The 57,671-nt window shown below is 46.5% G+C and carries 57 protein-coding genes and 1 tRNA gene (1 of these 58 running past the window's edge); 22 read left to right on the top strand and 36 right to left on the bottom strand.

Annotated elements, in window-relative coordinates; translation table 11 throughout:
- From NWE92_06740 to NWE92_06755, 4 genes are all read left to right on the top strand, one after another.
- Positions 1–1,969 (top strand): PQQ-binding-like beta-propeller repeat protein (locus NWE92_06740; protein MCW4029327.1); only part of this gene is annotated, 1,969 nt, incomplete at its 5' end.
- Between the two features lie 285 nt (positions 1,970–2,254).
- The gene (locus NWE92_06745; protein ID MCW4029328.1) at positions 2,255–2,773 is read left to right on the top strand and encodes a hypothetical protein; all 519 of its coding nucleotides are present in this window, start codon (positions 2,255–2,257) and stop codon (positions 2,771–2,773) included.
- Between the two features lie 60 nt (positions 2,774–2,833).
- The gene (locus NWE92_06750) at positions 2,834–3,175 is read left to right on the top strand and encodes a hypothetical protein (GenBank protein ID MCW4029329.1); all 342 of its coding nucleotides are present in this window, start codon (positions 2,834–2,836) and stop codon (positions 3,173–3,175) included.
- An 85-nt stretch (positions 3,176–3,260) separates the two neighbouring features.
- Positions 3,261–5,318 (top strand): hypothetical protein, encoded by a 2,058-nt coding sequence (locus NWE92_06755; protein MCW4029330.1) that lies wholly within the window; start codon positions 3,261–3,263, stop codon positions 5,316–5,318.
- Between the two features lie 28 nt (positions 5,319–5,346).
- On the opposite strand, the gene NWE92_06760 is transcribed toward NWE92_06755, so the two are convergent.
- From NWE92_06760 to NWE92_06770, 3 genes are all read right to left on the bottom strand, one after another.
- Positions 5,347–5,940 (bottom strand): hypothetical protein, encoded by a 594-nt coding sequence (locus NWE92_06760; GenBank protein ID MCW4029331.1) that lies wholly within the window; start codon positions 5,938–5,940, stop codon positions 5,347–5,349.
- A 155-nt stretch (positions 5,941–6,095) separates the two neighbouring features.
- Positions 6,096–6,174: transfer RNA gene (locus NWE92_06765), tRNA-Pro, on the bottom strand.
- Positions 6,175–6,333: 159 nt separating this feature from the next.
- A complete protein-coding gene (locus NWE92_06770) occupies positions 6,334–7,860 on the bottom strand; it encodes a hypothetical protein (protein ID MCW4029332.1) in 1,527 nt (508 codons plus the stop codon).
- Between the two features lie 313 nt (positions 7,861–8,173).
- On the opposite strand from NWE92_06770, the gene NWE92_06775 reads away from it, so the two are divergent.
- Complete coding sequence (locus tag NWE92_06775; protein MCW4029333.1) at positions 8,174–8,446, top strand: hypothetical protein; 273 nt, start codon at positions 8,174–8,176, stop codon at positions 8,444–8,446.
- 23 nt (positions 8,447–8,469) lie between these two features.
- Positions 8,470–8,634, top strand: coding sequence for a hypothetical protein (locus NWE92_06780; protein MCW4029334.1), 165 nt, complete (start codon positions 8,470–8,472; stop codon positions 8,632–8,634).
- Positions 8,635–8,642: 8 nt separating this feature from the next.
- Here NWE92_06780 and NWE92_06785 read toward each other — a convergent pair whose 3' ends face one another.
- From NWE92_06785 to NWE92_06800, 4 genes are all read right to left on the bottom strand, one after another.
- The gene (locus tag NWE92_06785) at positions 8,643–9,773 is read right to left on the bottom strand and encodes a TIGR04084 family radical SAM/SPASM domain-containing protein (GenBank protein ID MCW4029335.1); all 1,131 of its coding nucleotides are present in this window, start codon (positions 9,771–9,773) and stop codon (positions 8,643–8,645) included.
- 25 nt (positions 9,774–9,798) lie between these two features.
- Positions 9,799–11,148: a hypothetical protein gene (locus NWE92_06790; protein MCW4029336.1), complete on the bottom strand. Its 1,350-nt coding sequence runs from the start codon at positions 11,146–11,148 to the stop codon at positions 9,799–9,801.
- Between the two features lie 203 nt (positions 11,149–11,351).
- Positions 11,352–12,332: a polyprenyl synthetase family protein gene (locus NWE92_06795; GenBank protein ID MCW4029337.1), complete on the bottom strand. Its 981-nt coding sequence runs from the start codon at positions 12,330–12,332 to the stop codon at positions 11,352–11,354.
- Positions 12,333–12,566: 234 nt separating this feature from the next.
- Positions 12,567–13,370 carry a S1 family peptidase gene (locus tag NWE92_06800; protein ID MCW4029338.1) on the bottom strand — a complete coding sequence of 268 codons (804 nt, stop codon included), beginning with the start codon at positions 13,368–13,370 and terminating at the stop codon, positions 12,567–12,569.
- Between the two features lie 194 nt (positions 13,371–13,564).
- Here NWE92_06800 and leuS point away from each other — a divergent pair, with 194 nt between their 5' ends.
- On the top strand, positions 13,565–16,447 hold the full coding sequence (gene leuS, locus NWE92_06805; protein ID MCW4029339.1) for a leucine--tRNA ligase: 2,883 nt from the start codon (positions 13,565–13,567) through the stop codon (positions 16,445–16,447).
- A gap of 171 nt (positions 16,448–16,618) precedes the next feature.
- On the opposite strand, the gene NWE92_06810 is transcribed toward leuS, so the two are convergent.
- From NWE92_06810 to NWE92_06820, 3 genes are all read right to left on the bottom strand, one after another.
- Complete coding sequence (locus NWE92_06810; protein MCW4029340.1) at positions 16,619–17,515, bottom strand: UbiA family prenyltransferase; 897 nt, start codon at positions 17,513–17,515, stop codon at positions 16,619–16,621.
- Between the two features lie 120 nt (positions 17,516–17,635).
- Positions 17,636–18,031, bottom strand: a complete 396-nt coding sequence (locus NWE92_06815; protein ID MCW4029341.1) for a response regulator — start codon at positions 18,029–18,031, stop codon at positions 17,636–17,638.
- The gene (locus tag NWE92_06820) at positions 18,018–18,158 is read right to left on the bottom strand and encodes a hypothetical protein (protein MCW4029342.1); all 141 of its coding nucleotides are present in this window, start codon (positions 18,156–18,158) and stop codon (positions 18,018–18,020) included. Before NWE92_06820 ends, NWE92_06815 begins: the two co-directional genes overlap by 14 nt.
- Positions 18,159–18,325: 167 nt before the next feature.
- On the opposite strand from NWE92_06820, the gene NWE92_06825 reads away from it, so the two are divergent.
- The 3 genes from NWE92_06825 to NWE92_06835 all read left to right on the top strand — a co-directional run bounded on the left by NWE92_06825 (position 18,326) and on the right by NWE92_06835 (position 22,126).
- A complete protein-coding gene (locus NWE92_06825; GenBank protein MCW4029343.1) occupies positions 18,326–19,780 on the top strand; it encodes a M56 family metallopeptidase in 1,455 nt (484 codons plus the stop codon).
- Between the two features lie 71 nt (positions 19,781–19,851).
- Positions 19,852–20,796 carry a hypothetical protein gene (locus NWE92_06830; GenBank protein MCW4029344.1) on the top strand — a complete coding sequence of 315 codons (945 nt, stop codon included), beginning with the start codon at positions 19,852–19,854 and terminating at the stop codon, positions 20,794–20,796.
- Between the two features lie 58 nt (positions 20,797–20,854).
- The gene (locus NWE92_06835; GenBank protein MCW4029345.1) at positions 20,855–22,126 is read left to right on the top strand and encodes an alkaline phosphatase family protein; all 1,272 of its coding nucleotides are present in this window, start codon (positions 20,855–20,857) and stop codon (positions 22,124–22,126) included.
- 177 nt (positions 22,127–22,303) lie between these two features.
- Here the strand turns inward: NWE92_06835 and NWE92_06840 are convergent, their stop codons facing one another.
- The 4 genes from NWE92_06840 to NWE92_06855 form a co-directional block, all read right to left on the bottom strand.
- Complete coding sequence (locus tag NWE92_06840; GenBank protein ID MCW4029346.1) at positions 22,304–22,927, bottom strand: hypothetical protein; 624 nt, start codon at positions 22,925–22,927, stop codon at positions 22,304–22,306.
- Position 22,928: 1 nt separating this feature from the next.
- Entirely contained in the window at positions 22,929–23,495 is a 567-nt protein-coding gene (locus tag NWE92_06845; GenBank protein MCW4029347.1) for a hypothetical protein, read from the bottom strand.
- 36 nt (positions 23,496–23,531) lie between these two features.
- Entirely contained in the window at positions 23,532–24,269 is a 738-nt protein-coding gene (locus NWE92_06850; GenBank protein MCW4029348.1) for a hypothetical protein, read from the bottom strand.
- A 110-nt stretch (positions 24,270–24,379) separates the two neighbouring features.
- Complete coding sequence (locus tag NWE92_06855) at positions 24,380–26,953, bottom strand: hypothetical protein (protein MCW4029349.1); 2,574 nt, start codon at positions 26,951–26,953, stop codon at positions 24,380–24,382.
- A gap of 212 nt (positions 26,954–27,165) precedes the next feature.
- Between NWE92_06855 and NWE92_06860 the strand changes: the two genes are divergently transcribed.
- Positions 27,166–28,521, top strand: coding sequence for a hypothetical protein (locus tag NWE92_06860; protein MCW4029350.1), 1,356 nt, complete (start codon positions 27,166–27,168; stop codon positions 28,519–28,521).
- 29 nt (positions 28,522–28,550) lie between these two features.
- Here the strand turns inward: NWE92_06860 and NWE92_06865 are convergent, their stop codons facing one another.
- From NWE92_06865 to tuf, 3 genes are all read right to left on the bottom strand, one after another.
- Positions 28,551–29,513: a hypothetical protein gene (locus tag NWE92_06865; GenBank protein ID MCW4029351.1), complete on the bottom strand. Its 963-nt coding sequence runs from the start codon at positions 29,511–29,513 to the stop codon at positions 28,551–28,553.
- A gap of 155 nt (positions 29,514–29,668) precedes the next feature.
- Positions 29,669–29,818: a hypothetical protein gene (locus NWE92_06870; protein MCW4029352.1), complete on the bottom strand. Its 150-nt coding sequence runs from the start codon at positions 29,816–29,818 to the stop codon at positions 29,669–29,671.
- Between the two features lie 158 nt (positions 29,819–29,976).
- Entirely contained in the window at positions 29,977–31,275 is a 1,299-nt protein-coding gene (gene tuf, locus NWE92_06875; GenBank protein ID MCW4029353.1) for a translation elongation factor EF-1 subunit alpha, read from the bottom strand.
- Between the two features lie 205 nt (positions 31,276–31,480).
- Here tuf and NWE92_06880 point away from each other — a divergent pair, with 205 nt between their 5' ends.
- Both NWE92_06880 and NWE92_06885 read left to right on the top strand, forming a co-directional pair.
- On the top strand, positions 31,481–32,152 hold the full coding sequence (locus tag NWE92_06880) for a glycosyltransferase (protein ID MCW4029354.1): 672 nt from the start codon (positions 31,481–31,483) through the stop codon (positions 32,150–32,152).
- 139 nt (positions 32,153–32,291) lie between these two features.
- Positions 32,292–34,814, top strand: coding sequence for a hypothetical protein (locus NWE92_06885; protein ID MCW4029355.1), 2,523 nt, complete (start codon positions 32,292–32,294; stop codon positions 34,812–34,814).
- On the opposite strand, the gene NWE92_06890 is transcribed toward NWE92_06885, so the two are convergent.
- Together NWE92_06890 and NWE92_06895 are read right to left on the bottom strand one after the other, a co-directional pair.
- Entirely contained in the window at positions 34,741–35,826 is a 1,086-nt protein-coding gene (locus NWE92_06890; GenBank protein ID MCW4029356.1) for a flippase-like domain-containing protein, read from the bottom strand. The two genes, NWE92_06885 and NWE92_06890, sit on opposite strands and share 74 nt — an antisense overlap.
- Before the next feature lie 360 nt (positions 35,827–36,186).
- The gene (locus NWE92_06895; protein ID MCW4029357.1) at positions 36,187–36,603 is read right to left on the bottom strand and encodes a winged helix-turn-helix domain-containing protein; all 417 of its coding nucleotides are present in this window, start codon (positions 36,601–36,603) and stop codon (positions 36,187–36,189) included.
- A 71-nt stretch (positions 36,604–36,674) separates the two neighbouring features.
- On the opposite strand from NWE92_06895, the gene NWE92_06900 reads away from it, so the two are divergent.
- Positions 36,675–37,103, top strand: a complete 429-nt coding sequence (locus NWE92_06900) for a ribonuclease HI family protein (protein MCW4029358.1) — start codon at positions 36,675–36,677, stop codon at positions 37,101–37,103.
- Between the two features lie 18 nt (positions 37,104–37,121).
- On the opposite strand, the gene NWE92_06905 is transcribed toward NWE92_06900, so the two are convergent.
- The gene (locus NWE92_06905; protein ID MCW4029359.1) at positions 37,122–37,499 is read right to left on the bottom strand and encodes a hypothetical protein; all 378 of its coding nucleotides are present in this window, start codon (positions 37,497–37,499) and stop codon (positions 37,122–37,124) included.
- 465 nt (positions 37,500–37,964) lie between these two features.
- The gene (locus NWE92_06910) at positions 37,965–38,432 is read right to left on the bottom strand and encodes an emp24/gp25L/p24 family protein (protein MCW4029360.1); all 468 of its coding nucleotides are present in this window, start codon (positions 38,430–38,432) and stop codon (positions 37,965–37,967) included.
- Between the two features lie 238 nt (positions 38,433–38,670).
- Here NWE92_06910 and NWE92_06915 point away from each other — a divergent pair, with 238 nt between their 5' ends.
- A complete protein-coding gene (locus NWE92_06915) occupies positions 38,671–39,366 on the top strand; it encodes a hypothetical protein (protein ID MCW4029361.1) in 696 nt (231 codons plus the stop codon).
- A gap of 62 nt (positions 39,367–39,428) precedes the next feature.
- Here the strand turns inward: NWE92_06915 and NWE92_06920 are convergent, their stop codons facing one another.
- The 5 genes from NWE92_06920 to NWE92_06940 form a co-directional block, all read right to left on the bottom strand.
- A complete protein-coding gene (locus NWE92_06920; GenBank protein MCW4029362.1) occupies positions 39,429–40,139 on the bottom strand; it encodes a hypothetical protein in 711 nt (236 codons plus the stop codon).
- 2 nt (positions 40,140–40,141) lie between these two features.
- On the bottom strand, positions 40,142–40,990 hold the full coding sequence (locus tag NWE92_06925; GenBank protein MCW4029363.1) for an ABC transporter ATP-binding protein: 849 nt from the start codon (positions 40,988–40,990) through the stop codon (positions 40,142–40,144).
- Between the two features lie 201 nt (positions 40,991–41,191).
- The gene (locus NWE92_06930; GenBank protein ID MCW4029364.1) at positions 41,192–41,731 is read right to left on the bottom strand and encodes an Hsp20/alpha crystallin family protein; all 540 of its coding nucleotides are present in this window, start codon (positions 41,729–41,731) and stop codon (positions 41,192–41,194) included.
- Positions 41,732–41,811: 80 nt separating this feature from the next.
- On the bottom strand, positions 41,812–42,558 hold the full coding sequence (locus NWE92_06935; GenBank protein ID MCW4029365.1) for a 3-oxoacyl-ACP reductase FabG: 747 nt from the start codon (positions 42,556–42,558) through the stop codon (positions 41,812–41,814).
- A 55-nt stretch (positions 42,559–42,613) separates the two neighbouring features.
- Complete coding sequence (locus NWE92_06940; GenBank protein ID MCW4029366.1) at positions 42,614–42,850, bottom strand: cytochrome B5; 237 nt, start codon at positions 42,848–42,850, stop codon at positions 42,614–42,616.
- A 54-nt stretch (positions 42,851–42,904) separates the two neighbouring features.
- Here NWE92_06940 and NWE92_06945 point away from each other — a divergent pair, with 54 nt between their 5' ends.
- Positions 42,905–43,720 carry a CDGSH iron-sulfur domain-containing protein gene (locus NWE92_06945; GenBank protein ID MCW4029367.1) on the top strand — a complete coding sequence of 272 codons (816 nt, stop codon included), beginning with the start codon at positions 42,905–42,907 and terminating at the stop codon, positions 43,718–43,720.
- Entirely contained in the window at positions 43,717–44,028 is a 312-nt protein-coding gene (locus NWE92_06950) for a protein disulfide isomerase family protein (GenBank protein ID MCW4029368.1), read from the top strand. The genes NWE92_06945 and NWE92_06950 overlap by 4 nt, the downstream gene beginning before the upstream one ends.
- Here NWE92_06950 and NWE92_06955 read toward each other — a convergent pair.
- From NWE92_06955 to NWE92_06980, 6 genes are all read right to left on the bottom strand, one after another.
- Positions 44,025–44,393, bottom strand: coding sequence for a hypothetical protein (locus NWE92_06955; GenBank protein MCW4029369.1), 369 nt, complete (start codon positions 44,391–44,393; stop codon positions 44,025–44,027). The two genes, NWE92_06950 and NWE92_06955, sit on opposite strands and share 4 nt — an antisense overlap.
- Before the next feature lie 160 nt (positions 44,394–44,553).
- Positions 44,554–47,586: a magnesium-translocating P-type ATPase gene (mgtA, locus tag NWE92_06960; protein MCW4029370.1), complete on the bottom strand. Its 3,033-nt coding sequence runs from the start codon at positions 47,584–47,586 to the stop codon at positions 44,554–44,556.
- A gap of 108 nt (positions 47,587–47,694) precedes the next feature.
- Positions 47,695–47,844 (bottom strand): hypothetical protein, encoded by a 150-nt coding sequence (locus tag NWE92_06965; GenBank protein ID MCW4029371.1) that lies wholly within the window; start codon positions 47,842–47,844, stop codon positions 47,695–47,697.
- Positions 47,845–47,918: 74 nt separating this feature from the next.
- Positions 47,919–48,422: a hypothetical protein gene (locus NWE92_06970; protein MCW4029372.1), complete on the bottom strand. Its 504-nt coding sequence runs from the start codon at positions 48,420–48,422 to the stop codon at positions 47,919–47,921.
- Positions 48,423–48,594: 172 nt separating this feature from the next.
- Positions 48,595–49,344, bottom strand: a complete 750-nt coding sequence (locus NWE92_06975) for an ABC transporter permease (protein ID MCW4029373.1) — start codon at positions 49,342–49,344, stop codon at positions 48,595–48,597.
- Entirely contained in the window at positions 49,341–50,267 is a 927-nt protein-coding gene (locus tag NWE92_06980) for an ABC transporter ATP-binding protein (protein ID MCW4029374.1), read from the bottom strand. Before NWE92_06980 ends, NWE92_06975 begins: the two co-directional genes overlap by 4 nt.
- 78 nt (positions 50,268–50,345) lie before the next feature.
- Between NWE92_06980 and NWE92_06985 the strand changes: the two genes are divergently transcribed.
- Positions 50,346–50,870, top strand: a complete 525-nt coding sequence (locus NWE92_06985; protein ID MCW4029375.1) for a winged helix-turn-helix domain-containing protein — start codon at positions 50,346–50,348, stop codon at positions 50,868–50,870.
- Here the strand turns inward: NWE92_06985 and NWE92_06990 are convergent.
- Positions 50,867–51,226, bottom strand: a complete 360-nt coding sequence (locus NWE92_06990; GenBank protein MCW4029376.1) for a hypothetical protein — start codon at positions 51,224–51,226, stop codon at positions 50,867–50,869. The genes NWE92_06985 and NWE92_06990 overlap by 4 nt on opposite strands.
- 71 nt (positions 51,227–51,297) lie before the next feature.
- The gene (locus NWE92_06995; GenBank protein MCW4029377.1) at positions 51,298–51,573 is read right to left on the bottom strand and encodes a hypothetical protein; all 276 of its coding nucleotides are present in this window, start codon (positions 51,571–51,573) and stop codon (positions 51,298–51,300) included.
- 112 nt (positions 51,574–51,685) lie between these two features.
- Here NWE92_06995 and NWE92_07000 point away from each other — a divergent pair, with 112 nt between their 5' ends.
- Positions 51,686–52,927 (top strand): insulinase family protein, encoded by a 1,242-nt coding sequence (locus NWE92_07000; protein MCW4029378.1) that lies wholly within the window; start codon positions 51,686–51,688, stop codon positions 52,925–52,927.
- Between the two features lie 57 nt (positions 52,928–52,984).
- Here NWE92_07000 and NWE92_07005 read toward each other — a convergent pair whose 3' ends face one another.
- On the bottom strand, positions 52,985–53,761 hold the full coding sequence (locus NWE92_07005) for a collagen-like protein (GenBank protein ID MCW4029379.1): 777 nt from the start codon (positions 53,759–53,761) through the stop codon (positions 52,985–52,987).
- A gap of 386 nt (positions 53,762–54,147) precedes the next feature.
- The gene (locus NWE92_07010; protein MCW4029380.1) at positions 54,148–54,444 is read right to left on the bottom strand and encodes a PRC-barrel domain-containing protein; all 297 of its coding nucleotides are present in this window, start codon (positions 54,442–54,444) and stop codon (positions 54,148–54,150) included.
- A 237-nt stretch (positions 54,445–54,681) separates the two neighbouring features.
- Between NWE92_07010 and NWE92_07015 the strand changes: the two genes are divergently transcribed.
- The 3 genes from NWE92_07015 to NWE92_07025 form a co-directional block, all read left to right on the top strand.
- Positions 54,682–55,038, top strand: coding sequence for a hypothetical protein (locus NWE92_07015; GenBank protein MCW4029381.1), 357 nt, complete (start codon positions 54,682–54,684; stop codon positions 55,036–55,038).
- 67 nt (positions 55,039–55,105) lie between these two features.
- Positions 55,106–56,140: a hypothetical protein gene (locus tag NWE92_07020; protein MCW4029382.1), complete on the top strand. Its 1,035-nt coding sequence runs from the start codon at positions 55,106–55,108 to the stop codon at positions 56,138–56,140.
- A gap of 112 nt (positions 56,141–56,252) precedes the next feature.
- Positions 56,253–57,671, top strand: partial view of an arylsulfatase gene (locus tag NWE92_07025; GenBank protein MCW4029383.1) — the 5' portion only. The gene runs 933 nt beyond the window's last position; the window shows 1,419 of its 2,352 coding nt (coding positions 1–1,419); its start codon is at positions 56,253–56,255; the stop codon falls past the right edge of the window.

Raw genomic sequence — 57,671 nt, forward strand, 5'->3', positions numbered from 1 at the left:
CTGGGAAATCGTTGACCTCTACACAGGAGACGAAATATCCAGAAACTACACCGAAACCAGACCATCATTTGGCCAAGTCTACAACTACGAATCACCCAACCAACACGGCGCATTCAGCTACCTTTGGCGAACATCTGGCGTTGTCTTACCTGAAATTGTACAGATACCTAGCGCAACACAATTCGTAAACGGCTCAGTAGTTGCACTCGGAGCAGCCTATGGTGTAAACACAACTAGTGGAACCTTCACAAGAAATTCAACTGCGGTTTCAACAAGCTTTGGAACAGTTTGGGAAATGCTTGACGGCTACACAGAACAAACAGTCTGCTACATCGCCAACGTAACCCAAACCGAAAAACGAACAGGCGCCCCATCCGCAGGTGTAACAACAGGCGCTACTGGAACTGCAGTTTATGGCCAAGACGGAAGCATCCTAAGATACAACGTCGTAAACCTCGGCAGCACCGCAAGCCCACAATACTTCCTACAAGTCTGGAACACCTCAGCAGGAACCATGCCCTCTAGCCAACTTGGAACAGGCTTGTGGCAATGGAGACCAGCAGGCGGAACCTTCGGCGGTTCACCAGCATACTTAGGCACTCTTGCATACAACTACGTACATAACGGAGCTAACTTCTTCTCACTAAACGCATCAATCCCAAGCATCACAGGTACAGCTAACAACATCGCTAACCAAACAGCCAGCATACAAGTAGTCAAAGAAGGCGAATACGTCGTCCTCGTTGCCCAAGGATTCAACAACGGTACAAGCACAGTCCCTGGTTTCATCCTTACACTCAGCCTTAAACCAGGAGAAGAAGGTCGACAGATTTCACGCGTCGAATTCACACCCCCATCAACTGAAGGAGGCACCGAAGCAGCAACTCGCACCGGCGTCTACCCAGAAGAAGGCATAATAATCTTCCATAAAACCAAGACCCTGTCACGATACGGCTACAGCATGGACACAGGAAAATTAGTTTGGACAAGTGACCCTGAAGTACAATTCTCATACTACGGCATGTACTCAAACTACTACAACGGCACACTCCTAAGCTACGGCTACGGCGGAGTCATCACATGCTACGACATAAAAACAGGCAATGTTAACTGGATCTACTCAGCTGACAGCATCGGCACAGAATCCGCATACGGCGGAACCTACCCAATCGGCGTCGTCGTAATCGGAGACGGAAAACTATACACAGTCACAGGCGAACACTCACCCACACAACCCCTAATGCGAGGACCTAACCTACGCTGCCTTGATGCAGCTACAGGTGAAGAAGTCTGGAAGATCCTAGGATTCTTCGGCGGCATGTCCCCTACATCGTCCAACATAATCATGGCAGACGGCATCCTAGTCGGACTCAACTACTTCGACATGCAACTCTACGCATTCGGCAGAGGCCCAAGCGCAGTCACCGTCGACACACCAACCGTATCAACCCTAGGACACAAAGTCATGGTTACAGGCACAGTCACCGACCAATCCCCCGCAGGCGAACGCGACACCAACGACGTCATGGACACCCCACTCAAAGGCACACCAGCCATCTCAGACGCAGACATGCAAGCATGGATGGAATACCTATTCATGGAACAAGTCAAACCCGCAGACGCACAAGGCGTAACCGTAACCCTAAACGCAATCGACCCCAACGGCAACTACGTATCCATCGGCGAAACCACAAGCGACATAAACGGCAACTGGGGATGCTCATTCCAACCAGAAGTCCCAGGCGACTACCAAATCATCGCAAACTTCGCAGGCTCCAAAGCATACGGACCATCCCAATCAACAACATACCTAACCGTAGAAGACGCACCAACCGCAACATCAGCACCAACAAGCCCACCAGAATCAGTCGCAGACATGTACTTTGTCCCAGCAATCGCCATCCTAGCCATCCTAATCGTAGTAGTCGGCGGAGTCTTAGGATTCCTCCTCCTCAGAAAACGCCCATAAAAAGGGCCTTTTCCTTTTTCTTTTTTTATTTAGGCGTTAAATCAGTTCTCTAAGACGAAGAATACAAGAAGCTTCACAAAAGCATAATTCCCTAATTAATTCTGATTTCAGTATGGGGGATAGTACGGAACCCTCATACCAGTGGTAATATCACCCGCGCACATCCCCTTTTTGTTGGTAATATTTACTATTGCTCGATTACGTAGGTAGTCCGTTTTAGACTGACTAGTTGTTAAAAGACCATCCGAACTAAAGGGAAGTTACGGAAAGGCTGGAGGTGAATGTATGAAAAAAGTGGCAATAACTCTGGCATTAACTTTGGCTTTGCTTGCGGGGCTCTTCGTTACATTACCAGTTATGGCTGATCCGACAAATGGTCAAAAGGTTCCAGTTAGAATCACATGGTCAGAGGTTGGAAGAGCAGTTTTTGGCGATATCTTATACTCTGATGGACTATCTCATAGACCCATAACAAGAGAGTGGACCGTTGCCATTTACATCGATGGTGCTACGACACCTAGCATTACAGGAACCGCACACTCCGAGGGGTTAGTTCTTTGGGCTTATTCCAAGTTGGAAATGGCGAATTACAATGATTATTTTGAGCTATCATTCCCCGATGGTGGATTTGAAGGCAATGCACACTTTTTGCTCACTAACTATGATGCAACCACTAGAACGTATGATATCCGCATAAATGCGCTGTTCCAAGGTACCGGTATTTATGATGGACAAACGTTGAACGTAGGGAGAGACAAGGGCCCCGGTAGCTATGATTGGTTCGGCTATCTATTGAAACCGTAAACAACTCGCTTCAAATTATCTCCTTTTTTTGAGAAATAAAATACATCGGAGCAAAATAACTTGAGTCTCAATAGAATAACAATATTGCTTAACGCTTTGGGGTTTTCTATTATTGAGGCTAAAGTCTATATCTATGTAGCTAAGCTTGGCCCTTTGTCGAATGAAGAGCTAGCAAGTCAACTTGACGTTAAACCAATGGACCTTTGCCAAATTCTTGAAGAGCTCGTAAAAAGGGGGGTAATAACTCCTACTATTAAGAATGAACTTAGGTACACCGCCTTGCCCTTTGAAGAACTTATTGATAACATAATAAAAACAGAAATCAATCAAACTGAGGAAGTTAAAAAAAACCATCAAGAACTAATTTTGACCTGGAAAAAATTAACGCGGATTAACGAGTAGTAGCCTCAAGTGTGTTCCTCGAAAATGTTATCTATAAATTATGTCATAATTGATTTCTGTCAAAGGCACTAAACGTGGAAATTGTTTGAGCCAACAAAAAATCCTCAATACACTTCAAAATCTTGGTCTGTCGTCTCTTGACGCTGAGGTGTATTTGTTTTTGGGCAAGAAAGGACCCAAGAAGGCAAGCGAAATCGTCCAATCCCTCAATATTCCCAAACAGCAACTTTACACTATTTTAAAGGGTTTGCAAAGTAAAGGAATCGTTAACGCTACCCTTGAGCATCCAGCAAGGTTCTCCGCAGAACCCTTTGAGAAAGTACTAGACTTATTTGTAAAAGCAAGAATGGAAGAAGCACAACAATTACAGGGTAGCAAAAACCAGATACTAACAGATTGGCAATCAATTAAATTAGACGAAGATAAAGACAAACCATCAACGTTTAAAGTGCTTGAAGGCAACAACTACATTTACCCTAAACTTAAACAGATGACTGAAGAGGCACAAACTCAGCTTTCAATTGTATTCACTATTCCAGAACTGATAAGAATTTATCAAAGTGAAGCGCTCGATGAGTTGTTCACCAAAATATCTACATCATCAGTTAGCCTAAGAATTCTCACAGACATCTCATCTGAAAACTGTAAAATTGTCCACAAATTTTTTCATCAAAGACATAAAAATCTGGAAATAAGAGCACCTGACCTTGGATTAAAGCTTCCAAACTCTATGATTATTCGTGACGAAGCTGAGGTTGCTTTTATAATTGATTCAAACGAAAACCACCAGGACAAACAACATAATACTTGTCTTTGGACCAACTGTAAAACTCTTGTTCATTCATTTAATTCAGTTTTCGATAATTCATGGCATAATGCAGTCGAAATACAAAAAAAGTTAATGGAAATCAAGACAGGGAAACCGACAGCAAAGACCTGCGTTATTGCTGAAACGAAAATAGCCAAGGACCAATATGATCACGCTATGCGCAATGCTAAAAGAAAAATCATGATTATGACCTCCGCCAATGGGCTTATCGCCCTCAAAGAAAGTTTGCCAACCCTGAATGCATTAGTCTCCAAGGGAGTGTTGGTCAATGTTATGGCTCCTATTGTTAATGAAAATCTCGATGCTGCCCAACAATTGATGAAATATTGGGAGGTTAGGCATATACCAGAAGCATATTGTGGAGCAACAAGTATTGATGGGCAGTACTTCTTCCAATTCAAAAAGCCTGCTTCAACTTTGGGTGACACTAATCCGTTAGAATCCTTCAAAAACACCTTCTACACTGACGATGCTGAATATGCTGGAAAAATGGAGCAGATGCTTAGTAACATCTGGAATAGCGCCCAGCGCCCCTCGCTCATAGCGCTAAAATCATTAATTCACCCAATCCTTCCATTAAATCCCGTTGAGGATTACGTATTCACTCAACATCAAAATGAATTAAAAAAAATCGCAGGGTTCAATTATGTAGTTGAACCACAAAAGGGTGCAATAACTGAAAAAGAGATACAGGACCAAATCGCAACAGCCCATAGAACCCCTGCTAAGGACCCTAAAAAAGACATTGTCCGCTTATACGGTACGCAAGCTAATGCTGTTATTTATCCGCCAAAAAAACTCAATTTGCCGAACTTTATAATTTTCGTCTCACAAAATAACGGAAAATCATCATTTGGAATTGAGAACTCAATGCACATTTTTACGCAAGTAAAGATTGCCGAGGAGGAATCTTATTTTTCGGCAGTCTTTGTCACTGACAGCGCTCGAGGCTATAGATACCGAAAAGCTATGCAAAAAATCCGCGACCTAAATGAGGTAGCGCTTCTTTTAAAAAAGGATGAGTTAAACATCCAAATTCATGACAAAAAACTCGTTGCGGGTTGGAGTGTACCCATACCCTTGCTTGCACCAAAATATATTCTTCCACCTGCCTGTATAATCTTCGAAGGATACGGCGAAACAAAAACGTATTCGAGCAAAATGATTGGACCGGTTAATCCAATATTGACAAACGAGTTTAACATGACAGATGCGTTCGTTACTTTTATTCATCCGTCTTCCCACTATCATGGACCTGGCTCTGACGGAATCTTGCTTAAAGAAAGAATTATGACTGGATATCCGTCTGATTAAACAGGTGCATAAAATAATAGCTCACCAACTATAGCAGGCGACTTCCCTCTAATGCCAGAATCCTGATTGCCCGTTTTGCTATAAAATATGCAATCGGAACGGCATATAATGCGCTTGTTATATTGTAGATAATAAATGCAGGGACTAATCCCATAACATACGTAACTGGAATAACTCTGCCAAGAACAACCGGTAACAGAATTTGATAGAGGACAAAAAAATCGACGACAGGCATGATTGAGCCTCTAAATGCCACGGCGAATCCCGTCGAATAAATCGTTGCCTTTTTTTCACTTGCTGGGCGCGCCACAGCGGATTTGCGGGCCAGACACTTTTTTGCTGAATAAATACCAAAGACCATAAGAGGCACGACCAAAAGACCCATTGGATATACTACTATGCCGCCTGGTCCTACGGGGAAAAATATCACTTGACCTATGATTTGTATTGCTTCAACTAAGATGCCAATCTTAAAGCCGTAGAGGAGAAAGGCTATGATTACGGGTATATCAGATAAGGTATAGAACCATCCGGGCCAATAAAATGTCGGTATCCTGATGGCGTTTAACACTATAGCTAACGCAGCAAAGGTTGCTATTAATGCAATTGATTTTGCATTCATCTAAATTCTGGCTTTATATTTAATTAAACTTTATTTAAAATTATGCGAGATTTAAATTATGTTCCAAAAGCGTCAGTAAGTTGTTTTAAAAGGCTCGGCTAGCGCGCCACAAATCATTAAAAATTTGAGTTAATTTTCAAAATCATGGGTAGAGGTGGTGAGGCCGCTGGGATTTGAACCCAGGATCGCATGCGCCCCAGGCATGTATCCTAATCCATGCTAGACGACGGCCCCACGGTCATGGTTTCTGGGGGATTACGAACCACTGGAACGACTTATCAATATTTAAGTTTTCTGAAAAGACTAAGCCGTCTTTATCAGCCATCACAAGTCAAAACCTTACTCAACGGCATCCTCCTTAAGGGAGGCGGGGCTTTTTGAGGGAAAGAAAAATCAGCTTTTACGGAGCCGCATAACCATAATTGCTACTACAACAACTACAATTACAACTACTATAGCGGCTATAATGATAAGTAAATTGTTGTCAGCGTTTGCAGGCGTGTTTTGAGTTGGCTGAGTTGCTGTTGGGTTAGTTGACGGCGCAACAGTTGGTGTAGATGTTGAAGCTGTGGGTGTCGGGTTGTCGGTTTGTGGCTGGTAGGTTCCCAGTATTGTGCCGCCGGTGGTCACTGTGAAGTCAGCGTTTTTCTGGTTAAGAATCCCCGTGGTTGAAGCCCAAACAATTATGTTGTCAGCTGTCAAGTTTAACGGGGACATAAAGTTGTAACTGTGCATGGTACCTTCGTCCCAAATAAAAGAGACAGGTAACGCCCCCGCAGTGTAGTTGACTTGGTCAACTGTGAGCACTGTTCCATTGTATGAGTCAGCGCCTACCTGTGCGAAAGTAATAGTATATGAAGAGGTGAGGCGGGCGCAGAGGAGATTACCTGCGTCAATGTAAGTTATGATTGGGTTGCCTGTTGGGCTTAAAGCTAAGGATACTTGTCCGCTTTCATAGGGTGACTGAGCGGAGGCGACTGTTTGGGTTTCCCAACTCGAACCTGACCACTTGGCGTACTTCAATTCTGCGCTGCTAGCTCCAAGATAAGCTATACAGGGGTTGCCTTGGGAGTCCAGCACTAAATCAGCGTAAGAGTAGGCATTGGTGTCGACAACTTGAATGTTCCACTCAGTGCCAGTCCAAGTTGCGTATTTTAGGTCATTTTGGGTTGTGTCGCAGTAGGCGATGCAGGGGTTACCATTGTTGGTTAAAGCAAGGGAAACAAATCTGCCGACTTCACCCGTTGAATCCACTGTTTCAGTAGCCCAGGATGAACCGGTAAATTTTGCATATTTTAGATCTTTGTTAGTAAAATCCATGTAAGCGATATGTGGTTTGTCTGAATTGTCAAAAGCTAAAGAAGCAAATATACCTGTTGAACCCGCTGAATCAACGATTTTTGTAGTCCAGACGGGGTTAGCTTGCTTGGCGTATTTTAGGTCTGTAGCGCCACCGCAGTAAGCTATGCAGGGGTTGCCAGTGCTGTTTAGTGCAATAGAGGTAGTTTCAGCAAGAGCGTCAGCATCAACTATTTCACTACTCCAAGCTGCTCCGTCGAAGTTAACGTATACTAAATCGGTGTTAGTTTTGTCAAAGCAACTTATGTGAGGTAAATTATTGCTATCCAATGCTAGCGAAGTAAATCTGCCGATGTCACCTGAGGATAAAACTGTTTGTGTCTCCCAATCTGCACCGTTAAAGCTGGCGTACTTTAAGGCTGTATTAGCACTATCAAAATAGCTGACATGGGGGTAACCTTGACTGTCCAAAGCCAAAGAAGAATAGCCGCCTTCAGCGCCAACGGCATCTACAGTTTGAATCTTCCAAGCAACCGTCTCAGCCCCGCTCTGATCCACGACACTAAAAAAGGTAAATAATAACAAAACTAAAGCCAAACTTGCAAGAGCTTGCTTCTTCACAAGGACACCGCTGTATTGTTAAATCGTGGAGTTAAAAGACTTTTGCAGACCTTACGGGTGAATTAACCCCATAATCAAATGAATCGGCGATAAAACAGCCTATTTGGCTGCTAATATTCAAGCTATGCTGAAAACGATAGAGGGGGAGGGGCTGGGCGGGCATATTTGGATCCTATTAGAGGTTCTATGCAGAAACCTAAGGGGGGTAGTCACTATTGACGTAAAAACAACCCATTAAAATGTTGAAAATCAGCAGATATTCCCGCTAAAAATATGGTCTGACGGCAAGTCTGTTGCCAATGTGTTGTTGCTGATGTACAGTCACGCACACATTATACCCTCAATGTCCACCTCAAAGGATGGAGTGAACCGTTTTATGCAAGCTGCAAGTTTTACCGATAGGCAAGGCATGGAAATCTGCGAGAACGTCGGGCGCCTGCTCGTGGATGAACTTGACAAGCCAGAAATCTGGAGTCGCGTCGAAGCATTGGTAAAAAACTACCTTAAGAACAACCGTATAGACGAAGATGCAGCTGAATTGACCGAAAAGCTCGAGTGGTCGGTAAAGGTTAGGCTAAAAAGATAGATGCCAACTGTGGGGTGCTGGTTTTGGTTGATGAGAAAGACAAAGGACAATTTGTGATTGAAGAGAAAAAGAAGAAACGCGAAATAATCGAGGAAGCAAACCACAAAGTGGAGTTGCCCCCAGATGTGGGGGACCAAGAGAAGGAGGCGCTGCAGGAAACTGGGGAAGACGCCACCGAAGGCTGGTGACAACACGTTTAGGGTATGATTTCGGCTCCGTTGTACTTTAGGTAATCAAAATCCGCCAACGAAAGCTTACCTGACGCGATTAGCCGCCGTATTCGAGGCAACTCCGCCTCCACCGAAGCAACAAGTTCTCGAACAGTATGGCAAACCTTATCATACTCTTCATCGGGCCATCGTTTAACGATGTTAGTGTAGAGACAGCGTCCACCGCAAATCCCAAGCGTGGGGCACTCACAACAGGGTTTTTGATCCACAAACAGCTTCCTCAAACGCATCGGGTCAGCGTCTTTTATGTGACCAAGGTAATATTTTTTCATACCCCACATGGTTGGGCAAGGCAAGATGAACCCGTCAGTTTGAATAGAATAATTAATCCAGCCACTACCGCACCGCATCAAAGTGTTCTTTTCGTTATGTAGCAGGGATTCGGCGATGCCTAAGATGGGGTAGAGCTTTAGTACTTTGCCTTGTTGCTCCATTTGGTCCACCCAAAACCGCGTTAAGGCTTTTACGCCGGGGATGTAGCTGGTTTTTGTCCATTCCTCAAAGTTGCGGCGTTGATAATCGTTGCCCCAGAAACCCGCGTTAAGCTGCCAATGGATTGAGGTAAAGGGGAATTCGTTGTTTGAGAGGAGCCATTTGACCTGTTTTTCGATGTCTGTTTGCTCCATAATCGTCATGCGCGCGATTAATTCGCCGCGATAGCCGTTTTGTTTTATGAGCTTGAGGTTGTCGATGACTTTGCGAAAGATTCCTTTGCCGCGATAGTAATCGGTTAGGGCTTCTTCGCCGTCAATTGAGACCAAAAGCGTGTGGAAACGGTTAACGTATTTGGGTTCGAGTTTGTCAAGGAGCATCCCGTTGGTCTGCATCATGTAATGTTTGGGCGAGACTTTGTCCATGATTTGACGCAGCTTTTCAATCTGCATAAGGGGTTCGCCGCCATAGAAGGTTAAAACGCAATCAGGATCGCGGCGGCAAAAATTGTCCAGCAAACCTATGTCATAGTTGAGTTTGCGGGGGAGTTCATAGTCGATTTCTATGTCGTCTCCGAATTCTTCGTCGAAGTCATCGAGGCTTTCTCCGAAGCAGTATTTGCATTGAAGGTTGCAGTCGCTGGTGAGGATCACATGGAAGAACATGAACTCATATCAGGGGCGGTCTGGCTTAATAGTATTTTTCCGCGAGTTTTCGAGCTTCCTCGAATTCTTTGCTGTTTTCGGTTTTTGAAGGCTCCTCTTCAGGAGAGGCTTCTGTGTCGTCTTGAGGCTTCTGTTTAATTTTTTGGCTTTCTTTTTGCACCTTCTTTTGGGCATTTTCTATGTAGTTTTTGAGGTCTCGGTCCTTCATTGTTTTCTCAGACAAAGTTTCAGGTGCATAAATCAAGGGTAAAATGGCGATGAATAGGAAGACGCTTGCGAAAGAGAAGATTGTTCCTAAAGATATGCCCGATAATAGGGGTGTAAAGAATAGTTGGATAACGTATGATGATAGGAAGGGTAAGGCGCCTAAAAAGTAGAATTTGTCACTGTAATTGCCTTGAGCTAGGTCGCCCCAGAGGGTAAATAAGAAGAGTACGTTGAAAATTCCCCAAGTTATCCCATCGGTTATGGTGTATATTATGGTTCCGATGAAGGGGTACACGTCGCTGGTAAGCCCTACAACAGCGTAACCGATACCCAACATGACAAAGCCAATTATGGTTAAGCGTTTGCGCCCCCATCGGTCTGCGATGAATCCGCTGATAACAGCTGTTATTGCGACAATTACATATTCCCATGAAGAGAAAAAGTTGTAATTGCTTTCGGGGTTGCTAATTAGAATTGGGAGGGTCATGTAATTAATTAGAGTAATCATTAGCCAGGGGAAGAAATATAGCAGGAATGATTTGTTGCCGACAACGGTTTTGAAATGCACAGTCTTTTTTCCCGTGTAGGGTTGTTCTTGTCGGCGCATAAACAAGAAAATTATCAGGCCTATCACTTTTACAAGAGCTAAAGCTAAACAAGTTAAGATGAAATTGTCAAAAATTAGTAATGAGACAAGTGCAGAACTGACTCCGATTATTAGGAAGGTTAAGCCGCCGACTTTTGCGCGGTCTTCAGTTTCCACTAAACTCGAGTGGAATCCCATTGTCGCGGGCATGCCTATGCCGAAGTATAAACCGAAAATTAGGGAAACAAGGACTAATGAGTTTAAATCTAGTGCAGTAAAGGCTATTGGCGCAAGGGACAGAACTATACCCAAGCTTAGCCAAACGAAGAGGAAGCGTTGGCGACCCTTTAATTTGTCAACTATGAATGAACCGAGTAAGCTGGAAAGGATGATTGCGCTTAAGTTGACTCCGAAAACCAAAATTGTGTTGTTGGTTGCTAGGCTTAGGTTGGTAGCGTCTATTCCTTCAAGCCAACCTTTCAGGGCGTTAAATGCTATCAGGTACCAAATAAAGGCGCTAGCTAGTAGGATTACGTTACCTGCAGATAGCTTGAAGCTTTCTTTGGTTTTTCCGAACGGCATGTGGAACATCAGCTACAAGCATACTATTGGTTGAAGTCTTCAAATTAAGGGTTGAGAATTTAGAAACAATATTTTTGATATACAGAAAATCGCGTATGAATCATACCGAAAAATTTTAAAGCATACTAGTAGAACAATAATACAAGTTGGAGGAGAGTTAGAATGAAGGCAAACAACAAAGTAATCCGCACAGGCGGATGGTATTAAACCGTAAAATAGAGAAGAGGAGCTAAGAGCAAGTCTTCAAGTTCTTCTCTCATCTTTCCCTTTATTTTGACCAAGCTTTCTACACCCACCTTTGAGTTTGAGACCAAAAAATGATGCAGAGCATCCGCTTCGGGCGAATCAAGAACAGCATCAACAAATTTTTCATGCAACTCAGCAGTTAATGCGCCCTCTTTGAGCATAGGAAGCAGAATTGACCTTTTTTCGGGGTTTTGCAAGACATAGATCACGGGTAAAGGAAGACACTCGTTTTTTATTCGATGAGTAAATTCTTCAAAATCAAACAGGTCCAAGAATTCTTCAATTATAATGGAATTAACTCCGTAAATCCTGCCAAAGTTTCCCAAGTCATCAATAACCTCGGAATCGCCGTTGCCTAAGAGGGCACCGATTCTAAAAGCAAGTTCCGGCACCACCGCTTTTAACTTAATCACATCATGCACATCATTAGGCGTTAAATCTAAACGCCCCCGAAGACGAGTCTCTAAGGCTTCTGCGTTAGAAATCTCAAAAATTGCACCATTGGTTAACTCCAAGATTTTAGCGGATGAGTGCGGATTAATTGACCGCGAGGCTTCAATTAATTGCTTAACACCTTCCACTAACAAAATGTCTCCCGCCAATATCGTGGTGCCTACTCCGAATTTACCTAGAACAGTCTGCTTTGAACCCTTACTGAGCGATTGGTCAATCACGTCATCATGCAAATCAGCAGCTGCACTTATCAAAACGATAGCTTCCCCAAAGGGAGTCACTTTTGCCCCGTCGCCCCCAACAGCCTCACAAGACATAGAAATCAAAGCCGGAAAAACAGGCAATGCACCTTGAAGAGTTACTTCAGCGAAGTATCGTAGAGCTTGAGAAATGGCATAGTCGTCTCTAAATTGGGAGAGTATTTTTTTCTGGGTGTTTGCTAAGGCTTCATCGCCTCTTTGGTGGAAGCCTTTTTTGATTTCCATTAATTTGGAGTCGTCTGAAGACATCGGCTAAGCCCTCGTTAGCTTCAATAGATGTCGAGTTTGTATAAGTGCTTTTAGAAAACAAAATAATAAACAAAAAGTGTTAGTTGGTTGATAGATTACCGGTTAAGTGGAGCAGTACTTTTTTAGTACCAGCCGCCGGTTGCGGGTTTTGCTTGGACGATTCTTTTTGCATTCATGTTTTTCACCTCTTCTTGCAAGCTTACCTTAAATTTAAGATAGGTAATTGTTGAGCCAACCCAATATCGTGGCCACGTCAAGTCTTGTGTGGTAGGTAACTCCGTTGCAGTTGACGTTGCTAACAAAAGCGTTTACCGCAACTACAATTTCTTCTCCAGAGCTGTCGGTGTAGATTACTGGTCCGCCTGAGTCGCCAAAGGATATTCCGCCTTTATCTTGAGCCGAGTTAGCGGTTAATTTGAGATATAGATCGCTGCCTTGAAAGTTAGATGCAATTAATTGTGCCTGAGCACTGTTGCAGGAGAGACTTCCTATCCATGAGTCCATGACGCCGTTGTTTTTCGGGGTAACTTGGGTTTGGAATCCATAGCCGATTACGGTTAGGGCGGTTTTTTGAGGTAGCGTTTCTGTGAAACCAGCCGTGGGTAAGGTTGGAAATTCGGTTACGCCACTGACGGGTGTGTCCAGCAGAATTAAGCCTATGTCGCTGGTTGCGAATTCTTGGTTGCCGGATAAGGTTGGGAAGTAGCCTGGATAAGCCACGGGGGTGCCATCGTATATTGGCTCGTCTCCGTTGTAGCTAAGTGTGCCGTCGGGATTTAAGGCGAAGTTAATGGGTCCTTTGTCGAAGCAGACGCTAACAGCTGCTGCGCCAAGTAAACTGTGGCCTGCTGTAACCATTACGTTGTGAGAAATCAAAAAGCCAGTTGAGTAACTGATGGGTTGCGTTTTTGCGGCGTCGCTGAAGGCAACAACGATGCCGACGTAGGGTGTGGAGTCGGGGTTGTAGTTGCCAGTTATTGCGGTGGCTACGCCTGTGAATAAACCTATAATCATGGCGAGTGAAATAAGGAGCACAGTTGCTACTACATGGTTTTTTGGTATTCGGTATCCCCTCTACTAGAATATGATGTCGTGTATCTTCATATATAAACATGTTTAGTTTGCAACCAACCAACCCGACTGTTTAACAAAACTACATACACAGACAAGCAAAAGTCTTAATAGCACAGGCTCGACTCAGAAGGCTTATGAGCCAAACCAAGCAACTCGAGCAAAAATGGCAGCAACGATGGGAAAACGCCCATCTCTTCGAAGCCGACCCCGACCTCAACCGCGAAAAAAAGATGGTTACCTTCCCTTTTCCCTACATGAACGGCCCCCTTCATGTCGGACACACCTTCACCGCGTCACGTGTGGATGCGTATGCACGGTTTAAGCGAATGCAGGGCTACAATGTGCTGTGGCCTTGGGCGTGGCATTGGACCGGTCAGCCGCTGCTTGGAGCTTCCCAAAGAGTCGCAAGGGGCGATGCGGCGTTCATTAAAGTGCTCCGAGAAGTCGACGGCGTCCCCGAAGCGGCGCTGGAGAGGTTTGTTGATCCTCATTTTATGGCTCAATATTACACTGACGAAGGCCGCAAAGCCGCCAAAAGCATAGGTTTTAGTGTTGATTGGCGTCGCGAATTCACTACAATAACGCCCACTTTTGAAAAGTTTATCGAGTGGCAATACAAGAACCTCAAAGAAAAAGGCTACGTCACCCGCGGCACCCACCCAGTGGTTTGGTGCCCCAAAGACCAATCCCCCACCGGCGACCATGACCGCCAAGTCGGCGAAGGCGTCACACCCGAAGAATACACCCTTATCAAATACCGCTTACCAGACGGCACCGTCTTGCCCGCGGCAACTTTTCGTCCTGAAACAATTTATGGCATCACTAACATGTGGCTAAACCCCGACGCCACCTATGTTGAAGCAGACGTAAACGGGGAAACATGGATTATTAGCCAAGAAGCCGCAGAGAAACTCAAGGAACAAGAACGCAAGGTCACGGTGAAACGCAGCTTCCAAGGAAGGGAACTTATCGGCAAAACGTTTGAGAATCCTGTAACGGGGCTAAAGTTTCCGATTTTGCCCGGTTGGTTTGTGGATTCTAAAACAGCTACAGGCGTAGTTTACAGTGTCCCCGCTCATGCGCCCTTTGACTGGCTGGCGCTAAGAGATTTACAGCAAAAACCCGAAGTGCTCACCCAATTCGGCATCGACCCCGCCATGGTACAGGCAATCAAACCCATATCTATCATCAAAATGGAGGGCTTTGGCGAATTCCCCGCGGTGGAGATTGCTGACCAGATGGGCTTGAAAGACCAAAACGACCCCAAAGCCGACGAAGCCACCAAAGAACTCTACAAAAAAGAGTTCCACGGCGGCATCCTCAAACCTAACTGCGGCCCATACGCTGGCAAATCAATTCGGGAAGCCAAAGACATACTCATAGCCGACTTCAAAAAGCAAGGCGCCGCCGACTCCATGTATGACCTCTCAGAGCAAGTAGTATGCCGCTGCATGACGCCCTGCCTTGTCAAGATTCTCTCAGACCAGTGGTTCCTCGATTACTCTGAACCAAAATGGAAAGAACTAGCACACCAACTCATTGAACAACTCACCATCTACCCCGACTCCGCTAAGCCATGGTTTAACACGGTTATTGATTGGCTACGAGAGTGGGCTTGCGCACGCACGACTGGCTTTGGCACCCCGCTACCGTGGGGGAAAGGCTGGATAATCGAGACGCTAAGCGACTCTACAGTCTACATGGCATTCTACACCGTAAACAAACACATCAAACAAAACAACATCCCACCCGAAGCCTTAACGCCTGAGGTGTTTGATTTTCTCTTTTACGGCAAAGGCACCGCGGCAGAACTCGAGAAAGCCGTCGGCATCAAAACGGACCTGCTAAACGTGATGCGTAGCGAGTTCCTCTACTGGTATCCATTAGACTTCCGCAACAGCGCCAAAGAACTCGTCCCCAACCACCTCAGCTTCTGCATCTTCCACCACGCCGCGCTTTTCCCACCTGAACATTGGCCCAAAGCCATCGGCGTCAACGGCATGCTCATGGTTGAAGGACAAGGGATGCATAAAAGCAAAGGCAACTTCATCACCATGAAAGGCGCCGTCGAAAAATACGGAGCCGACGCCACCCGATGCGGCTTGCTCTTGGGCGCAGAGGGCATGGATGACCCTGACTGGCGAGCCGAAAACATCAACGACCTCAAAACCAAATTTGAAGCTGTAATGGGTTTCGCAGGCGGCATCATTGCTTCCGCTAAAAAGGATGAAGATACGCCTTTGGAGCGGTGGCTAATAAGCAAAATGCAGAGCCGCATCCGAGACGTCACCGCAAGCCTTGAGGAACTTAAAACGCGGACTGCTTTGCAAACGGCGTTGTTTGAGGTTTGGAATGACCTGCGCTGGTACATTCAACGTAAAGGCAACACCGAAGCCAAAGCCTTAGCCGAGGCAGTTAAAGACTGGCTTAAGATGCTGGCACCCTTTGCGCCGTTCATGTGTGAGGAGCTCTGGAGTCAGACTGGTGAGGAGGGCTTTATCAGCGTTGCCAAATGGCCCGTCTATGATGCTACGAAGGTTAATGTGGCTGCGTTGGAGCAGGAGAACCTCGTAACCGACGTCATGGATGACACTAACAACATCTTAAAAGCCATGAAAATCGCGCCCAAACGCATCTGCTACTACACAGCGGCGCCTTGGAAGTGGCAGGTCTACATTAAAGTGCTTGAAAAAACCGCTGCGGGCAACCCCAACATCGGCGAACTCATGAAACTCTTTGCCTCCGACCCAACACTAAAACCCCACATGAAAGACATCAGCGGTATGGTGCCTCGCATTATCAAAGCCTTAACCAAAGTTTCAGGCGACCGTAAAGCTAACATGATAAAAATCGGCGTCACAGACGAAAAAGCCATCCTTGACTCCGCCGCCACGTTCCTACATGACCGCTTCAACGCCCAAGTCACCGTCTACACCGAAGAGGACCAGCAACGTTTCGACCCCAAAAACCGCGCCGCCATGGCAGCACCCTATCAACCCGCAATATACATCGAATAAAAAGACGTGGGCAGTACCTCTCAAACCTACCCCCCTCCCTTATTTGTAGTCTCAAAAGTGCAGAAGGGCAAAGTGATGGGTAGGTACTTCTGGGCAGGGAGACTTCTATTCATGCAAGTGTAAACAGATGCTTTTAGGTTCTAGGCGTTTGCTCTGCTTTTGAAGCATTGGTTAAATTAGGGGGTTAATTTTCAGCAGGCCGCTTATCATGAGGCTTAGCGTGAAGATTATGGCGACGATGACGAAGTCTCGGGCCAAGATTTCGCCGAGTTTGAAGAGTCGTTTGGAGTCGGCGGTTTCGGGTTGGAAGAGGGTTTTGCGTTTTTGGATGAGGCGCAGGGTGAGGAAGATTGCGAGTCCGCCTAATGCTGCGTAGTAGATGAGGGGCAAACTGAAAAGATAGCCGACAAGCACCATCAGGGGCAGCATAATGTAGCCCATGGCAACTGTGAAGAGCAAACCACGTTTGAACCCAAGGATTATGGGTACGGTGCGGGAGCCGCTGCCTAAGTCGGAGGCGTAGTCGGCGAGGTCTTCCCAGAGGCTGTTAATTGCGGTGGTGACGCCGATAAGCAAGGTGAGCACGACGATGTTTAGGCTAAACACGTTAAGGAAAGCCGCTACTATCATGATGGGGACGGCGCCGACGGTGAAGTTGACTATGGGTTTGTAGGGGGTTTTGCGAAGTCTGAAGGGCGGCACCGAGTAGAGGACGCCAAAGAGGATGCCTACGCCCACAAAGAGCACCACATAGGGCATCAACGTCAACGCACCCAACGCCAGAGATAGGGCTGTGAAGCCAAGCGTGATGAGTAAGCCGAATCTGCCCAGCTTCCTTGTGAACCTTGCCCTGTTCGGGTCCGAGAGCACATCCAAATCGACGTCGCAGAGGTTGTTCATGGCGTCGACGGCGCTCCAGATGCAAAACACTATCCCGCCAAGAAAGAGGGCTTGAGGCCAAGCTGCGGCGCCTCCGGCAAGGAAGGTAGCGCCAACCACGATCATAAAGAGCATTAATCCGCGTTCCACGGATATGAACTGGGCAAAGCCCTTCAAATCTTCAAACATAGGGTCAGAAGCAAAATGACCATTCTTAAGGTTTCCCCACAATAATACTTAATTTTGCCTGAAAAAACGTATGCAACATCAAAAGGGATGCATGCTTTACAAAACGCAAGCAAAGGTTTTTTAGTTGATTTCTGCGGTTTCTTCGCGGTTCTTTAGTTTTTCTTCGAGCAGAATCAACAGTTCCTGTGGCTTAACAGGTTTGACAAGGTAGGCGTCTGCGCCTTCATCAAGGGCTTTTACTCCTGTTTCCAGCGAGGGAAAACCCGTAATCATGATTTTTACGGTGTGCTGTAGGGGTATCTTGAGTTTAGCCAACAAATCGGTGCCATCCATGTCGGGCAGACGAATATCGACTAGTGCGAGGTCATAGTGGCGAATCTCGGTTTTCTCAATCGCTTCTTTGCCGGTCTCAGCAGTATCAATTTCATAACCGCTTTTCTGTAAAATCCGCGTAAATGTTCTAAGGATAGATTTGTCATCGTCAACAACGAGTATGTTCTTTTTAGATGATGCCACCTTTCATTACCTCAATTACCACGGCTTTTTGTTTCTTCAAAAGCCGCCTGCCGCATTGTCTTTGAACTTCAACCAAACCAGAAATTTGATTTGGACACAAAGACTTTTTCCCGTTGCCTTCGGGCATTTCTAAAGATGTTTTTCGAGATTAATAAACGCTGTCCTCTTTGAGGTTTCTGCTTAAAAATTTATCGTTTTTCTGCAGTTTTTGCATCAGTGTTGCTGTGCAGGGTATGTACATAAGGCATATAAAAGTCTGAAACGCTTGGGATATTCTAGGTTTTGAGGCTCGACATGAGTCAACCTGTTTTTTATAAAATCAACCCTGAAGTTCCACCCAGCTACTACGAGAAACTATTCGACTTCATATACACCCAGTATCTGGTCCCCCAAAAGCAGCGTTTCACAAACATTACAAGAGAATCCAGCAACCAACTCAACCTGCTCTCCTACATAGTCACCGACGAGGAAGGCAGATACCTCATGCATGTGGAAGTCACAAGCGGCACCCCCTTCGAGCTAAAAATCACGCCTCTTGACGCCTCGGTATCTCAAACATCTATCGAAGAAGCAAAACAGGACATACTCATCGCGACACAGATTTTTTCACAAAACTCCAAAAGCGCCACAGTCTATTTTTCTTGGCGTGAAGGCGAAGAAATCGCTCCCGAAGTCTACACAAAACCCGAAAAATCGTTTAACAGGTTTTTCCTCGAAACGCAAATCATGTTTTTTGTGGTCTTCATCGTTTTCGGCATGGCAATATTCATCACCATAGCCAGCTTTTACCCCGACGGTTTCTGGATTGCACCGCTTGTCCTTATCGGCATACAGTTCGGATTCGTCTTCTTCGCCAACCGATTCATCGGTCGCTCAGCTGAATGGCACATCACAAAAAATAATCCAACCATCCATTTCTTAGAGTACTATTTGCCAGTAGGCGAAAAAGACGATTTCAACAAAACCTACCCCAAAGAAACCCTCATAGCCATAAAAAAAGACATCTATGAGCAAGTCATCGCGAAGAAGGGCGAAATTGACCTTGAAGAAGCCAAAGCGGTGTTTCTAAAGCATGGCGTGCCCTGTGAGATGGGCAATCTTAAAGCCAAAAAAGTCAACGTGTACAACATAGTAAAGGGCATTGCGGACAGGTTCAAGTTTCCGATGCCTGAAGTGGTGGTTTCAAACACGTTGGTGCCAAACGCGGCGGCGTCGGGTCCCAGCCCCAAACGGGGGTTAGTGCTTATAACCACGGGGCTTTTGGTTCAGCTAGATGAAGATGAGATACGTAGCGTGCTGGGGCATGAGTTTGGACATCTGCGCGGACGCGACCCCCTTATCTTATACGGCTTGGTCTCCGCTGAGTTCCTCTTCCGATTCTACGTCTTGTTCCCACTGTTGCCCATCATCTTCTCCACATTTCTGTTCTTTGTCTACTTCTGGGCCATAATGGTGGTCATCTTTTTCATAGCTAAATTCTTTGAAGCCCGTGCCGACCTCGTCTCCGCCATGATGATAGGCACGCCACAGATTCTGGCGGGGTCACTGGAAAAAATCGGGTTCCAACGGCTCCTTTATGAGCGGACGCCGTCATTTCGCATCCAAGAATGGCTCGGGCTAGACCCGCATCCGCCCATCTACTTCCGCGTGGACAGATTGGAGAAACTATCGCCTCAGGACATCAAGCATCCCCTGCTGCAATCTATAATTGATGTGACCCGCGGCTTTATTGCGACGCTGAGAAGCTAAATCGGGTTCGCGAAAGCCTTATCCACCACTTTTTTATTATTTTCCCGCAGAATTCTTTGAGGTTTCCAGCCATGAGTTATACCGTGCAGTTGATTACTCCTCAAGAGAAAGAGGCACTCTTTGAAGCTTACAAAACTAAACTACTCTACACCAGCAAAGCCGACATTTACGGATGCTGCATAAAAATCCTAACCGACTCAGAGGATACCAAAAACAAGTGGGAAGACAACTTTTTCACCGCTAACGAGAACAACCGTTCCCATGGTCGCCTAGTCGTTGTCTCCGAGCAGGGGCAGCCCCTAACCGTGAAGTATGACCCGTACACGAAAACGGCGTTTCTCATCAACGTGGACTATTATGGTTGGGTAAAAAGCATAGCTTTAGCCGTTACAGGCGACATACTAGAAGATGAGCACCACATTTATTCCGTGCATGGGGCAGCGATTGACCTTGGTTGCCTTGGCGTTTCGATTATTGCGCCGTCAGGCACAGGCAAAACCACTCATTCTTGGGGGCTACTCAGGATTCAAACGGCGCGGTTAGTTTCTGATGACTGGTACTTTGTGCGGTTAAGCAACCGTGAACCCCTCGCATTTGGCAGCGAAAAAAACACTTACATCCAAGCCGACATAGGCAAAATCTGGAACGAATACGAACGCCTCATCGACAAGGCACAGTTTGATAACCGAGGAAGAGCGATTGTGAATGTGCGTTGGATTGTGGGCAGCGGAGGCGTAATTCCCCTCACAACTATTAACAAAATCATAATGCTCAAACGTGACCCCGCCGACAAAAACGTCGTCACAGAGCTAACCGTAGAAGAAGCCCTCAACTATCTGTTAGCGCACAACTTCTGCAACCCTCACCAACTGGTTAAGGACGAGCGCAAGATTGAGTTGCGGACAAACTTCTTTAAGCGGCTGTTTGAGCAAAGCGACATTTACTTAGTGAACACGACGGGGACACCGCAGAGTACGCAAGAAGTAATCCGCGGGTTGCTTGGGGTAAAACAATAGTTATAAGGGAATAATGCAAATAAAGACACGATTTAGCACTAACTTAGAGGCAGCTAATTTGAAGTTGATTTACGTTGCAATCGACGGCATGGGTGATTTACCCGTCAAAGCTTTAGGTAACAAAACACCCCTTGAAACAGCCCCAACCCCCAACCTTGATATGCTTGCCGCAAGCGGCGAAACTGGCTTAATGTACACTGTGGGCAGAGGCATAGCTCCTGAGAGCGACGCCGCCGTCATCTCTCTTTTAGGCTATGACCCCTTCAAATACAGCACTGGCCGAGGCGTAATCGAAGTCGCAGGCGCAGGCTTAGACATGAAAGACGGCGACTTAGCTGTGCGATGCAACTTCGCTACCTTAGGAGAGGACAAAAAAATCCTTGACCGACGCGCAGGCCGCAACTTAACCAACGCGGAAGCCACCGAACTTAGCCGCGTCGTCAACCAACAACTCAAACTAACTTCTTACCCAGCCACATTCCAATTCAAAAACACACTGGGCCACCGAGCCATACTACTAATTAAAAGCAAAGCCGAGCCACTATCTAGCCACATAACAAACAGCGACCCCGCATACACAGTAATTAACGGCATCGGCGTAGCCCTCAAAGACCCTCCGATGGTGCTTAAAACCTGTGAACCAACCGACGGCACCCAAGCCGCCAAAGTCTCCGCAGGCTTAGTTAACGAGTTCATAGAAAAGTCTCATCAGCTTTGGGAGAACAAACCCGTCAACATCAAACGCACAGAGGAAGGCAAACTAAAAGCAAACGCAGTGATAACCCGCGATGCAGGTCACCTGCTGCCAAGGTTCTTTAACATTAATGAGCGGTACGGAGTAAAATTTGCCTGCCTAGCAGACATGCAAACCGAAAGCGGCATAGCCAAACTGGCAGGGATGCAGGCGTCACTTCTTCCACCCCCCTCAGGCAACCTGCAGCATGACATGGAACTCCGCGTCAAAGCCCTCCTTGAAGCCCTACCCAAATTTGACTGCTTCTACATTCACCTCAAAGGCCCCGACGAACCAGGTCACGACGGGAACTGCCAACTAAAAACCGACATCCTCGCAGCCATAGACAAATACTTCTTTGGCCCACTCCTGCAGCACATCTCACTCAAAGACACAGTAATCTGCGTCACCGCCGACCACGCCACCCCATGCGAACTCAAAAACCACAGCGACACCCCCGTCCCACTGCTAATTTCAGGCACCAAAACAGGCGGCAAAGGCAAATTCTCTGAGCGGGAATGCGCCAAAGGCAACCTCGGCACACTGGAACACGCCTACGAATTAATGCCCAAACTCATGACAATACTCAAAAAATAATGCGCCCTCTTTCTTTTTGGGCAATAGACGCCTCTTTTATGTTATAACCAACCTATTTGTAGCATATTTGGATGCTATTAGTGGTTCTATGCAGAAACCTAAGGAGGGTAGGTCCGTATTGACGCAGAAACAGCCCATTAACATGTTGAAAATCAGTAGAAAAGGAAGAGGGGATAGTTAGGTTGCGACAGGAGCGGCTGCAGGAGTAGGCTGCACCGCGGGGGTTTGCTGTTGTTGGAGTTTCTCGAATTTCTTGGTGAGCCTAGGGTGATAGATTCGGGCGACAATGCATAGGACAGCGGCGGCGATGGCAAATCCGAAGGGCAACATAAATGCAGCAACCACACTAACGCTTATGCTTACTCCAAATTGTGACATCAAAAACTGCGGCAAAGACACCTCTGCGGAACCCATCAGGGGAACGTTTACGCCGACAAAGCCTGCAACCAACACCAGCACCACCAGTCCAACAACGAAGCCTACAAGGGCGTAGATGGGTTTGCGATAGGAGAAGTCTAACAGGTCCTTAGCGTAGGGTTTAGTTGGGATAAGCGAATAAAGCAGCATAACTGCGCCGCAGGCTACGTAAGTTAGGATTAAAGTAATATTTAACGCCCAAAGCAGGGGAACCGTAAACTGCGAACCTAAAAGACCAAACCCAAAGTAGACAGGGGAAGCATTAACTGTGAATAGGTCTTCGCCTATGACAAGTTTCCACCAGGGCATATATAGTGAAATCGCAACCATCAGCAAGGTAACGATGCCAGCTGCAACACCCACCCAATTAATAATACGAGCCATGCTATGAGCCTCCAGAGGGCATTTGAAGCGAACTCAAATCCAACGCGCCTAAATCAAGGCTGTCAAGATGGAAATGCACACCCGCAACGATTGCATCCACGTTTTCAACTACAACGTTGATGCGACCATTGGAGCCATATTGTTCTTGAAGCCGGTTTATGGTCTCTTGGCTAAGAGTCCCTGCAAGATCGATAATGCCGTTTTCTCCGGGGGCGATGTTGATGGGTCCTGCAAGTTCGATGTTTCCGAGGTCCAGGTTGCTTCCGCTGGATTTGAGGTCTGCAGAGAAGCTATCCACCGAAATTGGAGTTGAAAGCGGATTAGTAAAGTTAAAGTCCACATTAAATTCGCCGGTGTCAGGATCATATTTAGGGGGGCTGGAAATCGTTGGCGGTTCGAAGTCAGACGCTGTGATGTTGCCTACGATGCCTTCTTCTGCGATGTTGTTGAGTTCAGGCGGCAACACCATCCCCAAAAGGTTATCGCGGTAAACAAACGCCATACAAGCCACGGGACCAATCGCGATTAGTATGGTTAACACTGTCAAGGCAATTTTAACTTTTGACATATTCAACCAGCGTTAAACTATTGTTGAATTCGCCTTTTAACATTTGCTTGGTTCAGATTCAGAGGAACCAGCGTCGTGATAAGGCGTAGTCAACACAGCCTTCACACGATTGGTAATAACAGGACCCAACCCATCCACCGCCTTTGGCCAATCATCCACATTAATCAACGCATTCATAGGCGTCTGATACGAATCCAAAATCGCCGTCGCCTTCTCACGCCCAATACTAGGCAAACTCGCCACAAAATACACCTGCGAATCCGCAAGCGTATCACACTTCTTAAACGCATGCACCACTGCACTGCGCTTCTCCACCACTTGCTCCTGCCGCGCCGCCGTATAGAGGAAATCCACGGTTTCTTTCTGGCTACCAGTGTTGACTATGGCTATGCCGTTTTTGGCAAGGTTAAACATGGCTCCCCAGATCGCCTGCGGCGAAATGCTACTGTACTTGTAGATAATGGGCAAATAGCCCTCCAAGACAATGAGGCTTTTGGGGTAGACGTCTTTTAGGCGGAAAAGCTGCTCGAAAAGGAAGCGGCGGGTAAGAGTGTAGACAAAGTCGTTGACGGTTTTGCGTTCCACAGCACATTGGTCAGAGAGGATGTAGTCGCCTTTTTCGAGAAGCTGAGTTTTTGTAATGGCGCCTTTCTCGTTGAGGCCAGTGACGATTTTTTTGGCGCTGCTTGCTTCGCGACTATCCACGATGATTGTGGGTTCGCCGTCTTTGTTTTTTTCTTTAACGAAGGGAAGCAACGATTCCGAGCCAGACATAGACTTCACAGGGTGCGGTTACGTGGAAGCGGTTAATGATGCTTTCGCTTGCACACGAAAAAAGGAAAAAGGGCGGAATAGCCGAAAGAAGGGGTGACAAAAAAGGCGAGTTATTTTTGAGATTTATTGTTTCTCTTGTAAGCGACAACCACACCTGCAACAATAACAAGTACCAACCCGATAATCGCTATGAGCACGATATTGTCTTTGAACCAGTTTCCAGTTAAGGGCTCAATTGTTTGTGGTCTTACGCCTAACTCCATGGTGATTCGGTGTTCACTGTGAGAATAGCTCAACGTTATGAACCACGCATCACCTTGGTCTTGGCTGCTAAATGAGACTTCAGCTCCATCAACAAAAGCGCGCAAGTTGGATATGTCGCTTATGAGGGTTTTTGGAACGTACACTTCAACATAGCCATGAGTGCCAGACTGCCCGGAGGCAGTGAAGGCTAATTCGTTGCTAGTCGAGTTGAAAGCTAATTGGCTGATGGTGGAGTTGGAGTTAACGGAGAAAACGTTGCTTTCAGCGTCTGGTGATAAGACTAAGGTGACGGTTTTGCTGGCTGCCCCATAAGTTGAGGAGGCATCCACCGCGGCTTTAATTAGGTAATTGCCTGTAACGTCAGGAGTCCAGACAGCGGCGAAGTTGCCGGATGCATCAGTCTTGACTAGCGTCAGGCTTTGCCATGAGGACCCGCCAGTTATGCTATAAGAAAGCAGAACCGATGTGTTAGAGAGGGGTTGGCCGCTTAGTTTTAGGTCGCCGTTTATGTTAACTTTTAATCCGTTTAATGTGGTGGTGCCTTTACAGGACACGTCAATAGCTGGGGTAGGTAAGTTGGGGTTTGAAGTGGGTGCAGCGGTTGGCGCGGGCGTGTTAGAGGATGAGGAACTTGTCGATGTAGACGTGGGCTTGTTGATGACTGGACCATCAACGGTTATTTTGACGGTGATGCGGGTTTCGCTATCTTCGACTTCGACATAGTGGTTGCCTCCGCTAGCAGTGGGTATTGTTACGTTGGTTGCGAAGGAACCGTAAGCGTTGGCTGTTGTTGTCCCTATGATTTGGGCATTGCGCCACTCGTCAGAGGTCACGGTGTCGACTACATAGATTCCGTCAAATCGTATGTATACAACACCCGGGTGGAACCATTTACCTGAAATAAACATGCTACTTCCCGGTGTCACATTGACGTCATAGGAAAGGTTAGTGCCGTTGCCAAATAGAGCATATGCAGTTCGGCCAGCCACCTGATTTAGTCCACGCCAATTCTGCGTATAATCAGCGTAAGAACAGGGAACGTTGTTAACTTCCGTTCTAAAACAGATGGGTGACGAGTAGTTACTATATTCATCGTTGTAGCATGCTTTCTTTAGGTCAGGGATTTCTACTGTGAAGTTGATTCTTCCTGATGCATCAGATGTAGTAGTTTCCCAAGGGCTCCATGTATAATAGTCAGGGTCTTCGCAAGATAAAGTGACCGTTGAGGACGGAGGATAACGTTCACCAGTGAATTGGACGGTCGCTCCGCCGGTGCCGCTAGAAGGCGAAAGCGATAGGGTTGCGTTAAAAACAAAGATTTGGACGGTTATGCGGGTTTGGGAATCTTCAATGGCTATGTAATGTAGACCGGCAACCGCGTTTGGAATCTGTACTGTGATACTGAAGGAACCATTGGAGTTTGCAGCGGTAGTACCGATAATTTGTGCGTTGTTCCATTCATCAGATGTAACGGTATCAACAACGTTAACGCCGTCAAATCTGATATAAATCACGCCGGGATGGAACCATCTGCCTGAAATGGGAAGATTGTCACCAACCATGAAGGTAGTGGTGTATATGCTTGTTCCATTTCCATAGAAAGGAGAAATTTCTGCATCCGAACCAACTTGATTTAGGCCTCTTAAGTATTGGTTGTAGAAGCCAGTACTGTAAACAGTGTTGCCGTAAATATCAGTGACTCTGTAGGAAAGACTATTGAAGCTTTCAACTCCGCTTGTTCCGACGGACTTCTTTAGGTCAGGGACTTCAAAGGGGACGCTAATTTGCCCAGACTCATCTGAAGTAACGTTAGTTAAAAAGTTCCATCGGTCAAAGTCGGGGTCATAGTAGAAAATAGACAAATCAGTGCTGTTTGGATAATTGTAGCCGCTAAAGGTGACGTTTACTCCGCCAGGTCCAGAGTCAGGGGAAATATTGAGGACAGCTGGATAATATTGGGAGTTGACGGTAATGTAGGTATCAGTTACAGCCACTGTGTAAAACTGGTCAACTGCTTTGATGTAATAGTTACCTAAAGCGATTGTTCGGGGCAGAGTGCCGTTTACCCAGTTACTGCCAACAAGCCAAGTTTGGTTATTGAAGTTATAAACAGATACCTTGGTAGTGTTTGCAAGGTCAGATGCTAAGATACTTGGCGTGCAAACAATATCCGAAGTTGAATATTGATTATCGTGGTTTTGGCTTATAAAAATGTAAAATGCTTCGTAAGACCAAGTTACGCTTCCGAAGTAGAGGTTAATGTTGCCTCCAGCCATCACGGTTTGCCCCGTGGGGCTGGTGGTGGTGCTGTTGATTCGGATGTTTCCCGTCGAGGAGGAAACAGATGAGAAATAAGTTGGAATAGCAAGCATCACAATAAGAGCTACAATAAAAAGTAAGGATAGCCTACGTTTCAACATGGTTGACCCTCAAAGGAGTATGGATTCGAGCGCTTATTAATTCTTCGATTATATCCTAAATAGGACCTATTGGTTTTCCTTTGAAAAAGCTTTTTTAAAATAGTTTAGAAAATGAAAAAATCACGGCAAAAAGCTGGAAAACGTAGATGGGCCGGCATGGTTGTAGGAAAATCTTATGTTAAACAGCCGAAATAGCATACAAGGGGCAAACAATGAAAAAGGCGATAGTCGCAGCAGCTACAATTGTAATAGTCGTTGTCGCGGTTTTTGCCGGAGTCTTGATAACTCAAAGTTTAGCACCTGCTGGACCACCCAAAGCGTATGTTGGCGTGGCCTACTGTGGCAACACGGTGGCAGACGGAAAAGCCATGATAGACAAAGTCAAAGGTTACACAAACCTCTTTGTTTTGAATTCAGGGCTGCTGCAAAGAGACCTAAAAAGTGTAGAAGAATTAGGTGACTACGCGATTGCAAACGGATTAGATTTCTTACCATACTTTGGTCAAGTTACCTCCACACGTGTTGCATGGCTGGAGCAAGCCAAACAGAGATGGGGCGACCACTTGGTGGGCATCTATTACGCCGATGAACCGGGTGGCAAAATGATTGACGGCTACGTAGAATTCAGATACAACAACACAGGCGACACCATAACTAAGACCACCTATGGAGATTTAGTGTTCCAGAAACAAAACGGCATAGTGATTAATTATCAAGTGGCAGGAACCATACTTTTAGACCAGCCAACAGCGCAGGGCAGCGATTCATACATGAGTGAAGCAAAGTTTTACCCTAACGGCACAATACAGGTAATCAAACCTGCCCCTAACGGCTTTACATACAAGAGCTATCAAGAACTCCAAAACATTAAGCCCTTCAAAACCATAGAAGACACCGCGCAGCAATTCCTTGCCCGCGATAATGCCAACATTGACGCCTTAAAAGTAAATGGCACCAAAGTCTTCACTTCTGATTACACGCTTTATTGGTTTGATAATTTGGCGGGTTACGATGTGGTTTTGGGGCAAGTCGGCTGGAACTTAACCCTAAATCAGCAAATTGGGCTTATGAGGGGAGCAGCCACCGTTCAGAATAAAGAGTGGGGTATAGTGATAACTTGGAAGTACCAGCAGCCGCCGTACCTTGCGAATGGCACCGAAATTCTAAACCAGCTACGCACTGCCTATGAATGCGGCGCGAAGTATCTGGTTTTCTTTGATTACTATTTTGAAGAAGACAATAACCCCTATGGAACCATGACGGAAGAGCATTTTCAAGCGTTACAGACATTCTGGACCGATGTAATCCAAAGCCCTAAGGACACGTGGAATTCAGTTAAAGCAAATTCGGTGCTGGTGCTGCCTCAAAATTATGGATGGGGCACCCGAGCGCCATGGGATAAAATTTGGGGCATATTTGTTGCCGACGAAAAAACCCAGCAGATATGGGATTTCATGCAGAACAAACTGCAAGAACACGACTACAACATCGACATCGTAGTCAAAGACTCGCGGTATCCTCTGCCCGAGCAATACCAAAACGTCTACACAACCGAGGACTTGGGATAAAAAGCGTATAAAAGAAATGGGGGAGGGCCCTACGAGTAGGTGGGGCGGTTCTCTTTTAGGATGGCGGCAACACTTGCAGCGGTTTTGCGTCTTCGTCTGACAACCACCACTACGGCTACAACGACAATTAGCGCGACTACGGCAATTATGGCGGTAATCAATGGGGTTTGGTCAGGAGTTAGCACCTGCATAAAGGGAACCTGAACCGTGAAAGCGTGCGTGCTTTGAGTGTAAGTGCAAGAGATGCGCCATGCGTCATCTTGGGATTCGCTGGTGAAGGTTGTTGGTTTCCCGTCAATGTTTAAGACGAGGGATTGGGCATCACTTACGAGCGTCTTAGGGATAAATACGTAGAGGTAGCCTGTTGTGCCCGTGGTTCCATTGGTGTTGAAGCTTAGTTTTTGGGTTTCCGCGTTGTAGTTTAAGCCTGTTATGGTGGAGTTGGAAACGACAGAGAAGACATTACCTGATGAATCAGGGGTTAAAGCCAAGCCTAAGGTGGCATTCATCCAGTGCAACGTCGAGTTTCCATCCCAATAAGCATTGATAAGATAGTTACCTGATGCGTTAGGAAGCCAAACAGCATTATAGCCGCCGTCACTGCGTGTTTGGACCAACGAAAAGCTCGTCCAGTTGAGGCCAGCATCGTTGCTGTAACTGAGGATTACTGACGCGTTAGGGATAGCGGTTTTGTTGTAGAAGAGAGTTCCAGATACTTCTACTTTGAGGTTGTCTGCTGAGGCAGTGTTTTTGCAGGATACATCTATGTTGGGTTTAGCGCTGGGTTCAGGTCGTGGTGTTGGTACAGGTGTGGGGGTTGGTTCGGGGGTAGGGGAAGGGGAGGGTGAAGGAGTAGCAAAGGGATTGAAATCATCCGCCAGAGGCGTATAGGAAATATCAGCTGCATTAACTGCGTAGCAGCCTGCAAACAAGGCTATACTTGACGCGAAGAGAACGATGAAAAGTAAGCCTAAAAGGTTGTTTTTAGTCATGGAAACACCCAATTTATCACTTGTTTGTTATCTCCGTGATATTGGATGGTCTGAATTTAAGGTTTATTGAATTTACAAAAGTACAAAAGACTAAAAAGAGGATGAGTCTTTGCTTGCATGAAATTGAGTGGTTTTTTCTCGAAATCAAACAGAGTTTATTCATATCGAGTTAGGAAGAGGGGCTTTTGAGCCTCTCGACGCCGGACTTCGGGGGGTACATCATTTAAAGAAGCATTTTCTATTCCGCCACTTGGGCTGATTGGACCATATTTTTCGCAAGGGGTTTTAGAGTGTTTAGTACCCAAGGACTACACCACCTCAATAGCACCTTGTAAAAGCTGGATATATGGCATTGTGACTGCACACAAACACCAACACCATAAAAATTAACAATACAAACAGAGACTGCCCTAATAACCGAAATAAATGCTAAAAGAAATTAAAAAACAAAAGTGAAAAGGGTTTATGGACCCTTTTTGGTTACTTCTTTGACTGCGCCTGCTGCGACGGTGGTACCCATGTCTCGGATTGCGAATCTGCCGAGTTCGGGGTAGTCTTGGAAGGTTTCGATAGCGATTGGGTGGAGTGGTTCCATGCGTACCCAGGCTGCATCTCCTGTTTTGAGATAACTTGGGTGCTCTTCAGATACTTGGCCAGTGCGTGGGTCGATCTTCTTTAGGAGTTCAGTGAAGCGGCATGCGATTTGGCCTGTGTGGAAGTGGAGAACGGGGGTATATCCTGCTGCGATTGCGGTTGGGTGGTAGATGACGATGATTTGTCCGATGAATTCTTTTGCAACGGTTGGTGGGTTGTCTACTGGTCCGGCTACGTCTCCGCGGTGGACATCGTTTTTGGCGATGCCTCGGACGTTCATGCCGATGTTGTCGCCTGGTTCAGCCATTGGGATGCTGGTGTGGTGCATTTCGATAGATTTGACTTCAGCGGTCTTGTTAGATGGCATAAAGACTATGCTTGCGCCGGGTTTGAGAATGCCTGTTTCGACGCGTCCGACTGGGACGGTGCCGATGCCGGTGATGCTGTATACGTCTTGAATTGGGATGCGGACTGGTTTGTTGGTTGGTTTCGCTGGGACCTCAAGAAGGTCGAAGGCTTCCATCAAGGTTGGACCATTATACCAGGACATATTGGGGCTTTTCTTAATCAGGTTGTCGCCTGTCCAGCCTGAAACTGGAACGAAGTTGACTTTCTCAACTTTGAAGCCAACCATTCTTATCATGCGGCTGACTTCGTTCTTTACTTCTTCGTATCGTTCTTTGCTCCAGTTGGCAGTGTCCATCTTGTTAACTGCAACGATAAGTTGGCGGATACCTAAAGTGAATGACAAGAATGCATGTTCACGTGTTTGTCCGCCGGGGCCGATGCCTGCTTCAAATTCGCCTTTTGAGGCAGAAGTGAAGAGAACGGCTGCGTCTGCTTGGCTTGCGCCAGTAATCATGTTTTTGACGAAGTCTCTGTGGCCGGGTGCATCGATAACGGTCATGTTATATTTCTTAGTTTGGAATTGGAGGAATCGAAGGTCAATTGTGACACCTCGTTCTCGTTCTTCTTTGAGGTTGTCGAGAACCCAGGCGAACGCGAAGGTGCCTTTGCCCATTTTTTCGGCTTCTTCTTGGTAGGATTTGATTGTTCGTTCGTCGATTGCGCCTGCTAAATAGAGTAAGTGTCCAGTAGTGGTGGATTTGCCGTTGTCAACGTGCCCCATGATGATGATGTTTAAGTGGGGTTTATCGCTTTTACTCATTTTCATTCCTTCTATTAATTTTACCTAATTTTGTAAATTCGTTAACACATCAGTCCTTCCAATTATTTTAATATTGCGATGATGGTTATAAGCGAAATATGGCTAAGAAACAGCCAACCCATCGCAAAAAACAGGCAGAAATCAAAGTCTGAGCGCCTCTATAGAGCAAAAATAGAATATAACAGCTAAACAAATAAGATTGAACATGAGCAGTGACAGCGCAGCATCAAACGGCGTTTCAGTTGTAACAACAACTTGGAATGAACGCGAAAACATAGAACAACTGATTAGTAGAATCCGCGTTACACTGCGTAACGTAAAACATGAAATTATTGTGGTTGATGACAGCTCCAAAGATGGAACCCTTGATGCCGCAAAACCCCTTGCAGATGTGGCAGTCAGCAAACACCGCGAAGGGCAAACTAAAGGCTTACTCTACGGCGCAAAACTCGCTCGATACCCAATTGTTGTTACCATTGATTCTGACTTGGAAAACAGCCCCGAACTCATCCCCGCGTTATTGGAAAAAGCAACCTCATTCGATGTTGTGGTGGCTTCGAGAACCGTTCTGCCGCGAATCTCTGAGCGTTGGGCAGCTAAAACTTTAGGGCGGCTATGTGGAGTGCATGATTTTTACTCAAATTTTAGGCTGTTTAAGCGTGAAGCACTCATAAAAGAATTGAAAAGTGGAGAAACATTTGGGGGTGAGTTGCTGGTTTGGGCTAAGCGGAGGGGATTTAGGGTTGGGGAGGTGTTGTATGTGGCACCACCGAGGCGGAGCAGACCTCGAATCGGGGGAAACGTTAAAGCGAATGGGCGGATAATTGTGGCTTCTTTGAGATGTTTTTGGCGCTATTGCTGCATTAGCAAACGATAAATTGCTTGCAGAATTAACGATAGTTTAAGCATATAATTTACGCAAATTATTATTTTTACCAATTTTTTTTAAACAGTTTTTGTTTAAATAGCTAGAGATATTAGCTTCGAAGGGTTCATTTTTGTGGGGTTGAGCGCAGGTGATATATGAGCAACCCTTAACGGGTCTTTGGAAGTTTAAAGGATTCAAAGGATGCGATGGCGAAGAACAAAAAGCATACGCAACCCAAACCGAGGTTGATGACTGGCTCTTAGCTGAGGCACCTCTTACGGCTCACACCAACCTGCTAGCTAACAAAGTCATCCCCGACCCCTTTATGGGTGTCAATGAACGTGAAGTCCAATGGGTAAACGAAAGCGAATGGTGGTACCGCAAAGAAATCACCCTCACCCCCGACGAGTTAAACATGGATGCATTAGAACTTGCCTTTGAGAGCCTTGACACGTATGCCACCATTTGGGTCAACGACGTCAAAGTCGGCGAAGCAAACAACATGTTCACCCCTTGGCGCTTCAACATCAAAACCGCCGCCAAACCAGGCAAAAACCTCATCGCCATCCGATTCAAACCAGTCACCAAAGTCGCCGGCGAACTTGAACAACAACATAAAGAAAAATACGCTTGCCTAAGCGCAGACAACTTCTCCGCGCGACCCTACGTCCGAAAAGCGCAGTATTCGTTTGGTTGGGATTGGGGACCAACTTTGCCAACGGCGGGGATTTGGCGGTCAGCCAAAGTTGTTGCCTATAATGTGGCACGGTTGGGGTATGTGTCGGGTCTGCCAGTTGAGGTTTCTGCTCAAAGAGCACATTTGAAAACTACTGCAGAGATTCATGCCACTAAAGAAGCAGACCTCAAAATTAAATTCAGCCTTGAAGGGTACGGACAAAGTCTGCAAGAAGTAGTCGAATCTAGTGTTTCTAAGGGACGTAACTTTGTTGACTGCGAGTTCGATTTGCAGCAACCAAAGCTGTGGTGGCCCCGCGGTTACGGAGAAGCAAACCTCTACGACGCTTCAGTTCAAGTTTACACGGACAATGAATTGCTTGACCAAGCAACAACCAAAGTTGGGGTGCGAAGCATAAAACTTGTGCAGGAACCTGATGAGGAAGGCAAAACATTCATTTTTCAAGTAAACGGACAAAACATATTCTGTAAAGGCGCCAACTGGATACCTGCCGACTCATTTCTCCCCAAAGTTAACTATGAACGTTACAAAAAACTTCTCAGCTACGCCGCGGAAGCTAACTTTAACATGCTCCGCGTCTGGGGAGGAGGCGTCTACGAAGCCAACGAATTCTATGACCTATGCGACCAACTCGGCATTATGATTTGGCAGGACTTCATGTATGTCTGCGCAGGTTACCCCGAAGAAGAATGGTTCCTACGAGAAGCAGAACGCGAAGCCATGGAAGCCGTCCTACGGCTGCGAGGTCACCCCAGCATCGTTTTATGGTGCGGCAACAACGAAAACCAATGGCTCCACTCAGTTTTGTGGCGTACCCGCGATAAAGTAGACAGACTCTACGGGTCACAGATATTTGAGTCCCTGCTGCTGCGGGTGTCACAATTTTTAGACCCCAGTCGACCCTATCGACCCAGCACACCCTTTGGCGGGACAGATTCAAGCGGCAGACATGAAGGCGACCGACATAACTGGGAAGTCTGGAGCCAAGGCATGGACTACCCCGCCTACCTCGACGACAACGGACGATTCATATCCGAATTCGGGTGGCAAGCTCTGCCCAGCATGGATCTCCTCTCGATTTACCTCGAAAAAGAGGACTTAAACCCCAATTCCTTCGCGTTTCGGGCACACGAAAAACAAACAGGAGGCTTAGAATTACTAAAAGCCCTCCTCGCAGCGCATTACCCTGTTCCGACAGATATGCACAGATTCGTTCTCTACAGCCAACTAAACCAAGCCGACGCACTTAAAACGGGAATTACACATTGGCGGAGCCGCATGTTCAAAACAAGCGGATGCCTAATTTGGCAACTCAACGATTGCTGGCCAGTCGTGAGTTGGAGCATAATCGACTATGGGTTGCACCCCAAAGCCGCCTATTACATGGTTAAAAAAATCTGTCAACCAATCATAGCCCCCATAATAATTAAAGACAATACAGTCTATGGACATGCAGTTAATGAGACAGCGCAGACTTTAGAAGCAAAGTGGGAATTTAAGGTTAAACGATTCAGCGGCGAAGTCCTGTTTGAACAAAAACAAACTTTAACATTACCGCCATACACTGCAATTCAAATTTTTAGTTTCGATCAGGATAACTTGCCCATAACTAAAGACAGCTTCCTAATGTTGACGCTCAAAAAAGAGGAGCAGACAATATTTGAAGATACAAAAATAGTTTCCGAACCTAAAGGCACTCGGTTTCCTTTGCCTCAAATAAAGATAAACATAAAAAAAGAGAGCGCAAAAACTTTTGAAATCACCCTTGAAGCATCTGTTTATGCGAAGGCAGTTTACTTAGAACTGGAAGGATTGAAGGGGGAGTTTAAGGACAACTTTTTTGACCTAACAGCAAACCAACCTAAAACTGTGCTGTGCCGCCTCAATGAAGAAGCCTCAATCAGTGGACTTGAGCGGGCGCTGAAGTGTCAAGCGTATCCCTATGAACCTGATTCAGCAGCCCTGACGGCTTAAGCGAGTTTAGGTTGAATTTGATTATTGATTTTGCGCCTATCCACTCCACCAAAGGATAGCCGACGAGTATTTGGCACCAGAAAGTTAACAGGCGAGCGAGAGTTGTTGCGACACCCGCGATTGCGAGGGGGACACCGTAGAGAGAAAATAGGCTAACCATGGTTACTTCCACGGCGCCGACGGGTAACCCTGCAGTTATGGTTTCAACCGTTGTTACGATGCAGTATACTGTGGCTAAATCAAAAATTGAGATAGCCGTGAAATCTAGCGAGTAAAAGATCATCAAGTAAACGACGAGGTTAAAGACCCATGCGGTTATGGCGTAGAGGGTGGGTTTTATGAGTTGGCGAGGTTGGTCTTTGAAGGTGCGGAATACGCCGCTAAAGGAAGTTAGTGATTGGCGTATTTTTTGGTCAAATGCTTCAAGTTTTTGCGGATTCTTGATTAGGCGTTTTGCTGCCCAGCATATGCCGTTGGCGATTTTGTCGGCGGCGCCCTGCTTGTAGGCGATGACGAAGATGCAGGCAACGATGGAGCCGGTTCCGATGGCCACCAATATGACGGGTGTGATGAGGTAAACGGGGAGCTGATGCATGAAAAGCAACAGCATAACACCGATGAATAATCCGCTAGTATAGACAAAGGTGCTGATGAGTCTGGATCCTATGACGGTGGCTGCGGCGAGACCTGTGTCATGTTTTGTTTCGCGTTGGGCTAGTGCTATGCGGGCGACTTCGCCTCCGATGGTGGCGCTGGGGATAATTAATTCGACAAAGTTTCCGATCCAGTTGTAGAGGACTATTTTGCGGAGCTTGATTTTTATGGACAGGGTTTCTAGCAGGCTGTGCCAAATCATTGAGTCGAAAACGACGCCCAAGAATAGTGCGGCTACTGCTAGAGAGAAGAAGAGGGAGTATTGGTAGACGTTGAGTTTACTTAGCAGGCTGAAGAGTCCATCGAAGCCTACGAATAACCATAAGTATAGGACGAAGGCTACTAAACCAATAACCATGAAGGCAAGGGATTTTCGTCCAAGTAAACGCAGTTGAAGTCACCTTTCTGTCAATCGTTGTGGCGCCCAGAACGAACAGCGCCCGCAAGACCGTTTACTGTTCCCTCTCGGCTAGGCGTCGATAGTGGATTTACCACACGGCACCGTTCATCCTTATGGTTCGTCTCCGACGCATATTAATTAAGTGGCGAGGAAAAGCCAAAAGAGCCCAATCATAAGCCAGATTGTCTTTTAAAGCTAAAAATCAAGCGCTATATACCATCAGACCTCAAATTGCCCCTTTAACGAGTTAGCTAATGTTTGTTGTTGCGTATAACCAGTATTTGCCAACTGGCACCAAGAAATAACAGGGTTAAAAGGTTAGGATGAAAAGGTGTCAAGTAAATCGTTAAGTTGGGCAAATAGCTCCAAGAAGCGGTATCCACGCTCGGTGGTGAGGTACTTGTTTACTTTTTTTGTTAAGAGCCCCTGCGCGGTGAGGGCTTCCATATGGTTTTTTAGCTGAGAATAATTGAGGTTAGTGTTATACATTATGCTGGTTTTGGTTTTTTGTTGTTCACAAAAAAGCAGGATCTCAGCGATTATGTCAAGTTTGCCTCGTCTGACTCCTTTGAGGTTGCTCCATTCCCGTTCATGCTTTAGAAGAGCAAATTGGAGCTCATGAGAATTGAGCTTGGCTGCCCCAACGGTGTTGCTAGTCAAGGAAAGTTCCCCATAAATCAACTGGATTAACCGCTTCTGTGTTGATAAACGCATGTGGTTGTAACTCAGCAACAACAAACAACCGACGCTACGGTTAATTCTTAACGGTTTAAATAAGCAATCAAATACACAGATAGTGGTTAGCGATGACGCAAGAGCTTCTATTATTTTCTGACGGCGGCGCAAGGGGCAATCCGGGTCCAGCAGCCATAGCCTTTGTAGCCCAAAACGCCCAAGGCGAAACAGTCCACACAGACACCCGCTACCTCGGCGTGCGCACCAATAATCAAGCCGAATACGAGGCACTTCTTTTAGCCCTATCCTACGCCGCGGAGCAAGGAGCAGTAGAAGTTGTTTGTCATCTTGACAGCGAACTAGTCACCAAACAGGTCAACGGGGAATACAGCGTGAAGAATGCTCAGCTCTGGCAGCTTTGGCGGCGTGTGCAGGAGCAGAAGCGCGTGTTTGCTAAAATCAGGTTTGTGGGTGTTCGGCGTGAGAATCCGCAGATTCAGCGTGCTGATGAGCTTGTGAATAAGACTTTGGATGAACAGGCGAGAAATAGGTTAAGATAATTTGGTTAACGCAGGGGGTTATTCGTAGAAGCGGGGGCGTCCTCGTTTGGTGTATTCTTCGATGGCTTTGTCGCGTTCGGCTTCTTCGCGGTCTTTTTGTTCGGCTTCTTTCTCGGCGGGTTCTGCCACGTTTTTGTCGAAGTCGCCATCTACATTGCGGTAGCTGCCTTCCAGCGCGGTTATGTAGATTTTAAAGTCGTCTATGGTGCTCTCAGCCCGCCGATGCGATGTATGCACCTGTTCCGAGAGCAAAATCACCAAATCCAACATACTACGCAGGGTCTGTTTGTCAGTTTCCGCGGCATGATCATAGTAACGTTGAAAAACGCTTAGCAAATCCATGAACATGTCATCGACCTCTTTGGTTTCCCTTTTGAAGAGATTCTCAGAAGTCAAAGACTTAGTTTTTAGATATAGCATCAGATTTTTCAGAACGGCACCATCAGAACGAGAAGACAAAACAAAAACCCTAAATGGTCTAGTGTTTGCGGCGCAGTTATATTTTTTGGTTAGCAGATACGGGGGGGCTTTTTATGGAGTTCGGGCTCGTTTGTGTGTTGCAGAGGTGACCTGATAGGGGACCTACCGCCAACCCTTATTTTTGGCGGGGATATCTACTGATTTTCAACATGCTATTGAGCTTGTTTTCTGCCAATAGTGCCTACCCCTCTTAGGTTTCTGCATAGAACCCCTAATAGCATCCAAATAGACGCCAAATAGGTTCAATGATAGCAAAAGAAAGCAAAGCCATCACACAATGCAGCGGGCACTATCAGGGCCCGTCTAAAACTTCATCGACAAAACACCATTCAATCCACCCAACCCAAAAAGTGGATGAGGGGTTGTTTAGCATAGGGCAATTTACTTTCTGTTTAAAGCAACCAGTATAACGCCTGCGGCGACAAGCAAAGCGCCTACTGCAAAATTAGCATAACTAACTAGGATAGGAGTAGTCGGGTAAGTAAAAGAGTACTCTATCGTTTGCCCGTTATCGCTGCTTAGGTTGTGAAAAGTGGCAGTGTATGACCCCGATGTTTGTGCATTAAAGGAGAATTCAACGGCGCTGTAAACGGCTCCCCCGTTATAGACAGTTTCGTTGGCGGGGTTTTCTACCTTAACACTAATGCCTTCGTTTCCGTTTAGCAGGGTAACAGCGCCTTGGACCTTATCGCCTTGACCTAGCTCAAGGGTAACTGTTAAGTCCTCTGAAACTGGGATGGTTTTGGTTTCGGTTTGGGTGGTTGTGGAGGTGTAAGCGATTGCGCCATACACTAATGCCACTATGCCAATTACGGTTAAGATTATACCTGCGGTTTTTTTGGTGTTCATTTTTCCTTTCCGAAGGTGAATTAGGCGGGATTTCTTTTAAGCATTTTCGCTGATTCTGCGCTTTGGCGTATCAGGGCTTTTCTCGCGTTTACATGCAGAACCAAGCTGCCGACAAAAAGACAAACATCGCGCCCAAAGCCAAAGTAGCGACAAAATTCAAAGGGAAACAATCTCGCTGAAATCTTGAGCGAAGGCATATTAAACCGTACAACAAACTGTTGAGTCTTAAGTGACCCCTTTGGTTTCAAAAAGAAAAATTGCAACCATCATAACAATAATAGCAATAATCGCAGTTGCTTCCTCAGGAGCAATCATTTTCTTCCAATTCATACAAGAGGGTAACTCTTCGGTAGCGCCACCTCAATTTTGCACAAAAGACTTTGTGAACTTGGATAAAATAGAACAAATATCCCTTTTTAGATCCTTCCAAGGGCACGACTACTCCGATTCCTATGAAGATAACCTTTCTATGAAGCACTACTTTACACCATACTCTACTGTTGAGTCAGTTGAGATCTATTGCCCAGTGGATGGCACTATCTCCAATATTTTCGAGGAACAAAACGGAGTCGGTTACCAAGTCCAAATACGAGTTACAAACCACCCAGAATATACCATAAACATTTTTCACATCAACGTTACTGAAAGCTTAATGGTCGGTGAATCCGTTGAGGCTGGTCAACAGATCGGAACAGCAAGCGCAACACAAGGGACAGATATTTCGGTTCGGAAATCCGTTATTTTTGGCGATCGGCTCTACTCTTATTTTGATGTCATAACAGACAGCGTTTTTGCGCATTATCAGGCAAGAGGCGCCAGTGATCGAAGCGAATTTATTAGGTCAGCCGACGTTGCCAAAGAGATGTCGCAAACTTACTCTTTTAGTGTTATGCCGCCGCCCTCAGAAGAATGGATAACTCTTAATCCTCCTTAAATCCCCCAAATTTTGTATTCAACGTTGTTTCTATTTGACTCTACTGTGTTCTTCTTGCTTAGTTAGGGTAGTAGTTTTTCTCTGCGGATAAGACGGCTAGTAGACAGCAGCAGTGCTAGTGAAGCGGCAATGGTGATGGCGGCGATTGTTAAGTCAGCGATTATGGCGTATGTGGGAAACACCATGGGAAGCAACAGGGTGGGAAACATGGGGATGATGCCTATGATGACGCCTAAGGGCTGGTTTGCGCCTGTGGGGGTTTTTTGAAGCGAACTAAACGCTACCATGCAGACGCTCACAAGAAAGACCTCCGAGATGCCGATTGCGACGGTGAGGATTGCTATGGTAGCCAGCAGGGTTAGGCTGGTTCCTAGCAGGACACCGATTGCTGTGTTTAGTATGATTGCGAAGGCAAGCAGGTAGGATGCTAAGATTAAGGCGGCTTTGACGTAGCCTTTGAAGATGTCTAATTGGTCAAGACCTGTTGCGAGGAGATATTCTAAGACGCCGTTGTTTTTGTCATATACAAAGAGCATGATTACGGGTAAAGAGAAGAGAACCGCTGAAAGAGACAGCAAGGCTACTGCGATGAGGGGGAAGCTGCCCATTATATCAATGGAGGGCGGGTTACCTACTTCGGGGGGAACTATTTGGGGAATTATGGTCATGAGGTTGGAGAGAATTACGCCATAGATTGTTGTGAATAAGCCTATGATGGCGTAGCTTTTGCTTAGGCTGGTGCTTCTCTTCATGGTGACTTTCCACAAACCCACCCTTATCCCTCCTCAAAGAACTCCTGCAAGGGGTTATCCAACTCGCGAAGCTCAATCAGTTTAGCGCCCTCAGCCACAAGCTTGTTGACGATTTCAGCCACTTCCTCGGGGCTTTGAACAGTAACCACAAAATAGCCGTTCTCAAACTTGGAATGCGGAAGCATCTTTGAAATATCATTTAACGCCTTGAAACCCACACGGTACTGGCGTGTTTTGACGTTTTCTATTTTATCAAAAAAGCTCAAGGAACCATTCTTTATCACAATCAAATACGTGCCGATTTCTCGAGCTTCATAGAGATTATGAGAAGAGTAGAGAACAAACTTGTCCTTGCTTAACTCGGCGAGGAGTTGTCTTATTTCTTTGGAGATTTTTGGGTCCACGTTGGATGTGGGCTCGTCGAGGAGGTAGAGTTCCCTTTCTCGGAGAAAGATTTTGGCGACTGAGACCCTCTTTTTCTGCCCCTGGGATAGGGAAGTAAATTTTTTGTCGCGAAGTTCTTGAAGGTTTAAGATGTCGATGACATGCTCCACATCGCCGCCTTCAATATCGGCATAATATTTCAGAGCGTTGTAGACGGTCATTTCCTCAGGGAGCGCATTTAAGTGAGAAAGGTACGCTACCTTCTTTCTTGCTTCTTTATTGCTGAAGAGGTCAAATTCGTCTAACTTAACTTGACCTGAAGATGGCTGCAAAATTCCGCAAATAGCCCTAAAAAGTGTCGTTTTCCCCGCGCCGTTGGGTCCGAGCACGACGTAGATTGAGGGTTCAGTTAGCTTTAGATTAATTTTGTGAATTACCTCTTCTAAACCGTAGCCTGCGCTTAGGTCTTGGAGTTCAAGCTGCCGCAATCTAACGTCACGTTTCGCTAATTAGAGTCATCGACTTTTAAGGCTTGCTTAAAATCCGCTTTAGGACTGTTTCTTCGCCAATACGGACCTACCCCCCTTAGGTTTCTGCATAGAACCACTAATAGCATCCAAATAGACAGCAAATAGGCTCAAAAAGTCATCTAAAAAGGGGAAAAAACTGCCCCCGAAAAAGGGAGGCGACTAGGAAATGGGGAGCTTCTTGGTCTCTTTGGGCGTCTTCTTAGGCAAATTAATTTCGAGCAAGCCGTTGGTCAGGTTTGCTTTGGCGTCGTCGGGTCGTACTTGTTCGGGTAGGCTGATTCTTCGGGAGTAGGTTTGGTAGGATCTTTCGTGGCGCACATAGTTTTTGGTTTGCTCCTCCTCGGCTTGGCTGCGCCTTGCTCTAATCGCCACAGAATCCTCGGTTAACTGGACATCGACTTCTTCTTTTTTAAAGCCCGGCAAATCCACAGTCAACCGATACTCCGAGCCCTTATCTTCCAAATCAACCGTAGGCATCTTAAACTCAGCAGCCACGGTGGGTCTTCGGGTTTCCAGCCTAAGCCTAGGCGATCTATCCCAGAAATTCTGAAAATCACGCTGGAACCGATCAATCATGCTGTCAAAGTCACGCTGCATTTCCCCAAAACCATAAGAAGCATACTCATCGGAACGTTTTAGCTCGCCCGCTTTCTTTTCGCTTCCACCATAATAATACATTTTCTTCTTATCTTCAGACAAAAGTTTCACCTCCAAACAGCAAAAAAAGGGTTTGGTTGATTAACATATGTGATTGAATTATGCTAGCATCAAAAGGGGGGTTAGGGCAGCGTGTAGCCGCCGTCGCAGACGATGCATTGCCCCGTGATGAAGCTTGCTTCTTCGCTGGCTAAGAAAACGACCAGATTAGCTATGTCGATTGGTTTGCCTATGCGTCCCAATGGTATGGTTTTGATTACCTGCGCGTACATTTCTTGATATGCGGGGTTACCTTCCGAGACGTCTGTGGGACCCGGAGCCACTGCGTTAACGTTGATGCCGTACTGCGCCACTTCAAAAGCCAAGGACTTCGTGAAGCCAGCGATGGCGGCTTTGCTTGCAGAATAATGCGCCAAACTACTAAACGCCACCACCGCTCCTGCAATGGAGGCGATGTTTACGATTTTTCCATGCTTCTGCTTAACCATGGCGGGCAACACGGCTTTTGTGTAGTGGAAAACTCCGTTAAGGTTGACGTCTATGACTTTGTTCCAGTCCTCATTAGTCATTTCCAAGAATGGCTTTAGGGGGTAGATGCCAGCGTTGTTGACGAGTAAATCGATTTTGCCGTATTTTTCCAAAGTTTTACTTGCGACGTTTTCTACTTGTTCAAGGTTGGAAACGTCGCATTTTAGGGGGAGCGCCTCTGCTTTTTGTGCTTCAATTTGTTGGGCTACAGTAAAAATCGCGTCTGATATGTCGGTTATGACCACGGCTTTTGCGCCAGCGCGAGCGATGGATAGGGCGATTTCTTTGCCTATTCCGCGACCCGCGCCAGTCACGATAGCCACGGCACCATTTAAATCCACAAAAACACCACCATCATTTTAGGTCATAAGCATATTTGAACTTTGTCCGCAGCAGCTAAACTAACACGCCGACTAGTTTCATGCGTCCCAAGACGTCGGGGGCATGGGGGGCAATCTCCATTGATTCGGTTAGGTCGTTTCCTGCTTCGTGACCCATGTGGTCGCCTTGGAGCCACTGGTCAGATTCGGAAACGTCGTAGACTTTGCCTTGGTAGGCAAGATAGGCGGGTTTCCCGTTTTTCCCGTCATATTGACTTAGTTCGCTTAGGGTAAATTGTTTGGTTTCACTCATGTATTCCACCTGATTGGTGAAGGTAGTTTTAGCGGTAATAAGCTATAACCTTCTGTGACTGTCACGACACAACCACAACTCACCGTTAACACGCTACGAGGGTTTATCAAAAAGTTAATCCCACACGCAACCTTAACAAAATATACACGGCTTCACGCCACACAGATGATTAGTTTGGTAACTCAACAACCCCAAATCAGAATCCAAAAAAACGGGCCCTACCTCGTCACAGGAAACATACCACTCATGCCCATGACCATAGAATGCGACAGCGACAAAGGCATCCCCACACGCTGGGTAATCGGCGAAAAACTCCAAACGCCCCCCACCTACGCGTTATGCCGATGCGGACACAGCAGCAACAAGCCCTTCTGTGATGGCACCCACACAAAAATCCACTTTGACGGCACCGAGACCAACAAAAATACACCCTTCAAAGAAATGGCAAAAACCATCGATGGCCCCACCCTGACGCTTCTAGACGCCGAAAGCCTATGCGCCTCTGCCCGATTCTGCCACCGAGGCGGCGACATATGGGATGTCATCCCCAAAACCGACGACCCAAAATGGAAGCAGAATGCAGTGACAAACGCCTGCGATTGCCCTTCAGGTCGCTTGGTGCTTAAAGATAAAGAAACGGGAAAAACGGTGGAGCCCGCGCTTGAGAGGGGCATTGGCTTCATTTTGGACCCCGCCATAGGCGGCGATGGACCCTTGTGGATTCGCGGTGGCATCCCCATTTTCTCCGCTGACGGGAAACCCTATGAGGTACGAAACCGCGTGACGTTATGCCGTTGTGGCAAATCATATAATAAGCCGTTTTGTGACAGCAGCCACTATCCCGAAGAGGACCGAGAGGTAATTAAATGAAAGAAGATACCGAAAACTTTGAAGAAACCATAAAAACCAAACCGAAAGCGTATGTGCTTTTTTATGCATCGTGGTGTCCCCATTCGCAGCGGTTTTTGCCCATCTTTAAAGCCTACGCCAAAACCAACCCCCAAGAGTGCTTGGCGGTCATGGTTGACTTCAAAGCGGAGCTCTGCGACAAATACAGCATCAACTATTACCCAACGGTGTTGCTGTTCAAGGAGGGTAATGTGGAAAAACGTCTAGATGCTAGCCCGGGGTTAGGGTTAACTAAAGAGCAGTTGACCGATTTGACCTCCACTGCTTAACCGACCACTCGGGACTTTTGGATTCTATGTCGAGGGATTTTTGGGGTCACCTCGGCGGGAAGTATACGACGGTAGATTACGTTGGTTATGGGGTTTTGCTCTGGCTTCTTTTCGTGGCTTTTACATGAAGCGACGTTTTGATCTTGGTTTATTTTGCAGGTGTGAATCGTCTTGAATTTAACTTGCTCTAAGGCATCGTTGACGCGAAGCCACACATCATGTTCCCCTTGGTTAGGTGCCTCTGTGGCGAGGTCCAAGCAGAAGCCGCCTGTACAATGCACATATTCTTTGATGGTACGGTGAGGCGGCACAAGAAACATGATTTTTATGCTATTATGTTTACATTCCCAACATGTTTTCGCCATGCGTTTCGCCCTGTTTTCGTTTTCTTGCTTGAACTGCATGGAAAAAAAGAGTTTTTGAGAAACCAAATTTGCCCGCTGGGTCAACGCTAATTCGCCAATATAGGAAGCAGGCTAAACAAGTTTGTTAATTCCGCTTCGTTCATGACAAGCAGAGCCTAACCTATTGTTTTGTCAATAGGTCATGGTATTCTTTGTTTATTTGTTCATGTCTCTGGATGAGTGTGTTGTGGATTTTGCGCCAGTCCTCAGCAATGTTTACCCACATTGGACCGCCGATGACGCTTTTCTTGACGTATTCGTCGAGGGCTGGTGCCCGTTTTATGGCGCGTTTGTTCCAGTCGACATTGATTAGGCCAGAGCGCCGCAGATATTGCAAGTTGCGGGCTATCTGGTTGTTGCTTATGGGGTAGGCGATGACGCTTTTGAGGTCCTCAGTTAAAGATTCAACAGAGAATTCATCGTCTCCGCGGAGGCTGATGGTAGCAATCATATCTTGCATGAGCTTCGCGGTTTTGGTTACGTAGAGCGTCCGTTTAGGAACTAATACCTGTTCGAGACGGTAGGCGTTGCGTTTGTAGAACCAGTTCTTGACTAACTCGGTAACTGCCAAGTAGGAAACTAACAGAACCGCCAAAAGCGCATAGAATAGCAACGGAGGCTGAACGAAACCAAAGATTTCACCCAACATCGTAAAGGGCACCAGCAAAGCAAACGCAACAATGGCAATGCTGCTGATGACAAGGTACTTGCTGGGTTTGCTCTTCCAGAAGGGGGTGCGGCGGGTTCGGATGACGAAAACTACCAGTACCTGCGAGACGAGGGATTCAGTGAACCAAGCGGTTTGGAATAATTGCTCAGGATAATGCGGATTAGCGGCTAAGAGCGCTGCGGGTATTATGGGTAGGAACACAAAGAGCATAGTGAAGAACGTTAGGAAGTCAAATAGTGAACTAACAGGCCCAAGCGAAACCATGAATCGCCTAATGAATGAGATATCCCAGCGTTTGGGTCGCTCAACGTATTCCTCGTCTACCTTGTCGGTGGTGATTGTGGACTGGGACATGTCGTAGAGCAGGTTGTTTAACAGGATTTGTACAGGCAACATGGGCAAGAAAGGCAAAAACAGAGATGCCCCTGCGACGCTAAACATGTTACCAAAGTTGCTGCTAACGCCGAGTTGGACGTATTTCATGGTGTTGCCGAAGGTTTTGCGTCCTTCCAGTACTCCCTTTGCTAAGACTGTAAGGTCGTTTTGGGACAAGATGATGTCGGCGGATTCCCGTGCAACGTCAACTGCATTATCTACGGAGACACCTACGTCAGCTGTTTTCAGTGATGGAGCATCGTTGATGCCGTCGCCCATGTAGCCCACGACGTGTCCGTTGCGTTTGAGCAGGGCGATTATGCGGTCTTTTTGTACGGGGTTGACGCGGCAGAATACGTTAGCTTCCTCAACAACCGCTGTGAGTGCTTCATCGGACATGTTGGCGATGTCATTGCCCACCGCGATGCCTTTTATTTCGAAGCCTAAAACGTCGCAGACTTTTCGGGTGACCAATTCGTTGTCGCCGGTGAGGATTTTGAGTTCGATGCCCGCTTTAGTCAGTAACTGTATGGATTCTTTGGCGGTTTCTTTAGGCGGATCCAAGAAGGCAACAAACCCTAAGAACACCATGTCGCTTTCGTCGTTAATCGAGTAAACTGCCTTGTCCTCTTTGAGCCGCTTATAGGCGATACCTAAAACGCGAAGACCCTCAGCGCTGTAATCTTGATATTTCAACTCGATTTTTCGGCGCATCTCATCCGTTAGGTCAGCGACGGTTCGGCGTAACTCGTAGTAGGAGCAGACTTTGAGGATTTCTTCAGGAGCGCCTTTGGCAATGAAGTAGCGTTGCTTGTTTAGTTCTACAACGACGGAGACCCGGCGACGGATAAAGTCGAAGGGGACCTCATCGATTTTTTGGTAGTTGGAGACGTCTACTTCTTTGTGTTTGAGGATAGCTTCGTCTAGGGGGCTTTTGAGGCCTGTTTGGAAGTTGCTGTTAAGGAACGAGTTGAGGAAGACTTTTTCATCTTCTTCGCCTTCGAGGTCAACGTTTAGGATAAGCTTGATTTTGTTCTCAGTGAGGGTACCTGTTTTGTCAGTGCAGAGCACGTTCATGCTGCCAAAGTTCTCAATAGCTGACAGCCGTTTGACGATTACGCCTTTTTTAGACATCGCCATGGCGCCGCGGGACAGGTTAATGGTGATAATCATGGGTAACAGTTCAGGAGTTAACCCCACTGCGAGCGCCACCGCAAAGAGCAGTGCCTGCACTACGCCATTTGTGGTGGGGTTGCGCAGTGAGATGATGAAGAACACAAACATGACAAGCAAGAAGGTGACTTGCATGATGAGAAAGCCAAAGTTGCGGACGCCCCGTTCAAATTCGGTTTCGGGTGCTTTCTCGATTAGTTTTTTGGCGATTTTGCCATATTCAGTGGCGCTGCCAGTTTTCACAACCACCGCAGTTGCGGAGCCGCTGACAATGGAGGTGCCCATAAAACAGTAATTGCTCCAGTCAACCATACCGCCGCCTTTACCCTTGAGGGCTCCAGAGATTTTTTCTACAGGAAAAGATTCACCAGTCAAAGCAGATTGATTAACGAAAAGGTCTTTCGCGGCGATAATGCGCGAGTCTGCAGGGGTGATGTCGCCCGCGGAGAGGAAAATGACGTCGCCGGGGACAATTTCGGGGAGTTTGATTTCTTGTTTGGTGCCGTCGCGTAAGACCGTGGCGGTGGTGGTGACTTTTTGTTTTAGGAGTTCTGCGGCTTTTTCAGCTTTAGACTCCTGGTAGTAGTCCAAGATTACGCTGATGAAAATGATTGTTAAGATTATGCCTGTGTTGGCTAATTCGCCTAATGCGCCTGTTATTCCAGCCGCAACAAGCAGGATGATGACAAGGGGACTTTTGAAGTGGAGTATGAATTCTTTGATGGCGGAGTGCTTGTGTGCTTTTGCTAACTCGTTGGGTCCGTATACTTCGAGGCGTTCGGTGGCTTGCTGGGCGCTTAAGCCTTGTGCTGAGGTTTGTAGGCGGCTTAAGAGTTGCTCCGCTGGTAGAGTTACGATTTCCTCCGATGTCAGCGTAGGCTGCAGGGGGGCAACTGCTGCATTGTATGAACCGTTGCCGTTTGGTTCCTTTGCCATGAACGCTCCCGCCTTAAACCGTACAATAACACGTTGCCTTTAAAGGAGTTTCTCACCAGTCGCACATTAACCCACCAAAAACGTATGCATAGAGAGTGCTGCTTGTGGCTACCCTTTTTGGTGGCAATCCATGCAGACAGCCACGATTTTCACGTGTTCTAGGCGCTGCTGCATACCCATCAATCCTTCAGCAAGCACAGAAACGTAGCCGATGGGTTTTCCGCATTTTTGACAACAAATAGGCTGCGTGTTACCCATATTCTGTCACAAAAAAGAAGGAGGAAAAACGGCTCTTATAAGGTGAACTATAAAATTGGTCACCGATGAGTTATTCATGCCCTGCGTGACCTAATGTATCTATCAGTCAAGCCTGCTACAAGGCAGAAACTTGCGAAAAAACCAAATGAAAGATTCATCAATAGAAGAAATATGTCAGCCTCAATGTAGCCTCCTTGCATTAGCGCATTGGAAAGAAAAGCAACAAAACCACTGCACAGCAGCGAAGCGATGATTATGGCGGAACCTAACCAAGGTCGTGACCCTCCTTTTGTTGGTCGTACAGACATTCGGGCGGCTATTATCCCTATGAGTGAACCCAAAATGAAACCTGCTATAGCGCCTCCAGTCATAAATTGCCAGAGCAAGCGGTAGCGTCCCAGCCAAGTCAGGAATATAAAAAAGAAGCCAACTGTTGCGGAAAGACCTAGCCATGGAAATGGGGACGTTTGTTTTTTTGTGTTTGTTGTGATTACTGTTTTTGTATTTACGCTTACTTTGTCGTTTTCTTTAGGAAACCATCCTCGGACTGATTTTTTTAGGGCGGTTATGATTTTCAAGGGTTCAACTCCGAGTTAGTTCCATAACATTTGTAAATAGTCAAATGTTTACGTAATTAAATTTTTCCATACCCCAAATCCTTAATTGACAATACACCCACAAAACCGCTTGAAAATCAAAAACGCAAATGACTATACCAAAAAATAGAAAAGAAAAGCGCTTCTGATAGCGCTATTTCCAGTTGGTGAGGATTTCTTCGCGTTTAAACGTCTCTTTGCTCAAGTAGAAAAGTGCGACGTCGGCGAGGGCCAAGCCAAAGATGACGATTCCGGCTAGCAACAGTGATGCGGCGGTGAATATGGAGCCAAACAGGACGACAAATATCAGGGGCAACACGACTAATCCGCCGAGTTGTTGGGCTGCTCGGATGTCGCTGACTTTGGAGGAGACGATGACGTTGGCTAAGACGCTCATGACGCAACCCAAGGGTGTGATGACAAACATTAGTAGCACCCAGTAGAGGTTGGGTAGCAAGATGACGCCAAGGGTTGTGTAGGTCCAGTAGTCCATGATGGGCACGTATATGGCGGCTGCTAAGTAGGTGACTGCCATGCAGGGCACAAACGAGGCTAAGCTTTTGCCTAGGAGCAATTCGCCGTCGGTTGTAGGCGTTGCCAGTAGCGGTTCGAGGCTTTTCTCAATTTTTTCGCCCACAAAACTGTATGAGGCAATGATTGAGGGCAGGATGGCGGGTATGAGCACGAAGTACATTGAACCTAAGTTCACAACTTGCTCCACGGCCTGCATCATTTCTGTGCCGCTTAGTTGATCGGCGCCTGCGCCTAAACTGAAAATGAAAGCTATAGGCAAAACGACACCTAACACTATGGGCATCGCTATTAAGCTGTAGAGCACGTATTTGTTGCGTTTAATTACGCTTAGGTCTTTTTTGGTTACTATCCACGATTTCCAAAGTCTCATGCAGATACCTCCCGAATGAGTTTTAGATAGACATCTTCAAGCGTAGACCGCAGCTCCGTCACATACTGGACGCTGCCGCCTGCTTCCACGATGGCACGCACCACCGCAGGGTTATCACGCTCAGGGTTCTCAATGTCTAAAATCAACTTGTTATCGCTGACCCGAACATTCTCCGAAACACCTAAACCCTGCACCGCAGCCACCACGCTCGCTGGAACGCTGGTTAAGTGCACGATGGTTTTTCGGTTGTAGAGGCTATGCTGGAGATTTTGGGGAGAATCCACGGTGATTAGTTTGGTTTTGAGGATGGCAATGCGGTCGCAAAGGCGCTCGGTTTCGGTTAAGTTGTGGGTGTTGATGAATATGGTGCGTTTTTCTTTTTTGAGTTCTAATACGAAGTCGCGGACGGTTTTTGAGGCTTCAGGGTCGAGGTTGGCGGTGGGTTCGTCAAGGAATAGGAGCTGTGGGTCGTGGATGAGGGCGCGTGCTATGGCGAGTTTTTGCTTCATGCCTTTGCTAAAGGTGGCCACTGCGTCGTCTCGGCGGTTCCAGATGCCTAAAAGCGTGAGGAGACGTTGGATGTTTTCTTTTCGTTTGGCTTCGGGGACTTCGTAGAGTTGTCCGTAGAAGTCGAGGTTGCGGTACGCGCTTAGGCTGTCGTATAGGCCTACGTTTTCGGGTAGGAAGCCAACCATTTTTCTGATGTTTAGGCAGTCCGCTTCTTTGCTGACGTTGTAGTTGCCTATGGTGGCTTCGCCGCTTGTTTTGCCTATGAGACAGCAGAGCATGCGCACCGTGGTGGTTTTTCCTGCGCCGTTGGGGCCTAAGAAGCCGAAGACTTCGCCGTCATTTACGTGTAGGGTGAGGTCTTCTACAGCGGTCAGGTTGCCGAATTTTCGGGTTAGGTTTTGGGTGTCAATCATGCCTTTTGCCTCCTCAGAGGATATTTACTATGGATACGGTAAGTAAGTATTTAAGTTAGACGAAACCGTTTTCATCATATGAAACTCCTTAAAATTTTGGACTCCCAAAGCGCCAAGCTCGTCACCGACGTCATCAACCAAGCAATCCTCAAAGAACTCGTCAACCAACCCCAATCCGTCTCCGACCTCACCGTAAAACTCAACATTCCCACACTCAAACTCTGGCGGAGAATCCAAAAACTCCAAAAAGCGAACCTCATCGAACAAACCGGCACCCAAAAAAAAGGCAACCTCGAAAAAAAACTATATCGCTCAACCGCCACCTACTTCGCGCCACAACAATTCTTAAACTTCAAACCCAAAAATCCCCAGTTAACAACGGCATTTGAAATTTACTCAGAAATCCAAAACATCCTCATGACTAAAATGGCTGCTTACAACGAGGTCCCACAAGACGCCGACCCTGTGGACTACTCGCTCTATGCCAACATGGTGGTGTTCGCGGACATCTGTGGCCAACCCCGTGTCCAAGCACGAATCGTCGAATTAGAACGCGAGCTTACCAAATTCAAAGAACAAGGCGGCTACAAACCCAGCAGTTAAGAGCTTTCGTATTTGGATTCTTCGATATGTTTGCGTTCCAGCTCCTCGTCGCTTAACCGTTGGGCTGGCTCGGCTGATGAGGCACTTTTTGGATAAGTGAGGGGGTCTTTGACGTAGCTATTCATGAAGCTGGATTTGCCGCAGGCAGGACATTGCAACATCCTGAAAGGCCCGATATGAACTCCACTAAAACTGTGTGAAGCATCAAAGACGGCGTGGCATTTGGAACATTTCGCACGCATGCCACCGCTGCGCATCATGTAGAGACGAAAAACTACAACTACGACTACTGCAATGACCACTATTACTATTCCAAAGTAGGGGCTGTCTAAAGCGTCAGTGATAGTTTGAGACATGCAACCACCTGCAAGATGTATTGCTGGTTAACTGTTTCCTCAAAGATAAATCTGCCTAAACACAAAGAAGGTTAGGGTTTTTCGTATTTAGAATCTTCTATACGCTTAGCCTCTAGTTCTTCTTCTGAGAGTTCCTGTGGCGCAGCTGTTTGCTTTTGAGCTTCTTCAGGCGGCCAAGTAAGGGGGTCTTTGACAGAAGAGTAAACGTTTAGCCAACTGTGTTTTTTACAGGCAGGACAACGGATATAGTGAAGAGGCCCAAGATGGGGCGCCAAAACTGCTCCGCCTAATCCTTGCTCAAAGACTGCACCGCATTTTTTGCATTTAACCCGAGTCATAGCAATCACGAATTAGAAACTCCTACACAGTTAACGTATTAAAATCCTCGCCAAAAAAATCAAAAATCCGCATTATCATCTGTTGGATTGTTTTTATATGGGGCATTCAATGTGTTGGGCTATGACAAGTAACATGTTTTGGAGCCGAAGCCTCCTTGACAATAACCTCCGAGTGCTGCTCTACCCCAAAGAATCCGCCAACACCACCCAACTATCACTCGCTGTTGAGTATGGCTCCAACCATGAACCTCCAGAAAACGCAGGCGTAGCCCACTTCATCGAGCACATGCTAGCAGGCGGCTCCCAAAAACGTATTGCCCTGTCACGAAAAGCCGAAGATTCAGGCGGCGTCATGGATTTCTTCACTGACCACGAATACATGATGAGCACCATAGACGTCCTACCCAACAAACTAACCGAGGCAGCCGACATCCTGTCAAAGGTCTTTTTTGATGAAGACTTTGAACAACAAAAATTTGACAGCGAACAAAAAATCATACTCAACGAACTCGCAGAAGTCGCCGATGAACCTAACGAGCAAGTCGAAGAAATGCTTCTAAGTTCGCTGTTTAAGAATCACCCCGTTAAGCGACCCGTCGGCGGCTACCCTAAAACCGTGAAGAAAATCACGCTAAAAAAACTCAAAGAAGCCTACCGAACCAATTACGTCGCGGAGAACATGATTTTGATTTTATCAGGTAACTACGCCGAGGAAGATGCGCAGACAGCTCTGGGCGTATTCAGTGACAAGGCTAAAGGGCAGGCGCCTAAAAGGGCTGAAAGGAAACCTGAGACAAAAGCGCCTAAAGAGTTGGTGGTCAAAGAAAAAGCGGGATTAACCCAGTCCTACCTTAACGTCGGCGCCCGAACGGTATGTTGCAGTCACAAGGACGCGGTGGTCCTTAATTTGGCGGGTGTAATTCTTGGTGGCGGAACCAGTTCTCGCCTGTTTGCGGAGTTACGCGAAAACCACCCCATAACCTATGATGTTAACGCAACGCACGTCAAAGGCTTAGATTATGGGTACTTGGGCGTTAGCTGCGCAGTAGCCGCCAAGAATGTAGGTAAAGCCCGCAAATTAATCAGCAAAGAATTCGTTAAACTTCGCACGCAAGCCGTACCCGCTGAAGAGTTGGAAAAGAGCAAAAACATGATTGTAGGCGCCGCCTTACGGGGGCTAGATAGTTTAGAGGATACCCCGGACATTTTGGCGTATATGGAGATTCATTTCCGAAACGAAAACGCGCTTCTAAAATACATCGATGAAGTTAAGGCGGTGACTGAGGCGGATATTTTGCGTGTTGCTAACCGATATCTCCAAGAAGATCAATTTGCCACGGCGATTCTAAATCCTGCAAAATAGGCTGCATAGCTTCGGCTAAAAAAATAAAAAGGGAAAAAGAGGCGCTCGGATTGCTGTTTAGTGTTTTTTCATGACTGTAGCTATCGAGATGCCGACTGCGACCAAGCTTAATGCGACTGCTACGTATTCATAGGTTGGGTCTGCTGGTGTTCCTGGCGCGCCGGTTGCGCCTACTTCTCCTGCTACGCCAGTTTGGCCTGTTGCTCCAGTGGGTCCAGTGAGGTCTGGAACGCTTATGTCAACGGATGCGTCTGCTGTGCTTGTTTCGGCGCCGAGTGTGTAGTCTCCGCTGAGGCTTGTGGGAACAATGACTGTCACGGTGAAGTTGCCATATTCATCTGTGGTTATAGTGTCGGAGAAGGTGTAAACTACTTCGGAGGTGTCGTTTAAGGTGAGGGTCACGTCTTCTTCAGCGTTAAATCCTGTACCGGTAACTGCGAGGATGTTGCTGTCGTCAGGTGTCGCCGTTAGAGTTGCAGAACCAGAGAGGGTGTATTCATCGTCAGCAGAAGCATCGGAGGTTTCAGCGGTTAAATCAAAGGTTCCATAGATACCGCTTGGTATAGTTAGGTTTGTGTCAAATGCGCCTTCGCTGTCAGTGGTTACGTCTTCAGTAAAGGTGTACGCAGTAGAACTATCCGTTTGATTTATGAGGGTTAATGTTACGGTTTCGTCAGCGTCAAAGCCTGTGCCGGTAACGTTAATCATATTGGTGTCATCGATGTCAGTGATAGTAATCGATGTTGTTGCCGCGTTTACGGTGGATACAAATGCGACCGCAAGGACTCCACAAAGCATGATTAAGAGCGCGATGTTTTTGTGTTGTTGCTTCAAGGTTTCAACTCCTTAAAACAACGGTCGACTAGACAGTAAATAAGAATATTTCAGAATATCTGCCTAATCGTGACCCAATAAAACCCTTAATTAGCCCAAATTTGACCAAAAAACAGGTAACTTACTAAAAGATTAATTGTGAGGGCGAGGTGCCGTTTGGCAGACACTCTGCAAACCGTGGAAGGATGCCCAGAACGGCACATTTGGGAGCCTAAGCCCCATAGTGTAGACCTGGAAACAGAGCCTCGATACGACTGCAGCGATCTGCCAAACGACGCATGTTACATATCAAAGGGATCGGAGGAAAAAACGTGAAAAAGGGGATTTAAGCCAACAGATAGCGGGTTTGTAAGAAGCCTTCATAAGTGTGATGATGAAAAAATCTTCTACCACCGCGACGTTTCAATTTGTTCGCGGAGCGAATTAATGTCTGTTACTTGCTCTTTTAAGACTATGTCGTCGCCGGTTATTGGACCTACTACGTTGCTGGGTAGCGGCACTACAGATTTAGACATAAATCCGCTTTTAGTTCCGTAGAGCTTTGCTACTTCATCAGTTAACTTAACGTCTACTTTTGTCACAGTCCACGTGTTGTCGTCTAATTCGACGTCTTCTACTTCGCCGATCCTCATGCCGTTTTTAGCAATCACCTTTTTGCCTTTTATTTCCTCAATTTTTACCAAAATTATCACCACCTAAAATTAGCTGCCTAAATATTTTCAATTCAGCCCCGATTAAAAAGCTTTGTAGCATCCCTAAAACTACTACAGCCAAAGGGCTACTTACACGTCTAAGGGCACAAATGCAACTTTTGGGTGCTTAACAAAAAACCAGCCCAACCCACAGTAAAACAGGGAGCTTAGCCTGTCGCTGTTGCTATAACCTGTTTACCACAAACGCTTAAGAACACGCCATGTTTGTTGATATTTGTTCACTTGCTACGTGTGGAGGTGAACTGTATTTCTAGGACTTTAGCAAACATTGGATTCATATTGGCGCTCATAGGCAGCCTCTTTTTGATAATCATTGGCATAGCGGGTATGCTGGGGATTTTTGTATTAATTTTTGCACCTTTTTTTGCTTTAGGCTCATTTTTTTACGGCATTGTCATGTTCATCGTTGGGATACTTGGAGTGCTCTCTTCAAGATTCGTGTATAACCCAGGCGCTGCAATCTGGATGCTTTTACTTGCAGTAATCGCAGGATTATTTGGGGCAGTGTTCGCTGCGTGGCTTCTTGCTATCGGCGGAATACTTGGGTTACTTTCAAGACTCTAACAAAAAACCGCGTAGCCTTCCGCTTGATACCCACTCCACCTACAAATGCTGGTTAGGAAGAAACGTCTTGTTTAAACCACATTTTTGGAAATCATGCTTTTTAGCCTTCATTTTGGCTTTGATAGTGGCAACCTTAGTCATCACTGCCTGCGCAGGGAGCTCAAGCAAAGAAACCCTCATCGAACCAGACGCGCCTGAACCCTACACGCTGGCTCAAACAACAAATGAAACGTATGAAAATAATAAGGTGTACATGGGAGTTTGGCTAAACAACATATACAGCTATGAATACACCAAAGGCACCTACACTCTTGATATTTTTTTGTACTTTTTTTGGATAGACCCAAACATAAAAGAAATCGACTGGTACTTGATGAATGGATACCCTGTTAATCCCGCAACCATCGAAACCTTAAACAACGACACAACAGGCGAAGTAAAAAATCAGATTTTTAGAATAACCGCAGTTTGCAGCACCACTCCCGATGCTTCATCTTTCCCTTTTGACCCCATTCAGATGGAAGTAGTCATCGAACTGATAACCCGCGGCTATCATGCCGAAATCGTCTGGTTAGAGAATCAAACAGGTGTTGACCCAAGCTTTGATAACGCTGGGTGGGTGACCAGCAATATAGAACTAATAAGTTCTTACCGTGTGTACCCTTTAGGTGTGGAGTTACCCCGCGCAGAGATGATTCTAACTCAGTATCGTCTACAACTCTGGACGGGCATCCAAGCGCTCATCCCCCCACTGATTTTTGCGTTAGTTTCTGCGTTTTCATTTTTGTTTAGTCTCCGTGACGCGGCGGCTGTGGGGTTGCGGTTGGGTTTGGATACTTCGATGCTGGTAACAACCTTGCTGTTTAACTTTACAGTAAACGCGACGATTCCGCCGTCTTCAACAATTACGCTCTATAGCCTGTTTATGCTGTCGATTTTGATTTTTATGGTCATGAATTTGGTTGTGACGGTGATAGGGTTTGTGCAGTGGTTCTATTATAAAAACGAAAGACAAACAAAGCGGACGAACCGTTGGGGCTTTGTTATTTCGTTGCTGGTACTTTTTGCGTTCTTTATACTGCTATATTTACTGAGAGTATAACGTTATTGATACTCGATTCTGGGGTATGTAAGCCTCTAGTCACAACCACATAACTTTATTTTCACTTTTTAACCTCAATTCAAACAGGTTTCTAAGAAAAAGAGTGTTATTTATGCCCCTAAATGAGTATAAACCAGGTACCCGATTCTCTGGACTTATCGGCCGCACCGTTGACCAATCAAGCCCGGCTTGGCCTATGCCGCTAAGAGCCAAAGAAGGTGCCCCCAACGTGCTTTTCATAATCCTCGACGACACAGGATTTGGCCAGATAGGCTGCTATGGAAGCCCAATCGAAACACCCAACCTTGACAGCCTAGCTGCAAACGGGCTCCTATACACAAACATGCAAACAACCGCTCTATGTTCTCCTACCCGCTCCTGTATCCTAACGGGTCGCAACCACCACGCCAATGGCATGGCTGGAATTACCGAAATATCCACTGGCTACCCTGGCTACAATGGCTACATTCCCTTTGAGAACGGTTTTATCTCCGAAATTCTTCGACAGAAAGGCTACAACACCTACGCAGTAGGCAAATGGCATCTCACCCCCGCTAACGAAATCTCTGGTGCAGGTCCCTACAATCGTTGGCCGCTTGCCCGCGGTTTTGAGCGCTACTATGGGTTCCTTGGGGGAGATACCAACCAGTATTACCCCGATTTAACTTTTGACAATCACAGCGTAAGACCTCCCAAGACGCCCCAAGAAGGCTACCACTTAACCGAAGACCTCGTCAACACCGCAATATCCTTTATTGCCGATGCTAAGCAGGTTGCCCCTGACAAACCGTTCTTCCTGTATTTCTGCACTGGAGCCATGCATGCGCCCCATCATGTTCCCAAGGAGTGGGCAGACAAATACAAGGGCAAATTCGACGATGGCTGGGAAGCCTATCGAGAAAAAGTCTTCCAAAAACAAAAAGAACTCGGCATAATGCCCTCCAACGCTGAACTCTCCCGCCATGACCCCGACGTCAAACCCTGGAACGAATGTTCCGCTGAAGAGAAAAAGGTGTATTCGCGCATGATGGAGGTCTTTGCGGGTTATCTCTCCCATACCGACTATCACATCGGCAGACTGCTTGACTTCTTAAAAACCATAGGAGAATTCGACAACACCCTCATAATGGTGCTCTCTGATAACGGTGCAAGCGCAGAAGGCGGACCTCAAGGCTCCATAAATGAGAGCCTCTTCTTCAATAACGTTCCCGAAGAGTTAGCGGACAACATAAAAATGCTTGACAAAATCGGCGGCCCCGAAACCTTCAACCATTACCCTTGGGGCTGGACTTGGGCGGGCAACACGCCTTTTCGCCGCTGGAAACGCGAAACCTACCGAGGCGGCGTAAGCGACCCCTTCATTGTTCATTGGCCAAAAGGCATCCAAGCAAAAGGGCAAATCCGAACCCAATACGCCCACGCAATCGACCTGTTACCCACAGTACTTGAAGCATTAGAAATGGAAGCGCCAGAAACGATTCAAGGTGTCACACAATCACCAATTCAAGGCGTAAGCTTCGCCCACACCTTC

The sequence above is a fragment of the Candidatus Bathyarchaeota archaeon genome, from assembly GCA_026014745.1.
GTDB lineage: Archaea > Thermoproteota > Bathyarchaeia > Bathyarchaeales > Bathycorpusculaceae > Bathycorpusculum.

What these genes read in the sequence shown, in the direction of transcription:
- NWE92_06745 (MCW4029328.1), top strand. Translation starts at nt 2,255, where the DNA reads ATGAAAAAAGTGGCAATAACTCTGGCATTAACTTTGGCTTTGCTTGCG.
- NWE92_06760 (MCW4029331.1), bottom strand. Translation starts at nt 5,940, where the DNA reads ATGAATGCAAAATCAATTGCATTAATAGCAACCTTTGCTGCGTTAGCT.
- NWE92_06775 (MCW4029333.1), top strand. Translation starts at nt 8,174, where the DNA reads ATGTACAGTCACGCACACATTATACCCTCAATGTCCACCTCAAAGGAT.
- NWE92_06785 (MCW4029335.1), bottom strand. Translation starts at nt 9,773, where the DNA reads ATGTTCTTCCATGTGATCCTCACCAGCGACTGCAACCTTCAATGCAAA.
- NWE92_06790 (MCW4029336.1), bottom strand. Translation starts at nt 11,148, where the DNA reads ATGCCGTTCGGAAAAACCAAAGAAAGCTTCAAGCTATCTGCAGGTAAC.
- NWE92_06795 (MCW4029337.1), bottom strand. Translation starts at nt 12,332, where the DNA reads ATGGAAATCAAAAAAGGCTTCCACCAAAGAGGCGATGAAGCCTTAGCA.
- NWE92_06800 (MCW4029338.1), bottom strand. Translation starts at nt 13,370, where the DNA reads ATGATTATAGGTTTATTCACAGGCGTAGCCACCGCAATAACTGGCAAC.
- leuS (MCW4029339.1), top strand. Translation starts at nt 13,565, where the DNA reads ATGAGCCAAACCAAGCAACTCGAGCAAAAATGGCAGCAACGATGGGAA.
- NWE92_06810 (MCW4029340.1), bottom strand. Translation starts at nt 17,515, where the DNA reads ATGTTTGAAGATTTGAAGGGCTTTGCCCAGTTCATATCCGTGGAACGC.
- NWE92_06820 (MCW4029342.1), bottom strand. Translation starts at nt 18,158, where the DNA reads ATGCCCGAAGGCAACGGGAAAAAGTCTTTGTGTCCAAATCAAATTTCT.
- NWE92_06825 (MCW4029343.1), top strand. Translation starts at nt 18,326, where the DNA reads ATGAGTCAACCTGTTTTTTATAAAATCAACCCTGAAGTTCCACCCAGC.
- NWE92_06830 (MCW4029344.1), top strand. Translation starts at nt 19,852, where the DNA reads ATGAGTTATACCGTGCAGTTGATTACTCCTCAAGAGAAAGAGGCACTC.
- NWE92_06840 (MCW4029346.1), bottom strand. Translation starts at nt 22,927, where the DNA reads ATGGCTCGTATTATTAATTGGGTGGGTGTTGCAGCTGGCATCGTTACC.
- NWE92_06845 (MCW4029347.1), bottom strand. Translation starts at nt 23,495, where the DNA reads ATGTCAAAAGTTAAAATTGCCTTGACAGTGTTAACCATACTAATCGCG.
- NWE92_06850 (MCW4029348.1), bottom strand. Translation starts at nt 24,269, where the DNA reads ATGTCTGGCTCGGAATCGTTGCTTCCCTTCGTTAAAGAAAAAAACAAA.
- NWE92_06855 (MCW4029349.1), bottom strand. Translation starts at nt 26,953, where the DNA reads ATGTTGAAACGTAGGCTATCCTTACTTTTTATTGTAGCTCTTATTGTG.
- NWE92_06860 (MCW4029350.1), top strand. Translation starts at nt 27,166, where the DNA reads ATGAAAAAGGCGATAGTCGCAGCAGCTACAATTGTAATAGTCGTTGTC.
- NWE92_06865 (MCW4029351.1), bottom strand. Translation starts at nt 29,513, where the DNA reads ATGACTAAAAACAACCTTTTAGGCTTACTTTTCATCGTTCTCTTCGCG.
- tuf (MCW4029353.1), bottom strand. Translation starts at nt 31,275, where the DNA reads ATGAGTAAAAGCGATAAACCCCACTTAAACATCATCATCATGGGGCAC.
- NWE92_06880 (MCW4029354.1), top strand. Translation starts at nt 31,481, where the DNA reads ATGAGCAGTGACAGCGCAGCATCAAACGGCGTTTCAGTTGTAACAACA.
- NWE92_06890 (MCW4029356.1), bottom strand. Translation starts at nt 35,826, where the DNA reads ATGGTTATTGGTTTAGTAGCCTTCGTCCTATACTTATGGTTATTCGTA.
- NWE92_06900 (MCW4029358.1), top strand. Translation starts at nt 36,675, where the DNA reads ATGACGCAAGAGCTTCTATTATTTTCTGACGGCGGCGCAAGGGGCAAT.
- NWE92_06910 (MCW4029360.1), bottom strand. Translation starts at nt 38,432, where the DNA reads ATGAACACCAAAAAAACCGCAGGTATAATCTTAACCGTAATTGGCATA.
- NWE92_06940 (MCW4029366.1), bottom strand. Translation starts at nt 42,850, where the DNA reads ATGAGTGAAACCAAACAATTTACCCTAAGCGAACTAAGTCAATATGAC.
- NWE92_06950 (MCW4029368.1), top strand. Translation starts at nt 43,717, where the DNA reads ATGAAAGAAGATACCGAAAACTTTGAAGAAACCATAAAAACCAAACCG.
- NWE92_06955 (MCW4029369.1), bottom strand. Translation starts at nt 44,393, where the DNA reads ATGGCGAAAACATGTTGGGAATGTAAACATAATAGCATAAAAATCATG.
- mgtA (MCW4029370.1), bottom strand. Translation starts at nt 47,586, where the DNA reads ATGGCAAAGGAACCAAACGGCAACGGTTCATACAATGCAGCAGTTGCC.
- NWE92_06965 (MCW4029371.1), bottom strand. Translation starts at nt 47,844, where the DNA reads ATGGGTAACACGCAGCCTATTTGTTGTCAAAAATGCGGAAAACCCATC.
- NWE92_06975 (MCW4029373.1), bottom strand. Translation starts at nt 49,344, where the DNA reads ATGAGACTTTGGAAATCGTGGATAGTAACCAAAAAAGACCTAAGCGTA.
- NWE92_06980 (MCW4029374.1), bottom strand. Translation starts at nt 50,267, where the DNA reads ATGATTGACACCCAAAACCTAACCCGAAAATTCGGCAACCTGACCGCT.
- NWE92_06985 (MCW4029375.1), top strand. Translation starts at nt 50,346, where the DNA reads ATGAAACTCCTTAAAATTTTGGACTCCCAAAGCGCCAAGCTCGTCACC.
- NWE92_06990 (MCW4029376.1), bottom strand. Translation starts at nt 51,226, where the DNA reads ATGTCTCAAACTATCACTGACGCTTTAGACAGCCCCTACTTTGGAATA.
- NWE92_07000 (MCW4029378.1), top strand. Translation starts at nt 51,686, where the DNA reads ATGACAAGTAACATGTTTTGGAGCCGAAGCCTCCTTGACAATAACCTC.